We start from the raw sequence: 44,084 nt of genomic DNA, 5'->3' as shown, positions 1-44,084 counted from the left end.
CTACCTTGATCCGTTGCTCATCATAAAGGATATTGCTTTTCATACATCTCATTCCCCCTCACCAATATTGTACCTTATTGCATATTGATGACTCCAATCTAATTAGGGGGCTTCAGAGAAAGGATGTAAAAATGAAAAATTCCTGCACATTTGCAGGCTTTTTCATTTTTCACGCCATTTCATTGAAAAAGCCTGCATTTTCGCAGGTTTTCATAGGCTCTCAGCATCCGGGAAAACAGCTGTGCTAAGCTTTGCTTCGTGCCGTCCATCTCCCAGACCTTGAGCAAAATTCCTGCGATTATGCATCTTTTTGCGCTTGGTTTAACCCAAAATCGGTGAATTCCTGCAAAAATGCATCTTTTTGTAGCGATTTCTGGAGTAAAGGATGAAAAAATGAAAAATTCCTGCACATTTGCAGGCTTTTTCATTTTTCACGCGATTTCGTTGAAAAAGCCTGCATTTTCGCAGGTTTTCTGGCACGGTGCCACCGTGCCACTATGCCTCGCGCCACCGTGCCTGACACTGTAGCCAAAAACACACGTTAAAAGACGCTGCTGGACAACGATAGTGTGCGAGCGACGCAATAATATCAAACTAGGTAGGGACGTGGATGGTATTCCATTTGCCGAGGTACTCCCCCTATCGCCAATGTTCTACAGAGACGCGACATAAAATACCGATTGATTTTTCCAAAGACGTTGCTTAAAATTTGTGAAACAACATGAATTCACAATAATCAACATTATGAAAGAACAATAAACATTTTAGGGGGAGTGAAGCTGACATGCCGCTTGTTTCTAATCCTGCAATTTGGCATATTGATTATTGGGAGTTAACGTTTCGTTTGGTTCTTGCGCTGGTTTTGGGCGGGTTAGTTGGATTTGAGAGGGAAATGGGAGGACATTCGGCAGGGTTTCGCACTCATATTCTCGTATGCATCGGTTCGACCATGATTGTCCTGTTATCGATGTACGGCTTCGCTGAATTTGCGAACGAACCCAATGTGAGATTGGACCCTGCTCGTCTCGCGGCCCAAGTCATCAGCGGAATCGGTTTCCTCGGTGCGGGGACGATTATGAGAAATGGCTTTTCCGTATCGGGCTTGACGACGGCGGCTTCGCTTTGGGTTGTTGCGGCTATTGGTTTGTCTGTCGGGGCTGGTTTTTATTTCGGCGCTTCTGTTGCGACGGCGCTTGTTGTGATTTGCTTGTTTTTTCTAAACAAGCTGGAGTCGGTTTTCTCGAAATCGAAAACAAGCCGTGAAATTTTATTGAATATTGAGCAAAAGACAGCCCGGCTTCATCACATCATTGATCAAATGAATGGTTATGGCATTCGGATTCACAAAATCGTCGTTGAAAATGAAAACAATCCTACTAGCGAAGAATATGTTCAGTTGGTTAAAATCCGCATGCAAATTAAAATAAAGCAGCCAAAACGTTTCGAAGAAGCCTTGATGTTTCTAACTTCACTCGAGGGTGTTCAAGGCTTGGAAACGGTCTCATTTGCCTCATAGCCTTCCGTTTTTTGCTGCTTCTGCAAATTCTATAATTTTCCTGGTAAATCCGTTATAATAAACTTGGCATACTTGGTTTTTTTAATTTAATTGATGGTGGTGTTTGCTTTGTCGCTTCTTGCCCAGGAAAGAAAAGAATTGATCCTGCAGGTTTTATTTCGCGAAGGTAAAGTAAAAGTTCTTCCAATGGCTGAACAGCTGGGCGTTTCCTCGGAAACGATTCGCCGCGATCTGGATATTTTGGAATCGGAAGGCAAGCTGAGTCGGGTATACGGCGGGGCCGTACGTTCTGGCTATGAGCATGGAGAACCTCCTTATCAGCAAAGAACACAATTATATACCGACGCCAAAAAGAAAATCGGTGTACGGGCTGCCGAGTTGATCGAAAATGGCGATACGATCGCGCTGGACGTCGGGACAACGGTATTAGAAGTAGCAAAAGCTTTAACAGGCAAGCGGAACTTGACGATTCTTACTCATTCCTTATCCATCGCTTCTTATTTATCGGAAGCACTTAACAATCATCTTTTCTCGGGAAAAGTATTCATGCTGGGGGGGCAGTTGAATCCTGAACAGCAATCGGTTACAGGCCCTTTGTGCGAGCAAATGATGGGGAATTTCTTCCTGAACAAAGCCTTTCTGTCGGTAGGGGGGCTGTCGCTCTCCGGCGGTATTACCGATTACGACATGAATGAAGCTTATATCTCCAAACAGTTCGCCAAATCGGCGCAGGAAGTTATTGTACTTGCCGATCAATCGAAAATCGGCGTTCAAGCATTTTCCCTAATCGCCCCCTTGGAAGACGTGGATATCATCGTATCTGACCAACCGTATCCGAAGGATTGGAAAGATATCATGGAGCAGAAGGGTGTGCACTGGATTGTCAGCGAAGCATGAAAAAAGGTTCGGCCGATAACTCATCTGGCTGAACCTTTTTTGTGTGTTATGCAGCTTTGGCTGAACTATATGGTCTGGATAGTAGCGGGGAGCTCGGAAATACATCTAATTTCAAAAGTAGGCTTGCGATCTGCCGGCGCTTCTGCATGATGATGATTGATCCAAACCGTCGACATGCCGACACTTTGGGCTCCGAGGATATCCGTATTTAGATTGTCGCCGATCATGATCGTTTCTTGAGGGGTTAGGCCAAGCAGTTTCAAGGCATGTTCGAATATAGATGAGTCAGGCTTTCCAACGCCGAACGTACCCGAGATGATAATGTGATCAAAATAGTCGGATAAGCCTGGGATGCTGTCTATTTTTTCTTGCTGCAAATCGGGCGAGCCATTCGTCATCATGACCAGCGAGTAGCGGCTGCGCAATACATGTAATACCTCTAGGGTATCCGCGTATACGAGTGGCCTCTTCCTTCTTTCCGCAGCAAACATTCGTGCCAAACGCACATCGAGGCCAGGGTGTTCAATTCCTGCTTGCTGCAAACTTAGAAACCAGGTCTCTCTTTGGTATTCCGGGGCCATTTCGCTTAATTTTTTCAAGGGAGCCGTATGCTGCGCAGTAAAGTTGCCCCAAAGTGCTTCAAGATCAGTGACCTCAATCATGTCCGCCCAGGCAAAAATATCAGATTGCTCGAATAATTGCTTCGCCGTTTGGCGAACGATGTGTTCAAAGTGTTCAGCGCTGACACCTGTTTCTTGTTCAACTACCCCACAGGTTGCTTGAAACGCCTCATCAATGCTTCGTTCATCCCAAAGCAAGGTATTATCGAGATCAAAAATAATTGATTTCAAGGTACTCACGTCATCATTCCTTTCTTGCCATTACTTTCAATTTACAACACGATATCGTAATAATCAACAACAAAATAAAAGAAGATTAAAGAAGAATAAACAATTAATTTGTTTCTAGCATCCTTCAATGAGAGTTTGATTCTTTCATGAAAATAAGCTTTGACAGCATGTCTGGACTTTGTTTTTGCATTTTAGAGGTTGACAATTCAACGAAATTTAAAATATGATTAAACCACATTATAATGAATAAACGGTCAACAAACAACAATTACAAAGGGGATGCAACATGCCTGCTCAACTAACTTTTTGCGAGGATCGTACCTTTACGATTGCCCAATTTACAGACATCCATTGGAAAGAGGGTGGAAATGAAGACCAGCTGTCAAGGAAGCTGATGGAACAAGTGCTGGATGCAGAACGTCCGGATCTTGTCGTGTTCACGGGCGATGTGATTTATACAGGATATATCAAGCCAGGAGATTCTGCCTGCGAAGAGCCTGCTAAGGCGTTTCGAGAGGCTGTTCAGGCTGTGGAATCACGCGGCATCAAATGGGCTGTTGTTTTTGGCAATCATGATACAGAAAGCCGCATAACCAGAGAACAGCTCATGGAAGTTGTATGTGAGCATAACCATACTGTTGCTCAAGCGGGACTAGAGGAGCTTCATGGTGTAGGCAATTATTCGATTCAAGTGAAGAATAGCCAGGGTGAGACTGGTGCTGTGATGTATTTCTTTGATTCAGGCAATTTATCTCCGTATCCTCATATTGGCGGGTATGACTGGATTCAGCGGGATCAAATCCACTGGTATACAGAAGAATCCCTGAGAATTATGCCGCAGGACCGCTCAGCTTCTGTGCCTGCGTTGGCGTTTTTTCATATTCCACTTCCGGAATACAAGGAAGTATGGGAAAGCCAAACGTGCTATGGCAATAAGTTTGAGCCTGTATGCTGCGCCAAGGTGAATGCGGGCATGTTCGCAGCTATGCTGGAAATGGGCGATGTCGTGGGGACGTTTGCCGGACATGATCATGTGAATGATTACTGGGGAAATCTTCACGGCATTCGCCTCTGTTATGGCAGAGCGACGGGGTATAACACGTATGGCCAAGAGGGTTTTGCCAGAGGTGCGAGACTGATTCGTTTGACAGAAGGACAACGCGAGTTTGAAACTTGGCTGCGCTTGGCGGATGGCAGCGTCATTGAACAGCAGCCGGAGCATGTACACGGCAGTTAGTAGGCAAAGATCAGCATTTAAATCATTTCAGGGAGTTATGACCAAAATACGGGAGATTTGCTCCAATAAATGCGTGAAAGCTTGGCCGAAAGAGAGGATTTAAACCCAGTGGCCGCTTGTTGGCTTTGCGGGTATACGAGAGTAGTGATGACTATAACGCAGTGGGTTTATGAGAATGGTGATGGCTTGTGAACGCTGCTGGTATATGAAGACTGCGACGGTGATTGGAGAAAACCTGCAAAAGTGCATGCTTTTACGGCTCGATAGCTCCAAAACTTCGATATTCCTGCGATTATACAGGCTTTTGAGACTGTTTTGGGATTTCGGGACGAATTGGCTGGAAAAGCCTGCACTTTAGCAGGCTTTTCCTCTTTCTAGGTAATTTCATTGAAAAAGCCTGCATTTTCGCAGGCTTTCAAAACCGATGAGCGGCAGCGCGCCTGTTATATGGGCAAACGACAGGAAACCTATCTCCTGACTGTTTAAACAAACTTCGAAAATCTCGAAAAACGCTCAAACAGGTGCTGGAAACCCATAAACAAGCGGAAACCCCAGACAGACTCCCGCCAAAGTCTCCAAAAGCCCACTAACATGCCATCAAGACACTATCGAGATTCTACTAAAACCCGCCAACCCCAAGCAACAGTCAGCCAACAGCCAACTAATATCCGCAACCCCAGCCAACAGTCCGCTAACAACCAACAAATATCCGCAAGCCCAGCCAACAGTCAGGCAACAGCCAACGAATATCCGCAAACCCCAAGCAACCGCCCGCCACCAGCCAACAAATATCCATCAACCCCAACCAACAGTCAGCTAATAGTCAACGAATATGTGGCAACCCCAACCAACAGTCCGCCAACAGCCGAATATCCGCCAAACCCCAAGCAACCGTCCGCCACCAGCCAACAAATATCCATCAACCCCAAGCAACCGTCCGCCAACAGCCAACAAATATCCATCAACCCCAAGCAACCGTCCGCCAACAGCCAACAAATATCCATCAACCCCAAGCAACCGTCCGCTAACAGCCAACGAATATGCGGCAACCCCAACCAACCGTCCGTTCAACAGTCAACGAATATCCGAGCACCCCAACCAACAGTCCTCCAGTAACCAACTATCCGCCAACCCCCAACCAACTAGAAACTCCTTCCGAAGACAAGACTCCCTTCACAACGTCTCGTATTTCTTCCTGTACTGAGTGAGCGCAATAAGCGGCCAAATGTGGCGGTAGCTGTGATAATGCGTATAGACGCTGCCGGGTAATCCGGCTCCGGTTGGATAGCGAGTGGTCCAGTCATCCTTGTGCAGCTGGTGAAGCAATTGCTCAAGGCCGCGTTCCATGGCTGGCAGGGGTTTTGGATGTACAGCCGTGAGGGCATCCAGCGCCCAAGCGGTTTGGGAAGGCGTGCTGGCGCCGAGCGGAACATAGCGCTCTAGACAATCGCTGCTGCAGGATTCGCCCCAGCCACCGTCATCATTCTGGATGCTGAGCAGCCAGTCGACGGCTTTCCTCACTGCTGGCAGCTCGGGGTCTGCTTTGACGGCCATTAAGCCGGTTAATGCTGACCATGTGCCATAAATGTAGCAAATTCCCCAGCGGCCGAACCAAGAACCATCTGCTTCCTGGTTCTCCAGCAGCCAATCTGTTCCTCTGCGTATGAATCGGTGCCGCATGTCAAGACCGGCCGTCGCGCCGAGAAATTCCAACGTTCTTCCCGTCAAATCGGCGGTCGACGGATCAATAGCTGCCGCGGAGGCGCCGTCAACAGGCAGCTTGGCGAGCAGCTTATTGGTGATGCCTTTCTCAAATGCCGGCCAGCCTCCATCTCTATTCTGCATGGACAATACCCAGTTCAAGCCGCGGTTCCAGGCATCTTGGTAGGTAGGCTCATGGAGCACTGTACCGTGAATAGCCCGCAAAGCAGCAGTCGTGTCATCGACGTCTGGATTGATCGTATTAGACTCGGAGAACCCCCAGCCGCCCGGAACCGTGTACGGTGCATGGATGCTCCAGTCTCCCTTTTTTGTATGCTGCCTATGACGCAGGTAATGGACCGATTGGCGGATAGCAGCATGGTTGGGCGAAGTACCAGCCTGCTGCAAGGCATAGGAAAGCAAGGCGGTATCCCAGATGGTCGAAGGCGAATTCTGAAGGTGAACTTCTGTGATGGTATGTGCATCGGAATACCACATCATCGACAAAAGTCCGCGCAGGGCGGCTGTCATAACGGGATGATGCTTGTCGTAGCCAAGCATGGCGAGTGCCATCATCATCAGCAGGGTGCTGCTCGCATAGCTGAACAGTGTTCCATTTGATTCAATACGCTCAAGCATATATTGTTCGGCGTACTTAACAGCCTGCTTATGAAGTTGTCCGGGCAGGCTGGCTAAATGCTTGATTCCGTTGTGAATTTCATCGAAAAGCCGGTACAGTTCAGGTGTCGTCTCCTTGTTCTCCTTCATAGGATGATGCCTTGAGGGAGAACCTGTGTAGTTATTGGATAAGTTCGATAAATCGGGTGTAGCTTTCGTCCTCAACGGGGATTGGAGACTCACCATGAGCAAGATAGGCACAAAGTGAATGCGAGCATAATTAGAGAAATCAAAGAAGCTAATGGGCGAGGAGGCTGGCAATAAAAGAAACTCCAGAGGAATCCTGAGCGTAGCCGGCCATGGGGACTGTCCCGTAGCTGCCAAAAAAGCTTGTGTCAGCAAGTTCTTCACTTGGCCAAGCCCGCCCTTGGATCTGATAAACTGTGCCGCTTTCTCCATGGTTTCGTCTGTTTTTGAGCTATAACCGGCAAACAGCAGCGCGTAGTAGGCATACACAGTGGTATCAAGATTGCCATCTTCTTCGTCGGCATAAACCTTCCAAGCGCCATTCTTCTCCTGCTTGCTGATAATCCTTGCGTGCAATTGTTGGATCAGCTCTTCATGCGGAAGCTCCAACGTGCGGAGCACAATAATTAGATAAGCATCGGTCAAAATGCCATTTTCGAAGCAAAATCGCCAACTGCCGTCATCCCGCTGCATACCCGAAAGCATCTCGGTCATACGGTGAATTTCCTCATTCACTTGAGCCCAAACAGGCATGAACGTTCCTCCTGCCATTTCCGAACGGATTTATGGATCTTTACATGATATGAGGAGTGGAGGGTGCCGATTCCTGAGACTTAATATCAAATTGAATAGAGGTTCCTGCATGCAGGGAGCTTTCCAGTGTAACTCGGCAATTCTCCTCATAAGTGAGCAGTAATCTGCGAATCACATTTTCCAGACCAGAGTAACGCTGAACCGACGCGGGTCTAGGGATCGAGCCGTCGGATGCAATGAACTCGCGGAATTCTTCGAGCACGTGAGGCGCCATGCCAACTCCGTTGTCTCTGACAACGATTCTCAATTGATCGTCAAGCAAACGTGCTTCTACATCAATGATGCCTTTTCCCAGATTGGGCTCAACGCCATGAAAATAAGCATTTTCAACCAAAGGTTGAATAGTTAATTTTGGAATAAGCATCTGATGGATAGATGGGGGGACATCCCAATTCACTTCGATCCGATCACCATGGCGTTCATTTTGAATATGGACGAAGGAATGAACTAATTGCAGTTCCTCGTAGAGGGGAACCATGCGTTCTCTCCCGGAGAGTGAAGCTCGCAATAAATCTGACAAGTTGCCGATGACAGAGCGTATGCGCGTCTGGCCTTCTTGTTCGGCCAAGCTGTCAATGCAGGATAAGGTGTTATACAGAAAATGCGGATTGATTTGGGCTTGCAGCTGGATAAGTTCGGCTTCCTTCTCTCTAAGCTCAACTTCTTGCTTCTTGATCAAATCCTCGGTTAATTGTTTTAATTTGCGGATCGACAGATTATAGCGTTCTACAAGGATGGTTAGCTCTTTGGGAATGCCGGTGGGTTCCAAAGGGCTGAAATCCCCTTTACCGAGCAGATTCAAGGCTCGATTAATTTTTTGGAGCGGCTTAAGAATGTAAGAGCTTAGCAGCATGGCAACTAGCAAAACGATAAGCAGCGAAAGGGTGCCAATCAGAAAAAGCGGCTTGAGAATTCCGGCGGCGCCTTGATGAATAATCGTCTCAGGAAGCAGGCCGATGGTTGTCCATCCGGTGAGCTTGGACGTTTGGGCAGCATAAATATGTTGTTCCCCTAAGTAGTGGACAGAGTGGCTGCTTTTCTTTTGGATGTCCTGGACCATAGCGCTGTCCAGCTGCTGACCAATATAGCGGGAATCAGGATGATAAACGATCCGGTTCTCGGCATCGATAGCCAAGTAAAAGCTGGCATCGCTGGAACCGTTATTTTCGAATAAGGAATTGATGACTTTGGTTTCATAATCCAATCGAATGATGCCAGACCAAGTGCGGTAAGGACCGCTGAAAAGGGCGCGTGTTACAGAGAAAACGGGTGTTCCGTTCACATAGCTTTGAGGCTCGGGACCGGTTAGGAAAGCATCATAATAGTGCTGGGCTTTTTGATAAAAAGGGGTCTGCACATATGGGAAGTCCGTTTTGATCGCAGAAGATGTGAATTCGTGTATGATGCCGCCATCACTAGTTATTACGAACAATCCGGCGATTCCTTGTCTCCAACCGAGTACATTGTTAATGCTTTGGGAGAGATGCAAATATTCATTCGTATGTTGATTCCATTCATTTGGGGGTGATTTCAACAGGTTTTGCATGTCCTCATTCAGCCACAGACTGATGAGAGAGCTATTGCTTTCTGAGTACAGTTTATCCATGTCGCCACTTAATTTTTGAACCAAATCATCCATGTGCTTGAAAGATTCTTCCTCAAAGTTCTTGGAATAGTTATGATAGACATACACGCTGGAGATCATAAGCGGAATTAGCACCAAAATGCTGAAGGTTACAAAGATTCGTTGGGTTAACGATTTGGATGAAAATCGGGTCCGGATGGTTGGACCAATGACATGGCTGTTCATTTCAGGGCCTCCTGATTCGGTGTTGGTCCTTTAAGCTTTGCACGCTTTTTAGGGAAAAGGGGATTTCTATGACGATCAACATACTAATTGTAGAAGATGAGAAGCTGTTTCGGGAAAGTTTGATACGCAGACTGCAGCTTTTTCATGATTTGGAAGTAACCGCTACAGCGGAAAATGGGATTGAAGCACAGCTGCTTATGGAAAAACAGAAATTTGACTTGATCTTGTGTGATATCCGCATGCCAGGCATGGACGGCTTAGTGTTCCTGGAACAGATTCGCAAAGACTACGGGCAGCTGCCTGTTGTGTTTATTTCCGGCTATGCTGATTTTGATTATGCGCGCAGAGCTTTGCAATTGCAAGCCTCTGATTTTCTTACCAAACCTCTGAATGATGAACAATTAAAACAAACGATTGAGCGTATGAAAGCATTGATTGCTAAACAAGAGGAAGATAGCCAGCATGCGGCAAGGACCACGGCAGCCAAGCCGGAATCGGTTTCTTTTGTGGAATTGACGCAAGCTTGGATCATGCAGCATCTCAAAGAATCTTCCCTGGATAAATTAGCTGACTATACACGCATGCACCCCGCTGCGTTTAGCCGTAAATTCAAGCAAGAAGCTGGCGTCAGCTTCATTCAATTTCTGACTCAAGTCAGATTGGAGGAAGCCAAACGGCTGCTTTCGGATCCTTTTATCAAAATTTATGAGGTAGCGGAAGCGGTTGGGTACTTGGATACTAGGCATTTTACAGAAGTGTTTAAGAAATATGAGGGCAAAGCCCCGAATGAATATCGGATGCTGAAAGTCGGAGAAGCGAGCGACGGCTCATGTTAAAAAAAACGGCATGAATGCAAAAAATGACGCAATGTTCGATGTTGGCGCTTTCATATAGACTTATGAATGTAGGCCAATGATATTAGGGGGATATAGAAATGAGAATGATGAAAACGATTTTGCCCGTACTTGCAGCGTTAACTGTATTGGCAGGATGCAGTGAGAAGAGCGCCTCGCCGCCAAAGGCTGAAAAAGCTGGTACAGAACCAGTGAAATTAAGCATGTGGGTGAGAACGCCGGAAACGTTGGATTTAATTAAGAAATCAGCCGAAGCTTTTCATCAAAAATACACAAATATTAGCATTGAAGTCGTTAATTATGCGCCAGAACAATATTCGGCTGCGATTCAGGCGGCTGTTTCCGGAGATTCCCTGCCGGATATTTTTCAATATCATAACTCCCTGACTCTCTCTGCTCTAGACAAGTTGAATCTCATTCAACCTATTCCGTTCACGGATGATTTCAAACAGAAATTTGATCCAGGTACTTGGCTGGAAGGAAGCACAACATTAAGCGGCAAAGTGTATGCATGGCCGGATCGTTCTTTTGTTCGTGGCCCTGTCATCTTGTTTTACAATAAAAAGCTGCTCGCTGACGCCGGTCTGGCCGGCAAAACGCCAGCTACTTGGGATGATCTGATTGCACAAGCGAAGCAAGTGAAAGAGCATAGTGCAACACTCGTGCCTATTGTCAGCGGATTAAAAGCGCCATGGGCTGCAGGAAGAATCGTTGCTCAATTAGCAACGACGACAGGCAAAGCAGGACTTGCTTCGGAGGTGTATCCGGACAAGCAGTTTGATTGGAAAACAGGTTCAACGTACCAAGCGGAGCCGACTTTGGAAAGTATCCAATTCCTCAAACAATTGATAATAGGGAATTTAATGAGTGCAGATTCCATCATCAAGGATCCCCCACAGGCGAACGCAGACTTCGGAGATGGCAAATCTGCTTATATGATTAACGGCCATTGGTTTGTGAAAACGCTGCTGGACAACTATAAAAATTTGGATTTCGGTGTTACTACTTTGCCGTCCAAAAGCGGTGTTTTACCTTATTTCGGAGTTAACGGCGGCTCTGCGAATGGTTATCTCATTTCCAAAAAGAGCAAGCATACGAATGAAGCGGCAAAATGGTTTGAATTTTTAACAGAAAACTATTACCCGGAGCTGCTTAAGCAATCCATTGATCTTACGCCGATTCAATCGCTGAATAGCGCAAGCAATGTGGATATGAAACCTCAGTTTAAAGAACTGATTCAGATTATGAACCAAACGGTTAGAGTCCAGCCGACGCCTGCTTTGATTAATTCGGTGGAGCTGGAAACGACGAATAAGCTGCTTTCTGTTTCTTCCAAACTTCCTATCGGCAATATCGCGCAAGCCTACTTGGCAGGAGGTTCGCAGGACGTCAAAGCGGCCGTGGATAATTTCGTGAAAGAGCAGGAGAATGCATTCAGCAATGCCCTCAAAGCGGTAGAAGGATCCAGCAAGGATCGTTGGACTTTCCCGGACTGGACTGTGGATCAAAATTATTTGGCCGAAAAATATAAAAATAAGAAATAAAGGAGCTCGCTTTCGGCCCCTTTGCGGGGCTGGAAGCGTTTCAAGGGAGTGGAGCAGCCATGCAAAGCAAGTCGTTGTATCAGGTTCGAAATGAACCCTTAGGAACACTCGGGATGTCCCGTACTGCCAAGCGGAAGCTATGGGCATACGTGTTCATTTTTCCTCAGCTAATCCTTTTTCTAGTATTTACGATCTATCCGATTGCCATGAGCTATGTGTATTCGATGTTTGAATGGAGCGGGCTTGGTCCTTTGGAAAATTTTGCGGGCTTGAGGAACTTTAGGGAGCTTATCGCGGAACCTAACTTCTGGAACGCATTTCGAAACAGCTTTATTTTTATGAGTGGAACGGTCATTCTTCAATTGCCGTTTGCTTTGGTGCTTGCGATTATCCTGAATGGGAAATTGAAGGGAAAGACCTTCTACAGGACGATTTATTTCCTGCCCGTGGTGACAACAACGGCTGTGGTAGGCGCTGTCATGCAAAATATTTTTGCCACAGACAGTGGGTTGGTGAACCATCTTTTATTAAAAATAAGCTTGATCGGTGAGGCGATTCCTTGGTTGGGGAATGGCAGCTACGCGCTGGCGGTGTTAATTTTCGTCAGTTCCTGGAAATGGTTCGGTGTGAAAATGATCTATTGGCTTGCCGGTCTTCAATCGATCCCGCAAGAGGTCTACGAAGCAGCGACGATTGATGGAGCGGGGAACTGGAAAGCTTTTCGATTTATTACACTTCCACTGCTCATGCCTGTAGCGGCCGTCATTCTTCTATTATCTGTTGTCGATGGATTGCACGCATTCGATCTCGTGAAGGTCATGACGAACGGGGGACCAGGGGTAGCTACCGAAATGGTTGATTTGTACATCTACCGTTTTGCTTTCAGCGGTGTAGGAAGCGGGCTGCCGCAGATCGGTTATGCCTCCGCAGCTGGCATTTTCTTCGGAATTACCGTTTTTGTCATCTCGATCGTGCTGGGGCTTTTGGTGAAATGGACGAATGGGAGGAACGGATAATGGGCCGGAATTTGCGAGCGGTTGTACCGCACATTGTGTTGATGGGCATAGGATTGATTTGGATTTATCCGTTCTTTTGGATGCTGGCCTCTTCTTTCAAAACGAATCAGGAATATTTAGGCCAGGGCTTGAAGCTGCTTCCGGAATCGATGCAATGGGAGAACTACACGCGTGCGTGGGAGGTAGCTAATTTTTCCACTTATTTTGCAAACTCCGTTGTATTAACGGTCTCTACGGTCATCATCGTTGTCGTTGTCTGTTCGATGACAGGCTATGCGCTGGGCAGAGTGGATTTCTTCGGTAAAAATGTGCTGATCGCAATTATAACGGCAACTTTGTTTATTCCCAAGGGCTATACGATTATTCCTGTCTATCAGGTTGTGAAGGGACTGGGGCTTCTTAACACCATGCCTGGCGTCATTCTGGCTGAAGCAGGCGGGGCTCATGTCTTGTTCATTTTATTGTTTACAACGTATTTCAAAGGGCTGCCCAAGGAATTGGAGGAATCGTCTGAGATGGACGGATCCGGTTTTCTTCGCACCTTTTGGTCTGTCATGCTGCCGCTCAGCAAGCCGATTATTGCGACCGTTGTCGTTATGCAATTCATGTGGACGTGGAATTCGTTTTTTACTCCGCTCGTTTTCACTTTAAACAATCCAGGTCTGAGAACCTTGAGCGTAGGTATTTTCTCTTTCATCGGAGAGCACTCAGCTGATTATACAGGCATGGCTGCAGCGGCATGTATCTCCATTATTCCGATTATTCTTGTCTTTATTTTATTGCAAAAATATTTCGTGGATGGAATTGCAGGCGCTATCAAAGGATAGAAATGATGCAATTCTAAAACAGCAGGATACTGTGAATAATTTCCAGCTCGCCGGTTTCGAAAAAGCTGCATAAGTGCAGGCTTTTTCGATCAAATCGTGTGAAAACGAGAGAAAACCTGCGATTATGCAGGCTTTATAAGCTTTTCCGTTCTGGAATCGAAAAAGGGTCGAGAAAGGATGCATATTCGCAGGCTTTTTGCGATTATGTTGATTCCGAAGAAGAAAAGGATGCATAATCGCAGGAATTAGCCGAAATATACGGAAGGTCTGAGGCTAGTCTGCCAGTATAAGCAAACTCATGCAACTCAAGCCAACCTACCATGAAAGTGTGTATAAACAGAAGGTTTAACAAACTAAAAAGATTTATGGGACAGCCGCTTTTTCAGACAAGTAAAATGTAAGCGTTTTAGTGAGGTTGATTTTGTGAGGGGGGTGATGTGGGATCTAATAGGGAAGTCGATAGAGGAAGACGGATCGTTCGAGATGGAAACTGAGGCAGTGCTGCATGTCTATCAACTAATTTCAATTAAAAGAGGAGTGTTATGATGACTGTTTATCAAGAAACGAACTATGCAAGGAAAATTATCATGGCTTTATTGTCCATGTTATTGCTTCTGGGTTCGCTGCTTATTGCGCAAAAGGCCAATGCGGCACCTGCAGACATTACGAATAACTCGAATTGGAACGATACGGATGGCAATCCGATTTGGGCTCAAGGTGGGTACATCATACAGCAAGGGAATACCTTTTATTGGTATGGCATGGATTACTCCGTTTCAGGTGTGAAGAACGTGAACCTATACACGTCCACAGATATGAAAACATGGGCAAACCATGGGAATGTGGTGAATTTATCCTCGATTCCGGGATATGCCGGCACGCATTGGATTGGCAGACCTGTGGTGGCTTATAACAGTTCAACGGCTAAATATGTCATGCTGTTAGAGTGGAATAACAGCGATGGCAATGGTCGTAATAAGCTGACCTATTTCACGAGCTCATCCATCACCGGGCCATATACGTATGAACGGTTTGATGCTTACCCTAGCGGGAGCTCTATGGGCGATCTTGGATCTATTTTCCAAGACGATGATGGCAGCACATACATTACGTATACAAGTGATAATCCTGGGACCAATGGTGCCATTCAGATCAGCAAGCTGGCATCCGACTATTTAAGCATCGCCGCCAATACGAAGTGGCTGCCTTCCACTTATCCGAATAAGGAGGCTTCAACGTTAATTAAACGGGGTTCCCAGTATCTGTTGTTTACTTCAGCAACGAACGGCTGGTACTCAAGTCAGACTTATTGTTCCACGGCAGCGAGCTTATCAGGCACATGGTCAACGGCAAGTGTTTGTTCTACGAGTCCAAGCACGACCAACTCTTTTGACACGCAGGTAGATCAGGTACTGCCGATTGTAGGGACATCAGGAACTATATATGTGTACTTGGGTGATCGTTGGAACAACAAAGGGGGAAGTACGGGCGTTGGAAGAAATCAGTGGTATCCCATTTCGTTCGACGGTGCTGGGATACCAACCATTAACGGATATGGACAATGGCGCATAGATACGGTAACAGGCACGTGGAGTCCAATCGTTGACGTCGATGTTACGAAAACATATTCAATCGGCAATCGAAATAGCGGTAAAGTTTTAGGTATTGTAGGCGATTCTACGGCAGATGGCGGAAAGATTGAACAGCGGTCTTACTCTGCAGCAGCGAGTCAAACATGGCAATTTATTAACGCTGGTTCAGGGTTATATAAGATTAAAAACGTGAATAGCGGAAAACTCATGGATATTACAGGAGCTTCTGTGGCGGATGGCGCGCAAAATATTCAATGGACAGCGAATAACGGGACGAATCAACTCTGGCAGCTGATCTCTGTCGGCAGTGGTTATTTTAAAATCAAAAATCAAAACAGCGGTAAATTTCTGGGGATCAGCGCAGGATCAACGGCGGATGGCGGATTAAATATCCAATGGGCGGACACCGGTTCTTTAAATCAAAACTGGAGCTTTACAGAAAGATAACGTTCAAGAGTCCTGACCATCTTTCAATAAGGTGGTCAGGTTTTTCCGTGTTAATCTCAACGGCTGCTGCCAGGTTCAAATCTAACATAATGACAATAGGGGACAACATGTTGCTATTGGCAAAAACTCAGATAGACGGATAAGATAGACACATTGGGAGGCGATGATACGATGAAGAAACCTAATATATTGCTAATAACGAGTGATCAACAGCATTGGAACACGATTGGAGCTTTTAATCATGAAGTTTCTACCCCTAATTTGGATCGTTTGGTTCGTGAAGGCACAACGTTCAATCGGGCTTACTGCCCGAATCCGACCTGTACCCCGACACGAGCGTCTATTATAACGGGAATGTATCCGAGTCAGCACGGGGCATGGACCCTTGGAACCAAGCTTCTTGAGGATCGCCATGTGGTGACAGAGGATTTCCGTGAGGGTGGCTATCAATCCGCATTAATCGGCAAAGCCCATTTCCAGCAGTTGCAATCAACCGAAGAATATCCGTCTCTTGAATCGTATCCGATTATGCAGGACTTGGAATTTTGGCGAAACTATAAAGAGTCGTTCTATGGCTTCGACCATGTCGAACTCGCCAGAAATCATACGAACGAAGCACATGTTGGACAGCACTACGCGTTATGGCTGGAGGAAAAAGGCTGTCTGAATTGGCGGGATTATTTCTTGCCGCCAACAGGGACAATGGATAGCTCCACGACGTATAAATGGCCAATCCCGGAAGAATTTCACTATAATACTTGGATTGCGGAACGTTCCAACGCTATGCTGGAGACTTACAAAGAGCAGGATGAGAGCTTCTTCCTCTGGAGCAGCTTCTTCGATCCGCATCCGGAATATTTGGTTCCCGAGCCTTGGGATACGATGTATGATCCGTCCAAGCTGACGATTCCTGCTGTGACGCCGGGAGAACATGACAACAATCCGCCGCATTTTGGATTAACGCAGGAAGACGATCCGGACTTTTCTTATTTGCAGGAGCCAGGTGGAAATAATGCTCATGGATATCATTCACATCATTATTACGGCTATGGGGATAAGTTCCGCTTGACCGAAGAGCATAAGGCGAAGCAGGTAGCGGTGTATTATGGCATGATCAGTTTGATGGACAAGTATATCGGCAATATTTTGGATAAGCTCGATGAGCTTGGACTTGCTGAGAATACGATCGTGATCTTTACAACAGATCATGGGCATTTCTTTGGGCAGCATGGTTTGCAGGCAAAAGGCGGCTTTCATTACGAAGATCTCATTAAGCTTCCTTTTATCGTTCGTTACCCTGGTCACATTCCGCAAGGCAAAGAGAGCTCATCGATTCAATCCTTGGTTGATTTGGCTCCGACTTTCCTTTCTTTCTGTGACATTCCTATCCCAAGGACGATGACAGGCGTCGATCAGAGAGAGGTCTGGCTAGGTACGAAAGAAAGTGCGCGAGACCACGCCTTATGCGAGTTTCATCATCAGCCAACGACAATTCACCAGAAAACGTATGTGAATGAGAGATACAAGATCACCGTTTATTATAATCAAACATACGGAGAAATCTTCGATCTTCAGAACGATCCCGGAGAAATCAACAATTTATGGGATCAGAAGGAATTTGCAGATCTGAAATCCGAGTTATTGCTGAAATACGCTTGGGCGGAGCTTGGCAAGGAACCGATGCCTATGCCGAGAGTTTGCGGAGCTTAATTGGGGATTAAATAAAGTGAACAAGCTGCTGAGTGTTGCCGGCGCTTGTTCTTTTTTGCCAGAAAGTATAAGGTGCCCGAAATTGTCTTTCTATTTGGTTATAAAATCTGCCTCTAAACGCGGTCGCTCCCCTTCGCATAGCCGCTAGAGGTGTGGAAGGGATTGTTGCAGCATCATGCAGGAATATGTATGAGTATGCGGATTTCTGGTACTCGATTCTTCAAAGGCAGAATAAAGCAAAGCCGACTTATCATATTGGACCTAAACTGATAGCAGATCTGGGCCTTTCCCCCTCTTTATTTTGGGCCACCATGAAGTGAATGAAGCCATTCACCGCATTCTTGACTTATTTAAGAGACATAAGCCCGATTCCTTGAGAGAGCAAAGCTTGTTATTTGATTTATTTTGGAAGATGAAGATATGTACAGAAACGGGAGCAAGTTTGATAAGAAGCAATTGGCTTGAGAATATGAAGAACTACTTGGATTTGCATTTTACGGAGAACATACGCATTGAGGATGCATCCCGCCAGGTAGGTATACATCGTTCTCATGTAGCATTCGTCAAAAAGTTTGGCTGTTCACCTCAGTGCTATTTGCAAAAGCTAAGAATGGACAAAGGCGCTCGTTTGCTGCGAGAGAGTGACCTGTCTGTGACCGAAATCGCCTTATCGCTCGGTTATCCAGAGCTGTATTCGTTTACCCGAGCGTTCACGAAGTTTCGCCGAAGGCATACCGAGTTAACTGATATCCCGAGCGTATCCAGCGCTTGACGAAGGAATAAGCTGGGGGGCGGAACGGGACACCTACGGGCATCTTGCAGCTCCGCGTGTTTCAGGATTGTGCTTCGAGGAGTCAGAAGCCTGCAAAAATGCAGGTATTTTCGGCGAAATCGTATAAAAATCCGAAATGCCTGCGATAATGCAGGTATTTTGGATTTTTTCGCCTTGCCATCAGGAAATGGCCTCAAAAGGATGCATAATGGCAGGAATTTACTGCTGAAGGCGGTAGAGGCGAGAAAAAGGATGCATAATCGCAGGTTTGTAGAAAGCATTGTTGCAATACATAGGAAAAACGCCTCCATCCCCACTTGGTTAGTGGTGTTGGAGGCGTTTTTTTTGCATGGTATGAGGGACTTGTGCTTACAATTTCACCCAAGCTACCAATCCGTCGGGCTGGTCTGGATTCATGCCTTGGCGCTCGGCGCTGGTCAACGCAACGATTTGGGGAATGAACATAAAGGGAATACCTTGTGCAGCGATATCTAACGGGTTATCTGAGATCACGGCAAGATCGACATGCTCGGTGGAGATGAGATCAGCTCGATCGGCGAATGCGATAATCGTTGCACCTCTTTGTTTGATATCGCGCATCAAATTGTTCTGATGTTCGGTGCCATTGCCGGTTATCGCTGCGATAACGAGTGTATCCGGTCCGATGGTTACCATCGGGCCATGACGAACATCCAACAGATGATGGGAATTGGCTTGAACTTTGGCGATCTCCGTTAGGGCAATCGCCCCTTCGGACGCGAGTCCATACAACTCTCCATCGGCAAGTACGACAGCGTTAGTCCAGGAAAAATCGGCTGTTGTGCGGATATCCTGCTCGACTCGTGTCATAAAGGCTTCGCCTTGCTGGATCGCTGTTTGAATATCCGCGATGACGGCTTCGTCGTTGCTGAGGAAGGCGGCCAATAATAGATTGGCGGTATAAAGATTAGTTACAGTTCGTGTCTGGCATACACTGTGATCGAAAGCCCAAGGCAATTCCAGCGAAAAGTCAGCCTGCTGGGAAAGTGGTGAATTCGTCACACATGAAAGAGCGAGCACAGGAATAGGGGAAGCCTGTTGAATGAGACGAACGGCTTCGACAATTTCGCTCGTGCTGCCGGACCGTGAGGGTGCAATTAATAAAGTGCCTGCTAATAAAGCGCGATATCGCTCCGGATTTAACATAAGGTCGCCTCCCGCCAAGGCGCTTGAAGGAAGACCGGTCCGCAACCGGAAGGAAAATGCAGCGGATTCGCTCAAGCAGTAGCTGGAGCCACAGCCAATGAAGGTGACGGATTGTGCCTGCGCAAAAGCAGTAACTTCCGCTCTTTGAGCTAGCATGTAATCGTACGTTTGCTGCAAAGCTGTATACTGCTGTTTAATTTCACGATAGGTTAAACTCATGAATGATAACCTCCTTAAATATGGATCTGCCACATAAGCTTAAATCATATTTTGTACTTTTTCAATCACAATTTGATTTTTACAATCAAATTTGAGTGTAATCATTCAGTTTACTGCGTGTTTTTAGCAAATTAATGATTTTAAATACTTTTACAATCAAAAAAAAGATTGAAAAAATCATAAACTGAGATTATGATGATCAATAATACGGCATGGCAATCATTTCACATATCATTATGTTCAGTATGCCAGTTGTTTGGCGAAACCCAGAAGGAGGAACTCATTATGCCACTTATTTCATCGACTCACATGCTTCAAATTGCCCGCAAAAACAAGTATGCCATCGGTGCGTTCAACGTACACACACTTGAAATGCTTCAAGCTGTCATTGAAGCAGCCGTGGAAACGCAATCCCCGCTAATTATTCAATCAACGGTTGGTACTGTTAAACATTTAGGTCCCGATTATTTAGCAGCTGCGGCTACGGTTGCCGCGAATCGCACAGGGCTGCCGATTGCTCTGCATTTGGACCATTGCACAGATTTCCAGCTCATCGTTCAATGTATTCGGGCGGGCTATACGTCAGTTATGATTGATGCTTCCATGTATCCGTTCGAAGAGAATGTGGAGCGCACGCGCAAAGTGATGGAAGTCGCCCTTGCCGCTGGTGTAAATGTGGAAGCTGAGCTTGGCAAGGTTGGAGGCGTTGAGGATGACATCGTTGTAGACGAACGTGATGCGCTTTTGGCGGATCCGGAAGAGTGCAGCCAATTTATTGAGCGTACGGGCGTGTTAACCTTGGCTCCAGCGATTGGTACTGCTCATGGCATTTATAAAGGGGAACCGAATATTGATTTTGCCCGGATTGCGCAAATTGCCGATCGCGTCGCAGCTCCATTGGTTTTGCATGGGGGATCGGGTATTCCTGCTGAACAGGTAAGAAGAGCGGTTGCGCTGGGAATGGCCAAAATGAATATTGCCACAGAACTACGTATTGCTTTCACGGATGCGATAAAACAAGTGTTCACGGCGAATCCGGAGGAAAATGATCCTCGGAAATATATGGTTCCAGCGAAAGAGGCGGCAAAGCGCCTGGCCATTGAGAAGATGCAGCTGTGCGGGTGTGTGGGCAAAGCCGGCGAAGTTCGATGATTACCACGGTTACACTGAATGCAGCCATCGACAAAACGTACTATGTCAATTCCTTTCGAATAGGTGAAGTACAGCGTGTTGGTAGGCAAATCGCAGAACCGGGTGGGAAAGGCAATAATGTCGCCAAAGTGATTCGACTGCTAGGCGGAGATGTCACGGCTTCCGGAATTGTTGCTGGCAGCAGTGGTTCTTTTATTGAGGAAAACTTGAAGGAGCGGGGCATCGAAACTTCTTTCGTTCGTGTGCCGGGGGAATCCCGTGTTTGTTTGAATATCCTCGAGGAGTCTAACCGCAAATCGACGGAACTGCTGGAAGCTGGTCCTGAAATCAATGGGATTCACATCGCGGAGATGAAAGAAGTTGTACACAGGCTGGCGCTGCGATCTACCGTTGTCGTACTCTCTGGGAGCTTGCCGCCAGGTGCCCCTGCCGATTTGTACGTGGAACTTATACACGTTATTCGATCTACGCAAGCACGCGTATATTTAGACACGAGTGGAGCTGCTTTGAGCAGCGGACTGTTGGCGTGCCCGCATTTTGTGAAGCCAAACGAGCAAGAGTTGGCTCAGTGGATGGGGCGGGAGCGATGGGGGGACGCGGATTGGGTGGAAGCAGCGGAGAAATTAGCTGGTGTTGGGATCGAGCAAGTATGCGTTACTTTGGGCAGCCGAGGGGCGATTGCCTTCATAGGAGGCGAAGGATATCTGGTTTCGCCCCCTTTGATTAAAGCGGTCAATACGGTTGGCTGCGGCGATTCATTCGTTGCGGGTATGGCTTTTGCGGACGATCGGGGAGATACACCTGCCGAAAGATTGCGCATTGCTGCGGCAGCCGCCGCTGCTAACGCGATGTCGGATAAAGCTGGTCATGTCGACTATTCGCTTTTCCAAGCATATATGGAGCAAGTGAAGGTCATTACTTTGTAAGCTGTAATCGTGGTATTTCTGCAGGCTACTTGCAATCTTGCTCTTTGTCCTCCAAAATTAGGAATAGCAGGGAAGACGGCGCTGATAGCGTCAAAGGAGAGACATATGGAATATTCAAAGAGCGAGTTGCGCAGGTCGAAACTTCTGGAGCTCATTAAATTGCACGGCAAAATATCGGTTCAGGAAATTATTGAAGCTATCGGCTGCTCGGAAGCTACGGCCAGACGTGATTTGGACTTGTTAGAGAAATCAGGGCCCATCATTCGCACCATTGGAGGAGCAATCTACGAAGGAGCTATCCTGCAATCTGCTGTTGAATTGCCGTTTGCGGATAAGCGTTTTTTTCAGCAGCAAGGGAAAGAACGAATTGCCGAAGCCGCAGCGAATTTGGTGGAAGAAGGGGACATTGTCTGCCTGACTGGGGGAACGACAACGTTTTTCATCGCTAGAGCCTTGAAAAAGCATCGCCATATTACGATCGTTACGAATGCCGTGAACATTGCCGCTGAGCTAGCGGATGCCGACGGTGTGCAAGTTGTTGTGATTGGCGGCGTTATGCGGGCGAAAAGCTATGAACTGAGCGGACCGCTGGCGGAAAGTGTCATTGATAAAATAAACGTCACGAAGATGTTTCTTGGGGTAGACGGGGTGTCTTTGGAGCATGGATTTACGATGCATTCCGAGCTCGAAGCCCGAATTGCTCAATTGTTGATCGAACGATCCAGACAAGTGTATGCTGTTTTCGATCAGAGCAAGCTTGAAAAAAGCGCTCTGTTCACCATTATCCCCCTCCACCAAGCAACGGGGGTTATTATGAATGAACAGCCGGAAGGCTGGTTCGCGCAAGCTTGCGAAGAGCGGCATGTTGCGATACATACAGCGGTACCTGTTGCTGAGTGAGGTATAAAGGATCTAAGGACCTGACCATTATCTAAGGACCTAGCCATCACTTAAGGACCTAGCCATTTGTGGCTGGGTCCTTTTGGTCTGAGGAAGTAGGCACGAGCCTGCCTTTTTGGCAGGCTCAGAAGCAAGAAAGCCGCCGCCCCGCCCCGAGTCGGCGAAAAAGGCAGTCTCAGCGCGCGAAAAGGCGGAATCCGCGCGAAGGGCAAGCCGAGCCTGCCTTTTTGGCAGGCTCAGAAGCAGAAAAGCTGCCGCCTCGCCCTGAGCCGGCGAAAAAGACAGTCTCAGCGCGCGAAAAGGCAGAATCCGCGCGAAGGGCAAGCCGAGCCTGCCAAAAAGGCAGGCTCGGAAGCAAGAAAGCCGTCGCCCCGCCCCGAGCCGGCGAAAAAGGCAGTCTCAGCGCGCGAAAAGGCAGAATCCGCGCGAAGGGCAAGCCGAGCCTGCCAAAAAGGCAGGCTCGTAAGCAGAAAAGCCGCCAACCGGCCCCGAGCCGGCGAAAAAGGCAGTCTCTCAGCGCGCGAAAAGGCAGAATCCGCGCGAAGGGCAAGCCGAGCCTGCCAAAAAGGCAGGCTCATAAGCAAGCAAGCCGCCATCTCGGCCCGAGCCGGCGAAAAAGGCAGGCTCGTAAGCAGAAAAGCCGCCAACCCGCCAACCCGCCAACCCGCCCCGAGCCGGCGAAAAAAGCAGTCTCAGCGCGTGAAAAGGCAGTCTCACTCGCCCAAGCGCGGCAGATCAATATTCCATGTGCCCGAACACAAGTGTTCCGAGCACAAGAAACCTAAAAGGACCGCAAGGGAGAACCCTTGCGATCCTTTACTGTGGATCCTTCACTGTGGATCCTTCACTGTGGATCCTCCACTATGGCACACGCCAATCACTCGATTGGCGGAAGATGGGCTCGAACGGCAGCAATATTTTGATTGGCAGCGGGTAGGGGAACTGTATGCACTGCAGTACGGTTCGGGCAGCGACAATCCCAATTTCGAAGGTTGGGATATGAATGGTTGAGAGCGGAGGCACCGTGTAACGGGACGGCTCGTTGTCATCGAAGCCCACAATCGCGAAATCTTGAGGAGTGCGGAAGCCCTTCTCCGAGATCGCGCGCATAGCAGCCATCGCCATGATGTCGCTTGCTGCAAACACAGCGGTCGGGAGCTTGCCGTGATGATCCTCGATGTACTTCAAAACAAGACGATAGGCTTTGTCGGGTTCCCATTCGGCATTCAATACATGCTGGGGGTCGATGGCGATGCCAGATTGCTCTAAGGCAGCCTGATACCCGCGGTATCTTTTCTCCCGATGGAATTGACCGGATAAGCCAGTGCCGCCGATAAACAAAATATCGCGGTGCCCTTGATCGATAAGATGCTGGACTGCAATCCGCGCGGCTTCAACGCGGTCATAGGTAATCGTTGGGATCGTAGGATCGGAGACATCGATCCCGACGACGTGTTTTACATGTTTTTTCAAATAGGTGTACAGCTTGCTCTCAATGCCTTCGATGACGATGATGCCTTCCACTTGATTCTCATTCGTAATTTGATGCAAAATTTCGGGTCTTTTCAGATCTTCTTGCGTATGCGTGAAGGCAATTTTGTACCCGTTGCGGGACAGTTCCTTCTCAATCCCATCGAAGATCACCGAGAAGTAAGGGTGGTAATGCCGATCCTGCATGGTGGAGACGACACACCCAATGCCTTTGGTTACCGGGTTTGCCTCGTGCGATGCGGGTTTAATTACGTACCCGAGCTCCCGGGCTGTATCCCAGATCTTTTGCTTCGTTTCACTGTTCACAGCACGATTGGAATCATTGGCCAGGATGCGGGAGACGGTGGAAATCGAGACGCCTACGCGTTCGGCTATATCTTTTAATGTGGGCATGACACAACCTGCCTTCAGTTTCATATAGGATAAATAATTTGCCGCAAATTCTTACTCTCTATGTTAAGTAAAAAAAATCCTAAGGTCAACTCGAAAAACGATGAAAATATTTGAAAATTAAATAATAATTTGCCGCAAATTATTGAAAATTATTTATTGACTGGTTCCACATTTTAGGTTATATTTTTAGTATTAACGAGAGGATACAACCTAATACATCGTTTTTGAGGGGGATAAGCATGAATTTATCGAGAAAAGGTGCAATTTTATCAATTTTTTGCATTATTTTTGCAACTGTTGGTTGTACCAGTGGTAATGAACCTGATGCAACAGCACCTGCAACAACAGATGGTCACGTTAAGCTTACTTTCTGGAGTCACCAAGAAGATGCGATGGTAGGCGCCTATAAGAAGCAGATTGACAATTATCGCGCTTTGCATCCGAATGTCGAGATCGACTATCAATCTTTCCCTTATGATATCTACAATCCCAAACTGAAAGCCGCCTACTCGGCCAAAAATCCTCCTGATATCGCAGAAGTGTTCGGCACATGGGTTCCAGAGTATTCCCAAAACGGATTGCTCGCCGAAATACCTGATAGCGAAAATGTGAAAAAAGCCTATTATGATGCCCCGATCGGCGGTTATACGCTGAATAATAAGCTGTACGGTTTGCCGCTGGAATATAACATTGAAAATGGCGGAATGCTGATACACCCGCAAATGCTGAAAGACAAAGGCATTGCTGCTCCGCCAGCGACATGGGCTGAATTGGTTGAAGATGCGAAGAAGCTAACGATTCGAGATAGCAATGGGATTAAAGTAAAAGGCTTTGATTTCGTATCGAGCGACAATATTACGTTCACCTTCCTATCGTTGATTTTGCAGCAAAAAGGTACTTATTGGGGGGAGAAAGACCATGTGAACTTCCAAACGCCGGAAGCTTTGAAAGCGATGTCAACTTTGAAAAGCCTAGTGGCAGATGATAAAGTAGCTGACCTCACGACGTTTGGCGGCGAGCTCGACACATCGGATTATTTTTACCGAGGAAATTCAGCTATGACATATCGTGGGCCTTGGACCATTGCAGCGGGGCTTAATAATTATAAAGTCAACGACTTTGAATATGTGTCCGTTCCTTCCTTCACAACTAATCCACCAACGTTCGCAGCGGAGTCTGGCTGGGGTGTGGTCGTTTCCCAGAAGAGCAAGCAGCGCCAGGCTGCCCTTGATTTCATTCAATTCATGTCACAGAAGGATAATCTGCGCACCTGGAACCTAGACACCTTCACCGTTCCCGCCAAAAAAGAGGTAGCCGAAGATCCGGAATTCCTGAAAGCGAATCCTTATATGAAGACTTCCTTAAGCGTTCTGTCCTTAGGTCAATGGATCGGTCCCATAGCGGATCGCGACTTTTTCTTTAAGCAGGTGAATGATAATTTTCAAGTCATTGCAGCGGGGCAAGTGAGTGTCGAAGAGGGGCTCAAAAAGATAGAAAAAGCGGTTAACGATAGTCAGGATCAACACAAGTGATCGGAGTGTTTGAGCATGAACAAAAGTGCAGTATCTATCGGAAGCAAGAAAGCTAAATCAGATCAGAATCTCGTGGAATACAAGGGTGAAAGAAAATTCGTGCTTTTCTCGCTTATTCCCATCTTGTTGTTGTTTGGTGTATTTGCTTTTATTCCCATTGGATGGAGCTTGGGGTTGTCTGTATTCAAATATAATCCGCTTAGTGCGAGTGCGCTGTTCGTAGGCGCAGACAACTATATTCGCATGCTGGGTGATGCCGTATTTCTCAAGTCGCTTTGGGTAACGTTTAAATTCGTAACGATAGCCGTGCTTGCCAACATCGTGATCACCTTGCTCATTGCAATGGCTATCCAGCGTGTCAGAGTTCGTTGGTTAAAAGATTTATTTCGAACGGTGTTTTTTCTACCGACGATTGCTCCGCTCGCAGGGACTGCCATCGTATGGAGCACGATGTTTAACTACCATAACGGCTTGTTCAATCTGCTGCTCTCCAAGCTTCATATCGCACCGATCCAATGGCTGAGCGATCCGCATTATGCGCTTTTCTCGGTTATCATGATGACTTTGTGGGCGGATATTGGCTATAACGTCGTTCTTTTCATGGCAGGACTGGATTCGATTCCGGATTTGTACTATGAAGCGGCTATATTAGACGGCGCAAACCGTTGGCACCTGTTCCGGCATGTGACAGTACCGCTGCTTCGCAGAACGACGTTGTTCGTCTCGGTGACAACCGTCGTCTCGTACTTCCAAGCTTTTCCCCAGTTCCAGATCATGACGAAGGGGGAGCCTTTTAATGAAACGCGGGTTCTGGCCCTGCACATTTACGAGCAAGCTTTTTCCAATTCCAACATGGGCTACGCCTCGGCAATGGCTACCGTATTCCTCATCATCATTTTATTGGTTACGCTGCTGCAGTTAAAATGGGGACGCACCCAATGGGAATATTGACAGGAGGCTTAAACACATGCAACGCAGAAGTGTCTGGTTCGATGGCGTCATCATAGCTGTCATTAGTGTGCTTGCCTGCATCATGCTCATGCCCTATGTATGGATGGTGCTTTCATCGCTGAAGAGCAATATGGAAATTGTGGCGGGTTCAGGCGGTTTCTTTCCGCAGCATCCCAGCTTGGATGGTTATCGTACCGTTCTGAAGGATACGCCATTTATGAAATGGCTGCTGAATAGTGCGTTCACCTCGGTTGTTATTACGGCTGTGACGCTGTTTACAAGTGCGCTGTCGGGCTACATTTTTGCCAAGCATCAATTCAGAGGGAAGAAGCTGCTGTTCATTCTGATTTTGGCAACGATGATGATTCCTTTCCAAGTGATTATGATTCCGACTTATTTAATTACGGCGAAGCTTGGACTAATCAATCATTTGTTCGCGATCATTTTGCCCAACTTAGTCAGCTCATACGGCGTATTTCTCGCCAAGCAATTTATCGAGGAAATTCCGCAAGATCTTCTGGATGCAGCGCGAATAGACGGGGCTGGCGAGCTTAAATTAATGCTTCGCATCATTGCGCCGCTTATTCTTCCGATGCTTTCGGCTTTAGGGATATTCACGTTCATGAATTCATGGAACAATTATTTGTGGCCGCTGATTGTGTTGAATGATACGAGTAAAATGACGGTCCCTTTGGCCCTGGTTTACTTCAACGGCACTCATATGGTTAATTACAACGTTGTGATGTCTGCTGCTGTTCTCATTACAACACCGGTTATTATCGTTTTCTTGATTTTCCAAAAACAATTTATTAAAGGCTTGACGATGACAGGCATGAAATAACATACAAGGAGAACACATATGACAAAAATATCGATTATCGGGGCTGGCAGTACTTTTACACAAGAAATTGTTATGGATATTATGCTGATTCAAGGCATAGAAGGCGGCACAATTGCCTTGGTGGATATTGACGAGAAACGTCTGGAGATCGCCCGCAAGCTGGTGCTCAAAATTATCGAGGTATCCGGGAAAAATTGGGAAGTTATTGCGTCGGTTAATCGCAGAGAAGTTATTGCAGGCTCCCAATTCGTCATTAACCAGATCGAAGTAGGCGGATTGCAAACGGTTCGATATGAATACGAAATTCCTTTGAAATACGGCGTGAATCAATGTATTGGCGATACGATGGGTCCGGGTGGCCTCTTCAAAACGTTGCGAACGCTGCCGAGCTGGATGGCGATTGTTCGCGATATTGAGGACTTGTGCCCAGAGAGCATGATCCTCAATTATACGAATCCGATGTCTGCCGTTACGCTGCTGACCTCCCGCATGACAGAAATTCCTGTGGTTGGGCTTTGTCATTCGATCCAGAATACGTCTCGCCAATTAGCGAAATACGCGGGTGTTCCCTATGAGGAATTGAAATGGAGAGCCGGCGGCATTAATCATATGTCCTGGTTCGTAGAATTGACCCATCAGGGGCAAGATCTATATCCCGTGCTCCGTGAAAAGATTCAGAATCCGGATTTATTGAAGAAAGATCCCGTGCGCTTTGATACGATGAAATATTTGGGGGCTTTCGTTTCGGAATCAAGCGGTCATTTCTCGGAGTACATCCCTTACTACCGCAAACGTCAATCGTTGATTGATCTTCACTGCAATGCTGGCTACAACGGAGCTACAGGCTATTATGCCGATAACTGGCCTACATGGCGTCAAGATAATGACGATAAGATTCAACAACAGCTGGAAGGTACGCTTCCGCTTGAACTGAAGTCCAGCAACGAGTATGCGGCGATTATTATTGAAGCTGTGCTGAAGAACGAATCCAAGGTTATTTATGGCAATGTACCGAATCAAGGCTTAATTCATAATTTGCCGCAAAATGGGGTCGTGGAAGTGGCATGCATGGTTGATCGCAATGGCATCAATCCTTGCCGATTCGGCAGTTTGCCTGAGCATCTGGCAGCGCTTTGTCGGTCCAATATGGCCTTCTTCGATCTCGCTGTGGGCGCTGTGCTGAACAATGATAAAGAAATGGCGAGACATGCGCTCATGGTTGATCCACTTTCTGCTGCTGTATGCTCCTTGGCAGAGATTGGAGATATGTTTGAAGAACTTTACGAAGCGGAGCGGGATTTCATCCCTGTCATGAAATGATGGAAGCTAAGACGAAAAAGCGAAAGGTTGTCGTAGTCGGGGAATTGAATGTGGACATTATTTTGTCCGGAGAAGATGTGGTGCCTCAGTGGAATCGCGAGAAAATGATCAATGGATTTGAAGTCGTTCTCGGTTCCTCCTCGGCAATTACAGCCTGTGCTTTGGCGAGTTTGGGATTGGATGTATGGTTCGTAAGTGTCGTAGGTGATGATGACTTTGGCAAATTGTGCTTAGCGGAGCTGCAGCGAATGGGGGTCAATACGGACCATGTCACTTCCGAGCCAGAGATGAAGACGGGGGTTACCCTTTCGTTCTCAACCCCATCTGATCGAGGTTTGCTAACCTATCCAGGCAGTATTCCTATGCTGACGCCGAAGTATATTCCTGAGCGACTACTGCATGAAGCGTGTCATCTCCATTTCGGTTCCTATTATTTGCAGGACAGTATGAGGCCTCATTGGAATACGCTGTTTGAACGCGCGCGTGCTCAAGGGATTAGCACTTCCTTCGATACGGGATGGGATGTCCGCAATCAATGGGATCGGGAAGGCATTGACCTGCTGCTGGGGCAGACTGATTTGTTCATCCCGAGCGAGGAGGAAGCGCTGCATATTTATTCCTCAGAGAAATTAAGTGAAGTCTGGGAGCAGCTTCCTTCAACACCGGGGATTGTGGCAATTAAGCAAGGCTCTAAAGGGGCATCCCTGCGTAATTTGGATGGACATATCGTGTCGGCCGCTCCTTACCAGGTATCTCCTGTAGATACAACAGGAGCGGGGGATTGCTTCAATGCGGGGATCATTTATGCCTTTTTGCATGGCTATTCGGGAGAAAACCTCCTCCGCTATGCCAATGCCTGCGGAGCGCTGTCAACACTGGGAGTAGGCGGCACGGGAAGCCTCCCTACCGCTGAGGCAGTAGCTCATATGCAAGCTGAGGCGTAAAAGCGCCAATTTATTACGTGAAGGGGGTGATAGCAGAAAGCTTTATGTATGCTGTCAGGGAGACTGAACAAGCTTCAAGCATGGCCAAATTCAATCTAGGGAGATGATGTTTGTGTTGAAAGCGAAGAAAGGTTTCGTACTTGGAATGAGTGTTGCTGCATTGATTGTTACTGCTGGTGGGGCGCATACCCCGGCGGCTTCTGCGGCAGGAACGACCTACTATGTGGCAACAACCGGAAGCGATGCGAATGCAGGTACAATCAGTGCACCTTGGAAAACGCTGCAGCACGCAGCGGATGTTGCGGCAGCGGGAGATACGGTCTATGTACGCGGTGGCGTATATAATCAGAAGCTGAAACTGACCCACTCCGGTACGGCGGGTAATCCGATTACATTCTCAAATTACAGCACCGAAGTAGCGACCATCGATGGCACGGGGCTTTCGGTAAGCGGTATTGAAGGAATCGTAGATATTACGGACAAAGATTATGTGAAAATCAATGGATTTGAAATTCGCAATTATACAACATCGGCTTCGAACGTCATGCCGGTCGGTATTTATGTTCATGGCTCCGGCAGCTTCATCGAGCTGACGAACAATAAGGTGCACGATATTAAAAATACAGCAACCCCAACGGGTTCAGACCTTCTTGGCCGGGATGCCCACGGTATTGCCGTGTATGGGACGAAGGCGCCAGCTTCTATTCATGACGTTACCATTAGCGGGAATGAAGTGTATAACCTCGTTCTTGGATCGAGTGAGTCCGTTGTTTTAAATGGCAATGTCGATACGTTCTCTGTTCTTAACAATATTGTTCACGATAATGATAACATCGGTATTGATATTATCGGTTTTGAAAAAAAATCGCCAACGGAAGCCTACGATCAGGCGCGTAATGGCATCGTAAGAGGGAACCGCGTCTACAATATTACTTCCAATAACAATCCGTCCTATGGCAAAAAGCTGCCAAATAAAAGCTATGGAGCAGATGGTATTTATGTCGATGGCGGCAAAGATACTATTATTGAACAAAACTACAGTTACAATAATGATATTGGCATCGAAATTGCGTCTGAGCATCCAGGTAAATCCACGAGCAATATTACGGTGCGCAGCAATATGGTTTATAAAAATAGCGCTTCCGGCATTTCACTCGGGGGCTCATCCAGTGGAAATGGCTCCGCTGACAATAATAAAGTTGTCAACAACACGCTGTACAAAAACGATGCAGCGAATCAGGGCAGCGGTCAAATGAATTTCCAGTACAAAACCAACAACAATATCATTAAAAACAACATTATGGTAGCTAGCTCTAATAATTTACTGATTATGAACGATAACACACAAAATTCGGGCAACATTGTGGATTACAATCTTTATTTTGCGCCAGGCGGCACCTCCAATGCCACATGGGGCTGGAAAGGTACGGAGTACACAGGGTTCGCTTCGTACAAATCAGGCACCGCCAACGATGCGCATTCTTTATTCATTGATCCGCTATTCGTAAATGTCACGACAAACGATTTCCATCTGCAGTCCACTTCCCCGGCAATTAATGCGGGTTCGACCGATACGGCAATTATTGGCACACAGGATATTGACGGTCAAGCCAGAGTACAGGGGTCGGCTGTGAATATCGGTGCGGATGAATAATCGTTAAGACCAGGCTTAGACGAGCAAGGCCTTGATTTTCCCGGATTTTACGGGGGGATCAGGGTCTTTTTCACTGTTAATGACGATAATATTTGGGCAATCTGACGAATGTTCGGAATGTAGTTGTTGATGTGCACAAAATTTGCTATGCTATCAAAAGGAAATGATAAATTTTGGCGCAAATTTTGGCTGCGGGGGGTCGCGAGTTGTCCACATTAAAAGATATAGCGGAGCATGTAGGTGTCTCGATATCCACGGTATCCCGCGTTGTAAATAATGATACGAGCAGAGCTGTTCACCCGGATACCCGTCAGAAAATATGGGAAGCCGTAGCCAAGCTCGGTTACCAGTCCAACAAGGGCACAAGGGAAATGATCGTTCGTGGGAAGCAAAAGAAGCCGAACAAAAAGGTGGGCTGCATTGTTGCGGTTCCGCAAAATAAATATAATCACCCGTATTTCTCTTCCATTCTGGAAGGAATTGAACGAGGGCTTGAGGATCATGGCTTCGATTTGGCTTACATTCATTCCGGTGAAGAGCTGAAGAAGCCGAATATGCTGCATAAAATTGTAAAGGAAAGCGAGATCAGCGGCATTATTCTTGTCGAAGGGATCGAAGCTGCTTCCTATGAATATATTAAAGCGCATGTCCCTTATGTCGTTGGCATTGACATCCCGGATAAGGAAGTGCCTCGCGTGGGCTATGATCGGCTCTCCGCTGCTAAACATGCCGTTGCTCATCTAATTGAACGAGGGCATAAACGCATAGGCTATATTGGCGGCTCGGGACTTTCTTTGAATATGGAAAAGGAAAAGCGTTTCCGAGGCTATCAGGAAATGATGCGCGAGGCAGGTTTGCCGATTCCGAAGGAATGGGTGCTTGACACGCAATGGGATGTGGAAAAAAGCTATGAACTGATGAAGCAGTCGCTTGAGCAGCATAAGGAAGTGCCTACGGCAATGTTCGCAGCCAGCGATATGATGGCCATCTCTGCCATGCGGGCAGCGCTAGAGCTGAATTACCGAATACCGCAGGACATTGCGTTCGCCTCGATTGATAATATTGAATTCTCACAATATTGTTCACCGCCGCTGACGACCGTCGATATGCCCAAATTCGAAATCGGTTGGATCGCCGCCAAAACGCTCATTGATTATATTGATGAGAAAATGCCCGTTCCCGTCACGATTACGCTGCCGTTTAAATTAATCGAACGAGGTTCATCCTGACGGATTGCTTTCGAAGAAGTGAAAACTAGAAACCGTTTGCCTTTGTTTTCTACGCAAAGGCAAACGGTTTTTTGCTGTCCGAAGGCTGGGACGCGGGAAATACGCAAATTTGGATGAATAATCCGACAAGTTTGGATTAATTTAATATAATTTGGCGCAAAAACTAATCCAAATTAAGGCGTGAAAACCATTGACAAAGAGTTCATAAACCCTTAATATTCAGTGTGTAGAGAATATTGGCGCAAACAATTATAGTTTGGACAAATTGACGCCAAACATTCATTCATACTTAAACAAGGGAGACAGACAGCATATGAGTAAAATTCGTCTTGCATTAATCGGTGTTGGTGACATGGGCACAGGCCATGCTATGGGATTTGACCAAATTGAACAATGTGAAATTACGTGGGTAGCAGATCCGAGTAAGAGCAACTTGGAGAGGGCGCTTCCATACATTAAAAAAAATCAACCGAAAATTGTTTCGGACTATAAGGATATTTTGGGGCAAACGGATACATTCGACGCCGTCGTTATTTCGGTTCCTAATTATATGCACAGAGAAGTAGCGCTAGCTTTCCTGGAACGCGGCAAGCACGTTTTCCTGGAAAAACCGGTAGCTCCAACCTTAGCTGATTGCGACGCGATTCTGGAAGCGGCCCATAAGGCGAAAGTGATCCTCCAGATCGGACTTGTTTACCGATACTCCAACCTCTATCGTCGCATGGAGAAAGAGTTAAGCGGAGGACGCCTGGATGATGTCACCATGATGTGGTGCAAGGAGTTTAGAGATCCGTTCCCGCCAGTGGATTGGTTCTATGACAGTACGAAGTCCGGCGGAGCGCTTGTCGAGAAGGATTGCCATCATTTTGATATCTTTAATTGGATGATTGGAGCAAAACCGGTTCGGGTATTTGCTTCTGGCGGCCAGCATGTGATCAAAGATGGACAGAATAATTTGATCACCAATTCTTATACCCATTATCCAGCCAAACATATTACTTCGACCAATATTGTTGATCATGCGTGGGTAACGATTGATTACGAAAATGGCAGCAAAGCTAATTTAGGGTTGTGCATGTATTTGAAGCCAAGAAATTTGATGGATGAAGGTTTGGAGATTGGTTTAATCGGCAGCAATGGGGCGCAGATGGTCGCCAAACAGGATCGCACGATTGATATTTCCGGAGGCCCTGATATGACCAAGGAACATATTGATACGGATGTCGTTTCCGATACGTACAGCGGAGGACATACGGGCAGCCAGAAACAACGATACGAATTTTTGGATTCCGTCCGCACGGGCAAAGAGCCTTTTGCCAGCGGAGAAGTGGGGCGGCAGGCACTGCTTGTTGCGCTTGCAGCTGAGAAATCGATTAAAGAAGAGCGCTATGTGTATCTGGACGAAATTAAGTAGAGACCATAGAGGGGAGATACAATATGGCGTCAAAATGGAAAGAGGAGCTGAAATTTCTAAGTTTCATCTCGCCTTGGATCATCGGTTTTCTTATCTTCTTCGTCGTACCCGCTCTGACAAGTCTATTGTACAGCTTTGCGGATTACAATTCAGTAGCTGAACCCGTATGGATCGGATTTAAAAATTACGTGGACTTATTGCATGATCACATTTATCTCAAAAGCTTCGGCAACACCTTGTACTTCGTCATTATAGCCGTTCCTGTTACGGTGACCTTTCAGATCTTGACTTCTCTCGTGCTGAATGTAGATGTGAAAGGCGTTCATTTCTTTCGAACCTTCTATTACTTGCCGTATCTCGTTCCGCCCGTGGCTACCGTCATTCTGTGGGTTATGCTGTTCGGGACCGACAGCGGGATGGTCAATCAGCTGCTTTCGCTGGTAGGATTGCCTAAATTTGATTGGTTCGGCACAGAGTCGCTTATGAAACCAATCATTATTACAATCGGAATTTGGATGTCCGGCGGCCCGGTACTTGTTTTCCTGGCTGCCCTCAAAGGGATTCCCGGACATTTGTACGAAGCTGCCAAAATTGATGGAGCGAATGTGATCAGCCGCTTTTTCAGGATTACGCTTCCAATGCTGTCGCCTTCGATTCTGTTCGCCGTAGTGATGCAGATGATCTACTACTTCCAAATGTTCACCGAATCCATGCTGCTCAATAATGGCGGTCCGAACTATGCCTCTCGTACGTATATGTTCAATACGTTTCAAACGGCCTTCCGTGATTTTAAATTTGGATACGCGATGGCCCAATCGTGGATTTTATTTCTGATCATTCTTATTTTAACCTTGCTGCTCATGAAGACGTCCAAACGTTGGGTCTATTATGAGTCAGAGAAAGGAAACGGATAGCGATGCGACTGACGAATCTTTCCAAACAGCTTAGCCAATACTTCTTTCTGATTCTCGGACTCGGGATATTCTCAGGACCTCTTCTATGGCTCATATCGACGATGCTGAAGACGCAGGAACAGACGTTTCAGTTTCCGCCGACCTTTATTCCTAATCCGATCACATTGGATGCTTTCCCTCGATTATTTGAATCAATGCCCTTGATGGGACGCTGGATTGCCAACTCCTTCGCCATCTCCGGCTCCGTTGGTGCAGGGACGCTCCTCTTCGCATCCTTGGTTGCATTCGGCTTCGCTCGAACGAAGGGGCGGTCACGTGGCGTACTCTTTGCTATCGTGCTTGCAACGCTCATGATACCTTCGCAAATTACACTTATCCCCCTTTACATCATGTACAAGAAAATTGGCTGGTATAACACATGGTTTCCGCTTATCGTACCGCAAGTTTTGGCAAGCCCTTATTTTATCTTCATGTTCCGGCAGTTTTTTATGACCATTCCGCGTGAGCTGGATGAAGCCACTCAAATGGATGGCGGCGGCTACTGGACGATTTATAGCCGAGTCATTGTTCCGCTTTCCCGACCAACCATGATCACTGGATTTATTTTTGCTTTCGTCTTCTCCTGGACGGATTTCTTTTCCCCGCTGATTTATATTCAATCCGAGAAATTGCAGACGCTCAGTGTCGGATTGCAGATGATTATGGGGCAAACCTCGCATGATTTCCCTGTTTTGGCTGCTGGGTCTTTTATCGCTTTGCTGCCGATCGGATGCATTTACTTCTTCGCGCAACGTTACTTTATTGAGGGGGTGGTCATGTCGGGTATTAAGTAAAAGCCAGCCTAGTTGTACGGTTTGTGAAGTGAACAGATAAATCTGAGGAGGGTTCAAATGAAAGCGATTAAATTGCTTACCGGTGTGACATCTATTGCGGTGTTAGGTTCCTTAGTGTTGACTGCTTGCGGCAAAAGTGAAACAACAGTGACGCCTGCTCCAACAACGACAGCAAGTACAACAGGTGCTCCTAAAGAGACAGCGAAGGCTGCAGAGGAAATTTCCGGCAAAATTGTCTACTCCCAATGGGGAACGAACGTTGAAACCGAGCAAACCAAAACACTGCTTAAGGAATTCAACAAGAAATATCCGAAAATCGAAGTGGAAGTCGTCAGTAAAGACTGGGGGACGTATTGGACATCTTTGACGGCTCAATCTGCTTCCAAAGATTTGCCTGATGTGTATAAAATCAGTTTCGCCTACGTAGATAAATACGCCAAGCTTGGAGCTATGAAAGATCTGACTGATATCATCAAAACGAATAATTTCAATGTAGGCGACTTTGAGCCAGGCGTATTGGCTACACACCAAGTAGGCGGCAAGCAGTACTCGCTTCCGAGAGATGCAAATACCATTGTCACCTATTATAATAAAGCTCTGTTCACAGATGCCAAGAAGAATCCGGCAGGCGCACCTCAGCCTAAAGGTGAAATGACGTGGGAGCAAGTTCTCGATATCGCCAAGAAAATGACTTTGGATAAAAATGGTAAAAATGCTTCCGAAGCCGGGTTTGATGATAAGAACATCGTGCAGTGGGGAATGACCGTCGATGCCGCAGGTTCAGCGGATTCCGTTCTGGAGCCTCAAGTCATTTCCAACGGTGGGAAAATCGTCAATGACGACCAAACTTTGGCGCTGGAATCACCGGAGTCGAAGCAAGTGCTTGAATTCTACCGCGATCTTGTTACCAAATATCATGTAACGCCTTCATCCAGCCAAAGCCAGTCCTTATCCAAAGATCCCTTCTTAACGTTAACGACAGGCAAAGTGGCGATGAGCTTTGCAGGTTCTTGGTCAGCCGCTGAATTCAAAAAGGCAAACATTCAGTTTGATACCTTCCTTCCTCCAAAATTCAAAGACACGAAAACAGTTGTACAGGTCGCAGGGAATGCATTAAGTCCTTATACAAAAAATGAAAAAGCGGCATGGGCGCTGCTCAGCTGGCTTGCGGGTCCAGACGGCCAAATCGCGCTTGCGAAGCAAGGACAGTCCATTCCTGCAAATAAACAGGCAGCACAAACGTACCTTGGCATTGACGAGGGGTATAACAAGCAAACGTTTATTGATTCCCAAAAGTATGCGATTCCTGTTCCTTTCTTCGACGGGAAGGACAAATTGCTGTGGGATATTATCCCGCAAAAGCTGGCGCTGCCACTTTCCGGCAAGGGCGATTTGGATGCAACTTTGAAAGAAATCAAAACACTTTACGGTAAATAAAAGCAAGATAAGCATCCATCTGGCATCTAGATATGCAAGCTCAGAGTGAGATCCATGAATTGACATGATAACCGTCAACGCAATGGGTCTCCTTTTTTATGGCCTAATTCGTATATTTGAAAGGAGTTTTGAAAAGAAATGAAGAGTTTAAGTCAGTGGCGAAAGCTATCTGTTCAATTATCGATAGCATCTATCATCCTGAGTATGTGCGTATTGCCTGCTTCTATTTCGGCGCAGGACAGCGGGCAAACCTCCGTGAAATTCACGGGTGCACCGGGAGAATGGGCAGCGATCCAGCATGACACAATTTCCTATGAGCAAAGTTTGAATCTGCTTAAAGCTGTGCAAAAAAACGGTAAACTGTACCTCCTTGCGACAGGTACCGGAATGAATGTTGGCAGCAGCACGTTCTATATTGACAGTGATAATAACGACGAATCAGGGGCTCCAGAAGCTTCATGGTCCCACAGCTCAGGTATTGATTATAAAATTGCGGATGACCAGCTCTACCAATTTGTTAATCAACAGTGGGAGCCGAGAGGTTCAGCAGTGATCAGCAAAACAGCATCAGCCTTCGAGGCAGCTATCGATTTATCCAAGCTCGGGCTCAGCGCCTCAGCGAAGCTGAAAGTAGGATATACCAAAAACGGCAACAGCTTTATGCCGGAAGCGGGAAAAACGATGCTGGATGTCGAAGCAGAAGCTTCTTTATTTGCGCCGGGAATCGAGGTGACTGTAGATGGCACAGCAGCTGATTGGGCTGGAGTTACTCCGCTTGGGCAATCTGCAGATGGCAGCACGAAGCTGTATGCCTCGCAGAACAATACGACGTTATCTATCTTGGTGACCGGCAGGCTTAGTGGAAGCAATGATGTGTTTATCGACACGGATAAAAGCAATGACACCGGATTTGCCTCGTGGGCTTGGCCCAAAGCGGGGGCTGACTATTTGTTCGAGAACGGTGCTTTGTACCGAAATACAGGGATCGGCTGGTCATGGACGGCTGTATCCGTTCCCCAAATTCAATATGCGGCCAGCGGATCTGGCGATAATCAAGTTATTGAAATGTCTGTACCGTTAAGTGCGCTTGGATTAGCAAAGCCAAAACCGATTTATGTTGCTTTCAACGGAGGCGATTATTATGCACCTGCGCCTGGCAGCAATCCTGGTCTTGTGGTGCCTTCCTTGCCTGATATTACGTTAGACGGGAATGATGCTGACTGGGCGGGGCTGGATCCTGTCGGGATTAGTCAGAGCAGTGATTTGCAAGACTTGTATGCAGTTGTCAAAGGCACCAAGCTGTACGTCCTTGCTCATGGAACGAATCTATCAGGTGAGATAAATTTGTTCATCAACAGCGATAATGATCCTGCTACTGGACATCAAGGTTGGCAGTATGTCCATACGGGAGCCGATTATTTAATCCAAAACGGAAACGTTTACAAAAGTACCGGTCCAGGCTGGGTATGGGCTGCGGCAGGTGCTGCTGAGACCGTTATCAGCTCAACCTATGCAGCTGCGGGTCACAGCATCATGGAAGCTGCAATTGATATGAGCAGCTGGAACGATGTTTCAAGTACGGTAAGAGTGGCTTTGGGGGTCGGAGATAGCTATGCCCCGCAAGCACAAACAGCGGCCAACTATCCGGCAGCCACTTCGCTCTCTGGGTCCGTGATAATGGTCGACGGTCAAATCGATGATTGGGCTCAGATTGATAATCAAGCTGCAGCTGGCAATACGAATTTGTCGCTGCATGCGGTACAAGACGACAGGAAATTGTATTTTCTCGTTCAAGGGGCGAATTTAGATACGCAAAATGAGTTTTTCTTGGATAGCGACAATGATGGAGGAACAGGTTATGCAGACCCAAGATGGGCTGGAGCTGGAATTGACTACCGCATCGACCGCAATTCGTTATATCGGTATGAGGGCGCTCAAGCGGGGTGGAGCCGTGTTGGCTCCGTATTCTATAAGCCGACGCCAGATGCGGTTCAGGTTTACCTTTATTTGGAGCAAATTGGCCGAATAAATCCCGGAGCGATGAAAGTTGGTTGTGTCTCCAAGCAGGCTATTGCACTTCCAGAGCCTGGGCAAACGCTTCTGGCAACATCAGCCGTTTATCATCAGCCGGCAGTTTCTGATGCTTTCGTTCCGAAGGAATCGTTCGATGTGCTGAATAACCCTTACATGGGCTGGGTTGCGTGGGCGAGGGATGATGATAAGAAGCCTCTTGGTGAACCGTATGTCCAGCCCAACAGCTTGATGTATGTCGGGATTTCTTGGCGGGAGCTTGAACCGGTCAAAGGACAGTTCGACTGGGCAGGCATTGAAGCCAAATATCAATTTGCTTATTGGAGCAGTTTGGGCAAGAAGCTGAATCTGCGTCTTGTTATGGATACGCCAACAGAGGATCCAACGCACAAAGATATTCCGGATTGGCTATATGATGAGCTGGTGCAAGCGGAAGGCAGCGCTGGTGCAGGGAAGTGGTACAACACGGAATCCATCGGCTCCGGTTTCGCGCCCAACTACAGCAGTCCTGTGCTTGTAAGCGAGCATGAACGAATGATTCAAGCCTACGCTGAACACTATGATAACGATCCGCGTGTTGCGTTTATTCAAATTGGATCGCTGGGGCACTGGGGCGAATTTCATAACTGGCCAGAGGACGTTTCCGGGAAGTTCCCGCAGCTGACAATTTCCAATCAATATGTTTCCCATTATATAAACAATTTTCATCATAAATTGATTGGCATGAGGAAGCCTTTTCCAATTGCAGCCGAGCATCACTTTGGGTTGTTTAACGATGTGTTTGGCGATAAAGGCTCCACGAAGTCCTTTTTGGATTGGACGATCAATGGCTGGAATGAAATTAACTTGTATCTGGAGCCGGGAGAAAATGCGCCGGACGTTCAGGCTGCTTCCAAAATGCCAGATTTCTGGAAGGTGAACTATTCTGGAGGGGAATTTACTAGCGGCAATCCACTACAGTCGCTCAAAGATGAAGTCATGATGGAATCGCTTTATGAGACGTATGCATCGCATACTTCGTGGCTGGGGCCTTCTTCGCCGGCCGACTATCAAGTCGGGAAAGACGGTGTGACACAAGCGGTTCAGGAAAATATGGATACGATGCTCAAAACGATGGGCTATCGCTTCGTGCTTGAATCAGCCTCTCATCAAGCCTCTGCCCAAGCAGGAGATAGCGTTACTCTAGCAACTTATTGGAACAACAAAGGTGTGGCTCCCTTTTATATGGATTGGCCTGTTGCGGCTGCGCTTGCTGATGCATCGGGGCAGATTGTCGCTTCATCGATAACCAAAGCATCAGAGACGGATATTCGCAGTTGGCTGCCAGGCGGTCATCCAGCGGAACTTCCTCTTACATTGCCAAGCAGCCTGATGACGGGTACTTATTCCGTGCTGATTGGCATCTTGGATCCGCAAATGAATCAACCAGACATACAGCTGGCGATTGAAGGCAAACGGAGCGATGGCTGGTATGCTTTGGACACAATAGCTGTACAAGGGGAGGATCCCTCAGCTTCAGCGCCTTCCAGCTCATCAGATTCTGGTTATGGCGGAAGCTTAGAAGGAACCATTCAGCTTGTTGCACAAGCAGATTTGGTCAACGGTCATGTGGCTATTGCGCTAGATGGCAGCAAATCTGAACTCAGGGTGCCTCTGGCGGCTTTGCCTGACAAAGACGCACAGTTAGATATAACAGGCCCAGCATTTTCACTGCAAATTCCTAAGGAGGTGATGGAAGAAGTAAAGAGCCTTCAGAAGCTGAAGGGCTATCAGGGAGCGCAATTGTCTCTTGCTTGGAAAGAAGTGAAGGACATGGCCTTGCAGAATATGCTTGCCGGATTGCCTTCAGCAGCAGGTTCAAATTTGTGGAGCTCAGCCGGAAGCGCAATCCGTCTGGAGCTGTCACTGAAAGGGGGAGACGGTCAGAGTGAAGTATTGAAACAGTTTACAGCGCCTTTAATTCTGACGCTACCGCTGAGCGCCGGTTCGGATCATGCATTGGCTGGTGTTTATTATTTGGCGGACAACGGTACTCCTGTGTTCGTTGACAGCAGCGAGGACAAGGGCCAACTTATTGCGAAGGTCTGGCATTTCAGCTCCTATGCCGTGCTTGCGCTTCACAAGTCGTTTCGTGATGTCCCTAGCGAGCACTGGGCGTTTGCCGATATTCAGCGGATGGCGGCGAGGCACATCATCGAAGGGGAGAGTGATACCGATTTTGCGCCGGATCGCAGTGTGAATAGAGCTGAGTTTACGGCTATGCTCGTAAGACAACTAGGATTGACAGCTAAGAAAGCCTCGACGGACGCCCGGTTTATGGATGTAGAGCCTCAAGCATGGTACGCAGAGGCCATACAAATTGCGGTACAAAACGGGCTCGTAACGGGTCTAGGCGAAGGATGGTTCGGGCCGGATCAGCTCATTTCGAGACAGCAGGCAGCCGTGCTGCTGCAGCGTGCGAAGGGGGCTAACCTGACCGTGCCAGCTGCCGCAGGAAATGCTTCGTACGAGGCATTCGCGGACAAAGAAGAAGGAGCCGTTTGGGCGCAGGATGCGCTGCGTGCCAGTGTAGAGCAAGGATTGCTTCAAGGTCTTGATGACCACATGCTTGCGCCTGCTGAACACATGTCGCGAGCACAAGCAAGTGTCATACTTTCACGCTTTAAGGACTTGGGGAAATAGTAAAATCATCTCGCGTATAGCGCGAAAAGGAGCGATTTTCTATGAAAAAAGTATTGGCTGGTTTAGTAGGCAGTGCTCTTGTTTTACAAATGTTTGCCGCAGCGGCATCCGCCACGGAGCCGACCGGGGCTCTGCCTCATTTGGCGATTTATTATGGCTGGCCTTCGGCTGTAAACGGCGCAGGCGGAAATGTAACGACAGCCACGAATACGTTTAATCAATTCGATGTGATTGTTTTCGCCGATGGGATTGAGCATGCCACGCACGGAGATCATGCCAATACCGCAACGATCATGACCAATTTGAAGAATGCAGGCAAAAAAGTGTTCGGATACGTGGACTTAGGTGTCAGCACCCAGAACCTGTCAACGACCGTGATGAAGCAATACGTAGACGAGTGGTACGCCATGGGGGCATATGGCATCTTCCTCGATGACTATGGTTTTGATTACGGCGTCACCCGCGCCAGACAAAATACGATGCTTGATTACATCCATGGAAAAGGCATGAAAGTCTTCATGAATTCATGGAACGTCGATGATGCCAGCGGCGATAAGGATGAAACCGGGGCAGCCAGCACTACACATGCTCAGTCGGGAGATTGGTACTTAGCCGAGAGTTGGCTCGTTTCCGGCAATGCGTATCAATCTACTACGGATTGGTATGCCAAAGCCAACAAAGCGCTTGCTTACAAGCGGAACAAAGGAATTAATACAGCCGTAGTATCGACAGCGGCCAGCGGGGCGGCTGGCTCTTCCGATCATACGTCAGATAAGTATAAAATGGCTTGGTGGGGAGCCGCTATGTACAACTTCCCATTCCAATGGACGGATCTTAACTATTCAGCTAGTAACGGCACGTTGTACTATTACAATAATTTAAGTACATCGTATGGAAGCACGTATTCGGCAGATCCTACGAACCCAAGCTCAGGGCAGTATCAAAGAACGACGAATACAGGCCAAATCGTTATGACCGGCAATGGGTCCACGACAGGAACCGGCTCCTTTACGACAAGCGGCAGTGGAGGAGGGGGCGGAGGATCGGCGATTACCGTTGATGGTAATACTGCGGACTGGAGTTCTGTCTCTACACTGGCAAGCACAGCGACAACAGCGCAAACGCTGAAAGTCACCAATGACAGCACCAATTTGTATATCCTCGTTCAAGGGAGCGGACTTAATGTGAAAAGTCAGTTCTATATCAATAAGGATAACAATAATGCAACAGGCTTTAATGTAGGAAGTTGGACGACTTCCGGCACAGATGTCCTGGTGGAAAACAATAGTGTTTACACCTATAGCGGTAGCTCGAATAGTTGGGCATGGACTGGACCGGTTCTTACCTTATCCGCCTCCCAACTCGTGAATACCAGCACCGTAATTGAGGTCGCGATTCCCTTGCAAACGCTAGGTGTGAGCGCAGGGCAAAGCATTAAACTCGGTTATATTCAAAATGACTCCACAACGGCTCGTCTGCCTGGCGCGAATGCTTCTTTGCCTACGTATACGTTGCAATGAATATTTAAGCTCGGCGAGACAGTGGCTTATATTTTCGTTGCAAAGGGTTATAGCCGATGAATCGGCTATAACCTGCGATTGTGCATCTTTTTTCGCTTGAAATCCCAATAATGATGATAATTCCTGCAAATGTGCATCTTTTTAGGGCTTAATTTGGTTATCTCTCTGAAGCCCCCTAATTAGATTGGAGTCATCAATATGCAATAAGGTACAATATTGGTGAGGGGGAATGAGATATATGAAAAGCAATATCCTTTATGATGAGCAACGGATCAAGGTAGCTC

The 44,084-nt window shown here is 47.2% G+C and carries 32 protein-coding genes; 26 read left to right on the top strand and 6 right to left on the bottom strand.

All coding sequences use genetic code 11. The features are described 5' to 3' along the window. Positions 1 to 784: 784 nt before the first annotated feature. Positions 785 to 1,516, top strand: a complete 732-nt coding sequence (locus tag HQN90_RS35125) for an MgtC/SapB family protein (protein ID WP_173227493.1) — start codon at positions 785 to 787, stop codon at positions 1,514 to 1,516. A 108-nt stretch (positions 1,517 to 1,624) separates the two neighbouring features. Further along, positions 1,625 to 2,413: a DeoR/GlpR family DNA-binding transcription regulator gene (locus HQN90_RS35120; RefSeq protein WP_173227492.1), complete on the top strand. Its 789-nt coding sequence runs from the start codon at positions 1,625 to 1,627 to the stop codon at positions 2,411 to 2,413. 65 nt (positions 2,414 to 2,478) lie between these two features. On the opposite strand, the gene HQN90_RS35115 is transcribed toward HQN90_RS35120, so the two are convergent. Beyond that, a complete protein-coding gene (locus HQN90_RS35115) occupies positions 2,479 to 3,273 on the bottom strand; it encodes an HAD family hydrolase (protein ID WP_338042428.1) in 795 nt (264 codons plus the stop codon). Positions 3,274 to 3,550: 277 nt separating this feature from the next. Between HQN90_RS35115 and HQN90_RS35110 the strand changes: the two genes are divergently transcribed. Further along, positions 3,551 to 4,501: a metallophosphoesterase family protein gene (locus tag HQN90_RS35110; RefSeq protein ID WP_173227491.1), complete on the top strand. Its 951-nt coding sequence runs from the start codon at positions 3,551 to 3,553 to the stop codon at positions 4,499 to 4,501. Positions 4,502 to 5,317: 816 nt separating this feature from the next. On the opposite strand, the gene HQN90_RS35105 is transcribed toward HQN90_RS35110, so the two are convergent. The 3 genes from HQN90_RS35105 to HQN90_RS35095 all read right to left on the bottom strand — a co-directional run bounded on the left by HQN90_RS35105 (position 5,318) and on the right by HQN90_RS35095 (position 9,470). Then, on the bottom strand, positions 5,318 to 5,572 hold the full coding sequence (locus HQN90_RS35105) for a hypothetical protein (protein ID WP_173227490.1): 255 nt from the start codon (positions 5,570 to 5,572) through the stop codon (positions 5,318 to 5,320). 102 nt (positions 5,573 to 5,674) lie between these two features. Further along, positions 5,675 to 7,600, bottom strand: coding sequence for a squalene--hopene cyclase (gene shc / locus HQN90_RS35100; protein ID WP_173227489.1), 1,926 nt, complete (start codon positions 7,598 to 7,600; stop codon positions 5,675 to 5,677). Between the two features lie 40 nt (positions 7,601 to 7,640). After that, the gene (locus tag HQN90_RS35095) at positions 7,641 to 9,470 is read right to left on the bottom strand and encodes a cache domain-containing sensor histidine kinase (RefSeq protein WP_173227488.1); all 1,830 of its coding nucleotides are present in this window, start codon (positions 9,468 to 9,470) and stop codon (positions 7,641 to 7,643) included. Positions 9,471 to 9,538: 68 nt separating this feature from the next. Between HQN90_RS35095 and HQN90_RS35090 the strand changes: the two genes are divergently transcribed. From HQN90_RS35090 to HQN90_RS35060, 7 genes are all read left to right on the top strand, one after another. After that, entirely contained in the window at positions 9,539 to 10,306 is a 768-nt protein-coding gene (locus HQN90_RS35090; RefSeq protein WP_173227487.1) for a response regulator transcription factor, read from the top strand. Positions 10,307 to 10,404: 98 nt separating this feature from the next. Then, the gene (locus tag HQN90_RS35085; RefSeq protein WP_173227486.1) at positions 10,405 to 11,868 is read left to right on the top strand and encodes an ABC transporter substrate-binding protein; all 1,464 of its coding nucleotides are present in this window, start codon (positions 10,405 to 10,407) and stop codon (positions 11,866 to 11,868) included. Between the two features lie 59 nt (positions 11,869 to 11,927). Further along, positions 11,928 to 12,884, top strand: coding sequence for a carbohydrate ABC transporter permease (locus HQN90_RS35080; protein ID WP_173227485.1), 957 nt, complete (start codon positions 11,928 to 11,930; stop codon positions 12,882 to 12,884). Then, positions 12,884 to 13,711 (top strand): carbohydrate ABC transporter permease, encoded by an 828-nt coding sequence (locus HQN90_RS35075; protein WP_173227484.1) that lies wholly within the window; start codon positions 12,884 to 12,886, stop codon positions 13,709 to 13,711. The genes HQN90_RS35080 and HQN90_RS35075 overlap by 1 nt, the downstream gene beginning before the upstream one ends. 542 nt (positions 13,712 to 14,253) lie before the next feature. Continuing rightward, positions 14,254 to 15,750 (top strand): RICIN domain-containing protein, encoded by a 1,497-nt coding sequence (locus tag HQN90_RS35070; RefSeq protein ID WP_173227483.1) that lies wholly within the window; start codon positions 14,254 to 14,256, stop codon positions 15,748 to 15,750. A gap of 171 nt (positions 15,751 to 15,921) precedes the next feature. Further along, complete coding sequence (locus HQN90_RS35065; RefSeq protein ID WP_173227482.1) at positions 15,922 to 17,460, top strand: sulfatase family protein; 1,539 nt, start codon at positions 15,922 to 15,924, stop codon at positions 17,458 to 17,460. Between the two features lie 442 nt (positions 17,461 to 17,902). Further along, on the top strand, positions 17,903 to 18,232 hold the full coding sequence (locus HQN90_RS35060; protein ID WP_173227481.1) for a helix-turn-helix transcriptional regulator: 330 nt from the start codon (positions 17,903 to 17,905) through the stop codon (positions 18,230 to 18,232). A 369-nt stretch (positions 18,233 to 18,601) separates the two neighbouring features. On the opposite strand, the gene HQN90_RS35055 is transcribed toward HQN90_RS35060, so the two are convergent. After that, a complete protein-coding gene (locus HQN90_RS35055; protein WP_173227480.1) occupies positions 18,602 to 19,636 on the bottom strand; it encodes an SIS domain-containing protein in 1,035 nt (344 codons plus the stop codon). 285 nt (positions 19,637 to 19,921) lie between these two features. On the opposite strand from HQN90_RS35055, the gene fba reads away from it, so the two are divergent. From fba to HQN90_RS35040, 3 genes are all read left to right on the top strand, one after another. Then, entirely contained in the window at positions 19,922 to 20,788 is an 867-nt protein-coding gene (gene fba, locus HQN90_RS35050) for a class II fructose-1,6-bisphosphate aldolase (protein ID WP_173227479.1), read from the top strand. After that, positions 20,785 to 21,714, top strand: coding sequence for a 1-phosphofructokinase family hexose kinase (locus HQN90_RS35045; RefSeq protein WP_173227478.1), 930 nt, complete (start codon positions 20,785 to 20,787; stop codon positions 21,712 to 21,714). Before fba ends, HQN90_RS35045 begins: the two co-directional genes overlap by 4 nt. 105 nt (positions 21,715 to 21,819) lie before the next feature. Continuing rightward, entirely contained in the window at positions 21,820 to 22,614 is a 795-nt protein-coding gene (locus HQN90_RS35040) for a DeoR/GlpR family DNA-binding transcription regulator (protein ID WP_173227477.1), read from the top strand. A gap of 861 nt (positions 22,615 to 23,475) precedes the next feature. Here HQN90_RS35040 and HQN90_RS35035 read toward each other — a convergent pair. Continuing rightward, positions 23,476 to 24,498 carry a LacI family DNA-binding transcriptional regulator gene (locus HQN90_RS35035; protein WP_173227476.1) on the bottom strand — a complete coding sequence of 341 codons (1,023 nt, stop codon included), beginning with the start codon at positions 24,496 to 24,498 and terminating at the stop codon, positions 23,476 to 23,478. A gap of 239 nt (positions 24,499 to 24,737) precedes the next feature. Here HQN90_RS35035 and HQN90_RS35030 point away from each other — a divergent pair, with 239 nt between their 5' ends. The 13 genes from HQN90_RS35030 (at position 24,738) to HQN90_RS34970 (ending at position 43,800) form a co-directional block, all read left to right on the top strand. Next, positions 24,738 to 26,030 (top strand): ABC transporter substrate-binding protein, encoded by a 1,293-nt coding sequence (locus HQN90_RS35030; RefSeq protein ID WP_173227475.1) that lies wholly within the window; start codon positions 24,738 to 24,740, stop codon positions 26,028 to 26,030. Between the two features lie 15 nt (positions 26,031 to 26,045). Further along, positions 26,046 to 26,981 (top strand): carbohydrate ABC transporter permease, encoded by a 936-nt coding sequence (locus tag HQN90_RS35025; RefSeq protein ID WP_173227474.1) that lies wholly within the window; start codon positions 26,046 to 26,048, stop codon positions 26,979 to 26,981. Positions 26,982 to 26,997: 16 nt separating this feature from the next. Next, positions 26,998 to 27,822 carry a carbohydrate ABC transporter permease gene (locus HQN90_RS35020; RefSeq protein WP_173227473.1) on the top strand — a complete coding sequence of 275 codons (825 nt, stop codon included), beginning with the start codon at positions 26,998 to 27,000 and terminating at the stop codon, positions 27,820 to 27,822. 18 nt (positions 27,823 to 27,840) lie between these two features. Then, positions 27,841 to 29,142, top strand: coding sequence for an alpha-galactosidase (melA, locus tag HQN90_RS35015; protein WP_173227472.1), 1,302 nt, complete (start codon positions 27,841 to 27,843; stop codon positions 29,140 to 29,142). Then, complete coding sequence (locus tag HQN90_RS35010; protein ID WP_338042427.1) at positions 29,139 to 30,086, top strand: carbohydrate kinase family protein; 948 nt, start codon at positions 29,139 to 29,141, stop codon at positions 30,084 to 30,086. Before melA ends, HQN90_RS35010 begins: the two co-directional genes overlap by 4 nt. A gap of 112 nt (positions 30,087 to 30,198) precedes the next feature. Continuing rightward, on the top strand, positions 30,199 to 31,740 hold the full coding sequence (locus HQN90_RS35005) for a choice-of-anchor Q domain-containing protein (RefSeq protein WP_420851105.1): 1,542 nt from the start codon (positions 30,199 to 30,201) through the stop codon (positions 31,738 to 31,740). Positions 31,741 to 31,946: 206 nt separating this feature from the next. Continuing rightward, positions 31,947 to 32,969, top strand: a complete 1,023-nt coding sequence (locus HQN90_RS35000; RefSeq protein WP_173227471.1) for a LacI family DNA-binding transcriptional regulator — start codon at positions 31,947 to 31,949, stop codon at positions 32,967 to 32,969. Positions 32,970 to 33,282: 313 nt separating this feature from the next. Continuing rightward, on the top strand, positions 33,283 to 34,383 hold the full coding sequence (locus HQN90_RS34995) for a Gfo/Idh/MocA family protein (RefSeq protein ID WP_173227470.1): 1,101 nt from the start codon (positions 33,283 to 33,285) through the stop codon (positions 34,381 to 34,383). A 23-nt stretch (positions 34,384 to 34,406) separates the two neighbouring features. Then, positions 34,407 to 35,297, top strand: coding sequence for a carbohydrate ABC transporter permease (locus HQN90_RS34990; RefSeq protein ID WP_173227469.1), 891 nt, complete (start codon positions 34,407 to 34,409; stop codon positions 35,295 to 35,297). A 2-nt stretch (positions 35,298 to 35,299) separates the two neighbouring features. After that, positions 35,300 to 36,130: a carbohydrate ABC transporter permease gene (locus HQN90_RS34985; RefSeq protein ID WP_173227468.1), complete on the top strand. Its 831-nt coding sequence runs from the start codon at positions 35,300 to 35,302 to the stop codon at positions 36,128 to 36,130. Between the two features lie 57 nt (positions 36,131 to 36,187). Then, positions 36,188 to 37,567 carry an ABC transporter substrate-binding protein gene (locus tag HQN90_RS34980; protein WP_173227467.1) on the top strand — a complete coding sequence of 460 codons (1,380 nt, stop codon included), beginning with the start codon at positions 36,188 to 36,190 and terminating at the stop codon, positions 37,565 to 37,567. Positions 37,568 to 37,705: 138 nt separating this feature from the next. Further along, positions 37,706 to 42,280, top strand: a complete 4,575-nt coding sequence (locus tag HQN90_RS34975; RefSeq protein WP_173227466.1) for an S-layer homology domain-containing protein — start codon at positions 37,706 to 37,708, stop codon at positions 42,278 to 42,280. A gap of 41 nt (positions 42,281 to 42,321) precedes the next feature. Continuing rightward, positions 42,322 to 43,800 carry a hypothetical protein gene (locus HQN90_RS34970; protein WP_173227465.1) on the top strand — a complete coding sequence of 493 codons (1,479 nt, stop codon included), beginning with the start codon at positions 42,322 to 42,324 and terminating at the stop codon, positions 43,798 to 43,800. The last annotated feature ends 284 nt before the right edge of the window (positions 43,801 to 44,084 follow it).

The organism is Paenibacillus alba (genome assembly GCF_013204855.1).
In the GTDB taxonomy this organism is placed as follows: domain Bacteria; phylum Bacillota; class Bacilli; order Paenibacillales; family NBRC-103111; genus Paenibacillus_E; species Paenibacillus_E alba.
The sequence above is the reverse complement of the archived record's forward strand: the minus strand, read 5'-3'. Positions and strand labels throughout refer to the sequence as shown.

Bases quoted from the DNA above. Each gene is read 5' to 3' on its own strand.
- HQN90_RS35125 (WP_173227493.1), top strand. From the start codon at position 785: ATGCCGCTTGTTTCTAATCCTGCAATTTGGCATATTGATTATTGGGAG.
- HQN90_RS35110 (WP_173227491.1), top strand. From the start codon at position 3,551: ATGCCTGCTCAACTAACTTTTTGCGAGGATCGTACCTTTACGATTGCC.
- shc (WP_173227489.1), bottom strand. From the start codon at position 7,600: ATGCCTGTTTGGGCTCAAGTGAATGAGGAAATTCACCGTATGACCGAG.
- HQN90_RS35095 (WP_173227488.1), bottom strand. From the start codon at position 9,470: ATGAACAGCCATGTCATTGGTCCAACCATCCGGACCCGATTTTCATCC.
- HQN90_RS35090 (WP_173227487.1), top strand. From the start codon at position 9,539: ATGACGATCAACATACTAATTGTAGAAGATGAGAAGCTGTTTCGGGAA.
- HQN90_RS35085 (WP_173227486.1), top strand. From the start codon at position 10,405: ATGAGAATGATGAAAACGATTTTGCCCGTACTTGCAGCGTTAACTGTA.
- HQN90_RS35080 (WP_173227485.1), top strand. From the start codon at position 11,928: ATGCAAAGCAAGTCGTTGTATCAGGTTCGAAATGAACCCTTAGGAACA.
- HQN90_RS35075 (WP_173227484.1), top strand. From the start codon at position 12,884: ATGGGCCGGAATTTGCGAGCGGTTGTACCGCACATTGTGTTGATGGGC.
- HQN90_RS35070 (WP_173227483.1), top strand. From the start codon at position 14,254: ATGATGACTGTTTATCAAGAAACGAACTATGCAAGGAAAATTATCATG.
- HQN90_RS35065 (WP_173227482.1), top strand. From the start codon at position 15,922: ATGAAGAAACCTAATATATTGCTAATAACGAGTGATCAACAGCATTGG.
- HQN90_RS35055 (WP_173227480.1), bottom strand. From the start codon at position 19,636: ATGAGTTTAACCTATCGTGAAATTAAACAGCAGTATACAGCTTTGCAG.
- fba (WP_173227479.1), top strand. From the start codon at position 19,922: ATGCCACTTATTTCATCGACTCACATGCTTCAAATTGCCCGCAAAAAC.
- HQN90_RS35045 (WP_173227478.1), top strand. From the start codon at position 20,785: ATGATTACCACGGTTACACTGAATGCAGCCATCGACAAAACGTACTAT.
- HQN90_RS35040 (WP_173227477.1), top strand. From the start codon at position 21,820: ATGGAATATTCAAAGAGCGAGTTGCGCAGGTCGAAACTTCTGGAGCTC.
- HQN90_RS35035 (WP_173227476.1), bottom strand. From the start codon at position 24,498: ATGCCCACATTAAAAGATATAGCCGAACGCGTAGGCGTCTCGATTTCC.
- HQN90_RS35030 (WP_173227475.1), top strand. From the start codon at position 24,738: ATGAATTTATCGAGAAAAGGTGCAATTTTATCAATTTTTTGCATTATT.
- HQN90_RS35025 (WP_173227474.1), top strand. From the start codon at position 26,046: ATGAACAAAAGTGCAGTATCTATCGGAAGCAAGAAAGCTAAATCAGAT.
- HQN90_RS35020 (WP_173227473.1), top strand. From the start codon at position 26,998: ATGCAACGCAGAAGTGTCTGGTTCGATGGCGTCATCATAGCTGTCATT.
- melA (WP_173227472.1), top strand. From the start codon at position 27,841: ATGACAAAAATATCGATTATCGGGGCTGGCAGTACTTTTACACAAGAA.
- HQN90_RS35010 (WP_338042427.1), top strand. From the start codon at position 29,139: ATGATGGAAGCTAAGACGAAAAAGCGAAAGGTTGTCGTAGTCGGGGAA.
- HQN90_RS34995 (WP_173227470.1), top strand. From the start codon at position 33,283: ATGAGTAAAATTCGTCTTGCATTAATCGGTGTTGGTGACATGGGCACA.
- HQN90_RS34990 (WP_173227469.1), top strand. From the start codon at position 34,407: ATGGCGTCAAAATGGAAAGAGGAGCTGAAATTTCTAAGTTTCATCTCG.
- HQN90_RS34985 (WP_173227468.1), top strand. From the start codon at position 35,300: ATGCGACTGACGAATCTTTCCAAACAGCTTAGCCAATACTTCTTTCTG.
- HQN90_RS34980 (WP_173227467.1), top strand. From the start codon at position 36,188: ATGAAAGCGATTAAATTGCTTACCGGTGTGACATCTATTGCGGTGTTA.
- HQN90_RS34975 (WP_173227466.1), top strand. From the start codon at position 37,706: ATGAAGAGTTTAAGTCAGTGGCGAAAGCTATCTGTTCAATTATCGATA.
- HQN90_RS34970 (WP_173227465.1), top strand. From the start codon at position 42,322: ATGAAAAAAGTATTGGCTGGTTTAGTAGGCAGTGCTCTTGTTTTACAA.